This is a genomic window from Acidovorax sp. Leaf160, assembly GCF_001424265.1.
Lineage (GTDB): Bacteria > Pseudomonadota > Gammaproteobacteria > Burkholderiales > Burkholderiaceae_C > Paracidovorax.
On record NZ_LMOV01000025.1, the window covers coordinates 225,215 to 272,239 of the forward strand.

38 protein-coding genes (1 of these 38 running past the window's edge) are annotated in these 47,025 nt (G+C 66.5%); 14 read left to right on the plus strand and 24 right to left on the minus strand.

Annotated features, from left to right (window positions below):
• From ASF94_RS16285 to ASF94_RS16345, 14 genes are all read right to left on the minus strand, one after another.
• Window positions 1-250, minus strand: partial view of an amino acid ABC transporter substrate-binding protein gene (locus tag ASF94_RS16285; protein ID WP_056668701.1) — the 5' portion only. It extends 548 nt beyond the left edge of the window; 250 of the gene's 798 nt are visible here — the first part of the coding sequence; its start codon is at window positions 248-250; its stop codon lies beyond the left edge, outside the window.
• 356 nt (window positions 251-606) lie between these two features.
• A complete protein-coding gene (locus ASF94_RS16290; RefSeq protein WP_056668704.1) occupies window positions 607-2,085 on the minus strand; it encodes a glutamate synthase subunit beta in 1,479 nt (492 codons plus the stop codon).
• A 50-nt stretch (window positions 2,086-2,135) separates the two neighbouring features.
• A complete protein-coding gene (locus ASF94_RS16295; protein ID WP_056668707.1) occupies window positions 2,136-6,872 on the minus strand; it encodes a glutamate synthase-related protein in 4,737 nt (1,578 codons plus the stop codon).
• A 205-nt stretch (window positions 6,873-7,077) separates the two neighbouring features.
• Window positions 7,078-7,818 (minus strand): transposase, encoded by a 741-nt coding sequence (locus ASF94_RS16300; protein ID WP_056668710.1) that lies wholly within the window; start codon window positions 7,816-7,818, stop codon window positions 7,078-7,080.
• Window positions 7,819-7,988: 170 nt separating this feature from the next.
• The gene (locus tag ASF94_RS16305) at window positions 7,989-8,960 is read right to left on the minus strand and encodes an SAM-dependent methyltransferase (protein ID WP_056668713.1); all 972 of its coding nucleotides are present in this window, start codon (window positions 8,958-8,960) and stop codon (window positions 7,989-7,991) included.
• On the minus strand, window positions 8,957-9,571 hold the full coding sequence (locus ASF94_RS16310; protein ID WP_369818680.1) for a DUF1415 domain-containing protein: 615 nt from the start codon (window positions 9,569-9,571) through the stop codon (window positions 8,957-8,959). Before ASF94_RS16310 ends, ASF94_RS16305 begins: the two co-directional genes overlap by 4 nt.
• A gap of 463 nt (window positions 9,572-10,034) precedes the next feature.
• Complete coding sequence (locus tag ASF94_RS16315; RefSeq protein ID WP_056668719.1) at window positions 10,035-11,219, minus strand: deoxyguanosinetriphosphate triphosphohydrolase; 1,185 nt, start codon at window positions 11,217-11,219, stop codon at window positions 10,035-10,037.
• 89 nt (window positions 11,220-11,308) lie between these two features.
• Window positions 11,309-12,400 carry a 3-dehydroquinate synthase gene (gene aroB / locus ASF94_RS16320; RefSeq protein WP_082493350.1) on the minus strand — a complete coding sequence of 364 codons (1,092 nt, stop codon included), beginning with the start codon at window positions 12,398-12,400 and terminating at the stop codon, window positions 11,309-11,311.
• Between the two features lie 101 nt (window positions 12,401-12,501).
• Entirely contained in the window at window positions 12,502-13,845 is a 1,344-nt protein-coding gene (locus ASF94_RS20950) for a hypothetical protein (protein ID WP_162244645.1), read from the minus strand.
• A gap of 186 nt (window positions 13,846-14,031) precedes the next feature.
• Window positions 14,032-16,158, minus strand: a complete 2,127-nt coding sequence (gene pilQ / locus ASF94_RS16325) for a type IV pilus secretin family protein (RefSeq protein ID WP_056668726.1) — start codon at window positions 16,156-16,158, stop codon at window positions 14,032-14,034.
• A 24-nt stretch (window positions 16,159-16,182) separates the two neighbouring features.
• Complete coding sequence (locus ASF94_RS16330; protein WP_056668729.1) at window positions 16,183-16,725, minus strand: pilus assembly protein PilP; 543 nt, start codon at window positions 16,723-16,725, stop codon at window positions 16,183-16,185.
• On the minus strand, window positions 16,722-17,399 hold the full coding sequence (locus ASF94_RS16335; protein WP_056668731.1) for a type 4a pilus biogenesis protein PilO: 678 nt from the start codon (window positions 17,397-17,399) through the stop codon (window positions 16,722-16,724). Before ASF94_RS16335 ends, ASF94_RS16330 begins: the two co-directional genes overlap by 4 nt.
• 4 nt (window positions 17,400-17,403) lie before the next feature.
• On the minus strand, window positions 17,404-18,018 hold the full coding sequence (locus ASF94_RS16340) for a PilN domain-containing protein (RefSeq protein ID WP_056668733.1): 615 nt from the start codon (window positions 18,016-18,018) through the stop codon (window positions 17,404-17,406).
• The gene (locus tag ASF94_RS16345) at window positions 18,015-19,094 is read right to left on the minus strand and encodes a pilus assembly protein PilM (protein WP_056668736.1); all 1,080 of its coding nucleotides are present in this window, start codon (window positions 19,092-19,094) and stop codon (window positions 18,015-18,017) included. Before ASF94_RS16345 ends, ASF94_RS16340 begins: the two co-directional genes overlap by 4 nt.
• Window positions 19,095-19,382: 288 nt before the next feature.
• On the opposite strand from ASF94_RS16345, the gene ASF94_RS16350 reads away from it, so the two are divergent.
• On the plus strand, window positions 19,383-21,761 hold the full coding sequence (locus ASF94_RS16350; RefSeq protein ID WP_056668739.1) for a penicillin-binding protein 1A: 2,379 nt from the start codon (window positions 19,383-19,385) through the stop codon (window positions 21,759-21,761).
• 142 nt (window positions 21,762-21,903) lie between these two features.
• Here the strand turns inward: ASF94_RS16350 and cyaY are convergent, their stop codons facing one another.
• Window positions 21,904-22,233: an iron donor protein CyaY gene (cyaY, locus tag ASF94_RS16355; protein ID WP_056668742.1), complete on the minus strand. Its 330-nt coding sequence runs from the start codon at window positions 22,231-22,233 to the stop codon at window positions 21,904-21,906.
• A gap of 12 nt (window positions 22,234-22,245) precedes the next feature.
• Here cyaY and ASF94_RS20955 point away from each other — a divergent pair, with 12 nt between their 5' ends.
• The 3 genes from ASF94_RS20955 (at window position 22,246) to ASF94_RS16365 (ending at window position 24,808) form a co-directional block, all read left to right on the plus strand.
• Window positions 22,246-22,557 carry a lipoprotein gene (locus ASF94_RS20955; RefSeq protein WP_082493359.1) on the plus strand — a complete coding sequence of 104 codons (312 nt, stop codon included), beginning with the start codon at window positions 22,246-22,248 and terminating at the stop codon, window positions 22,555-22,557.
• Window positions 22,554-23,846, plus strand: coding sequence for a diaminopimelate decarboxylase (gene lysA / locus ASF94_RS16360; RefSeq protein WP_056668745.1), 1,293 nt, complete (start codon window positions 22,554-22,556; stop codon window positions 23,844-23,846). Before ASF94_RS20955 ends, lysA begins: the two co-directional genes overlap by 4 nt.
• Before the next feature lie 143 nt (window positions 23,847-23,989).
• Window positions 23,990-24,808, plus strand: a complete 819-nt coding sequence (locus ASF94_RS16365) for an MBL fold metallo-hydrolase (protein ID WP_056668872.1) — start codon at window positions 23,990-23,992, stop codon at window positions 24,806-24,808.
• An 81-nt stretch (window positions 24,809-24,889) separates the two neighbouring features.
• Here ASF94_RS16365 and ASF94_RS16370 read toward each other — a convergent pair whose 3' ends face one another.
• The 5 genes from ASF94_RS16370 to ASF94_RS16390 all read right to left on the minus strand — a co-directional run bounded on the left by ASF94_RS16370 (window position 24,890) and on the right by ASF94_RS16390 (window position 31,144).
• Window positions 24,890-25,513 carry a sulfite oxidase heme-binding subunit YedZ gene (locus ASF94_RS16370; protein ID WP_056668748.1) on the minus strand — a complete coding sequence of 208 codons (624 nt, stop codon included), beginning with the start codon at window positions 25,511-25,513 and terminating at the stop codon, window positions 24,890-24,892.
• 118 nt (window positions 25,514-25,631) lie between these two features.
• Entirely contained in the window at window positions 25,632-26,630 is a 999-nt protein-coding gene (gene msrP, locus ASF94_RS16375; protein ID WP_056668751.1) for a protein-methionine-sulfoxide reductase catalytic subunit MsrP, read from the minus strand.
• 194 nt (window positions 26,631-26,824) lie between these two features.
• Window positions 26,825-28,168, minus strand: coding sequence for a c-type cytochrome biogenesis protein CcsB (gene ccsB / locus ASF94_RS16380; protein WP_056668754.1), 1,344 nt, complete (start codon window positions 28,166-28,168; stop codon window positions 26,825-26,827).
• Entirely contained in the window at window positions 28,165-30,330 is a 2,166-nt protein-coding gene (locus tag ASF94_RS16385) for a cytochrome c biogenesis protein ResB (RefSeq protein ID WP_056668757.1), read from the minus strand. The genes ccsB and ASF94_RS16385 overlap by 4 nt, the downstream gene beginning before the upstream one ends.
• Window positions 30,331-30,484: 154 nt before the next feature.
• Window positions 30,485-31,144, minus strand: coding sequence for a cytochrome c (locus tag ASF94_RS16390; protein WP_056668760.1), 660 nt, complete (start codon window positions 31,142-31,144; stop codon window positions 30,485-30,487).
• A 93-nt stretch (window positions 31,145-31,237) separates the two neighbouring features.
• Between ASF94_RS16390 and yihA the strand changes: the two genes are divergently transcribed.
• Both yihA and ASF94_RS16400 read left to right on the plus strand, forming a co-directional pair.
• Window positions 31,238-32,023, plus strand: coding sequence for a ribosome biogenesis GTP-binding protein YihA/YsxC (gene yihA, locus ASF94_RS16395; RefSeq protein WP_056668763.1), 786 nt, complete (start codon window positions 31,238-31,240; stop codon window positions 32,021-32,023).
• 52 nt (window positions 32,024-32,075) lie between these two features.
• A complete protein-coding gene (locus ASF94_RS16400) occupies window positions 32,076-32,984 on the plus strand; it encodes an alpha/beta fold hydrolase (RefSeq protein WP_056668766.1) in 909 nt (302 codons plus the stop codon).
• A gap of 71 nt (window positions 32,985-33,055) precedes the next feature.
• Here ASF94_RS16400 and ASF94_RS16405 read toward each other — a convergent pair whose 3' ends face one another.
• Window positions 33,056-33,925: a lysophospholipid acyltransferase family protein gene (locus ASF94_RS16405; RefSeq protein ID WP_056668769.1), complete on the minus strand. Its 870-nt coding sequence runs from the start codon at window positions 33,923-33,925 to the stop codon at window positions 33,056-33,058.
• The gene (locus ASF94_RS16410; protein ID WP_082493354.1) at window positions 33,922-34,872 is read right to left on the minus strand and encodes a lysophospholipid acyltransferase family protein; all 951 of its coding nucleotides are present in this window, start codon (window positions 34,870-34,872) and stop codon (window positions 33,922-33,924) included. Before ASF94_RS16410 ends, ASF94_RS16405 begins: the two co-directional genes overlap by 4 nt.
• Before the next feature lie 138 nt (window positions 34,873-35,010).
• Between ASF94_RS16410 and metK the strand changes: the two genes are divergently transcribed.
• The 4 genes from metK to ASF94_RS16430 all read left to right on the plus strand — a co-directional run bounded on the left by metK (window position 35,011) and on the right by ASF94_RS16430 (window position 38,660).
• On the plus strand, window positions 35,011-36,192 hold the full coding sequence (gene metK, locus ASF94_RS16415; protein ID WP_056668772.1) for a methionine adenosyltransferase: 1,182 nt from the start codon (window positions 35,011-35,013) through the stop codon (window positions 36,190-36,192).
• Window positions 36,193-36,757: 565 nt separating this feature from the next.
• Window positions 36,758-37,549 (plus strand): AraC family transcriptional regulator, encoded by a 792-nt coding sequence (locus ASF94_RS16420; RefSeq protein WP_056668775.1) that lies wholly within the window; start codon window positions 36,758-36,760, stop codon window positions 37,547-37,549.
• Between the two features lie 169 nt (window positions 37,550-37,718).
• Complete coding sequence (locus ASF94_RS16425; protein ID WP_235505404.1) at window positions 37,719-38,309, plus strand: LysE family translocator; 591 nt, start codon at window positions 37,719-37,721, stop codon at window positions 38,307-38,309.
• Window positions 38,310-38,474: 165 nt separating this feature from the next.
• Window positions 38,475-38,660, plus strand: a complete 186-nt coding sequence (locus tag ASF94_RS16430) for a DUF1328 domain-containing protein (protein WP_056668781.1) — start codon at window positions 38,475-38,477, stop codon at window positions 38,658-38,660.
• A gap of 104 nt (window positions 38,661-38,764) precedes the next feature.
• Here ASF94_RS16430 and ASF94_RS16435 read toward each other — a convergent pair whose 3' ends face one another.
• Complete coding sequence (locus tag ASF94_RS16435) at window positions 38,765-39,478, minus strand: NUDIX domain-containing protein (protein ID WP_082493355.1); 714 nt, start codon at window positions 39,476-39,478, stop codon at window positions 38,765-38,767.
• 180 nt (window positions 39,479-39,658) lie between these two features.
• On the opposite strand from ASF94_RS16435, the gene ASF94_RS16440 reads away from it, so the two are divergent.
• The 4 genes from ASF94_RS16440 to ASF94_RS16455 all read left to right on the plus strand — a co-directional run bounded on the left by ASF94_RS16440 (window position 39,659) and on the right by ASF94_RS16455 (window position 44,819).
• Complete coding sequence (locus tag ASF94_RS16440) at window positions 39,659-40,519, plus strand: hypothetical protein (protein WP_056668784.1); 861 nt, start codon at window positions 39,659-39,661, stop codon at window positions 40,517-40,519.
• Window positions 40,520-40,565: 46 nt separating this feature from the next.
• Window positions 40,566-41,846 carry a nicotinate phosphoribosyltransferase gene (gene pncB, locus ASF94_RS16445; protein ID WP_082493361.1) on the plus strand — a complete coding sequence of 427 codons (1,281 nt, stop codon included), beginning with the start codon at window positions 40,566-40,568 and terminating at the stop codon, window positions 41,844-41,846.
• A gap of 33 nt (window positions 41,847-41,879) precedes the next feature.
• Window positions 41,880-43,586: an NAD+ synthase gene (locus ASF94_RS16450; protein ID WP_056668787.1), complete on the plus strand. Its 1,707-nt coding sequence runs from the start codon at window positions 41,880-41,882 to the stop codon at window positions 43,584-43,586.
• A gap of 189 nt (window positions 43,587-43,775) precedes the next feature.
• A complete protein-coding gene (locus tag ASF94_RS16455; protein ID WP_056668790.1) occupies window positions 43,776-44,819 on the plus strand; it encodes a bifunctional nicotinamide-nucleotide adenylyltransferase/Nudix hydroxylase in 1,044 nt (347 codons plus the stop codon).
• Between the two features lie 78 nt (window positions 44,820-44,897).
• Here ASF94_RS16455 and ASF94_RS16460 read toward each other — a convergent pair whose 3' ends face one another.
• A complete protein-coding gene (locus tag ASF94_RS16460; protein ID WP_056668793.1) occupies window positions 44,898-46,478 on the minus strand; it encodes a methyl-accepting chemotaxis protein in 1,581 nt (526 codons plus the stop codon).
• Window positions 46,479-47,025: the final 547 nt, after the last annotated feature.

A 47,025-nucleotide genomic window follows, 5' to 3' on the forward strand; every position in this document is an offset into this window, starting at 1 on the left:
TGGGCTTGAACTCCACCTCCACGCCCATGCGCCGGGCGGCTTCGCGGGCCATGTCGATGTCGAAGCCGACCAGCTGGTTCTTGTCGTCGCGGAAGCCCATGGGCGGGAAGTTGTCGTCCAGGCCCACCACGATCTTGGTGATGGCGGCGGGTGCGGGTGCGGCGGCCGGCGCCTGGGCGGTTTCGTTCTTGCCGCAGGCGGCCAGCAGGGCGCCCATGGACAGCAGGGCAATGGCGGCGATCTTCTTCATGGCGAATCGGTTTCCAGCAAACAAAGGGGAAGGCAGGCAAACAAAAAAACACCGCACGGCCAGGGCCGAATGGCCGGTGGCTCGGGCGGATGCGATGGGGGAGAACCTGTATTGTCGCCCAGTCGTCATAGAGCCTGCAGGCCTGCGGAATGAGCCCCATGTGAGCCCGGCACGGGGTGAGCATAAAAACCGCCTGCAGCCCGCCCGCATCCAGAGCTTGCAGCTATTTTTTCAATAGCATGGCGACATGTACCGCTGGCCTGGCAGCCGCCTGGCCTGCACACCCTGCCCTCCGCACCGCCATGGAAAAACGGCGCCCAGAGAGGCGCCGCCTTGCACGAAACCCGGACGTCCGCTCAACGCGGCAGGTCGGAATACCCCATCAGGAACTCGTCCACCGCACGAGCGGCCTGGCGGCCTTCGCGGATGGCCCAGACGACCAGCGACTGGCCGCGACGGATGTCGCCGGCGGCGAAGACCTTGGGCACGTTGGTGGCGTAGCCGCCGTCGAAGTCGGTGGTGGCCTTGGCATTGCCGCGCGCGTCCTTGTCCACGCCGAAGGCCTCCAGCACCGCGGCGACCGGGCTCACGAAGCCCATGGCCAACAGCACCAGGTCGGCCTTCAGCACCTGTTCGGAGCCGGCGACCTCGACCATCTTGCCGTCCTTCCATTCGACCCGCACGGTCTTCAGGCCGGTGACCTTGCCCTTCTCGCCCAGCAGCTCCTTGGTGGAGATGGCGAACTCGCGCTCGCAGCCCTCTTCATGGCTGGAGCTGGTGCGCAGCTTGATCGGCCAGTAGGGCCAGGTCAGCGGACGGTTCTCTTCCTCGGGCGGCTGGGGCATGAGCTCGAACTGCGTGACGCTGGCCGCGCCGTGGCGGTTGCTGGTGCCCACGCAGTCGCTGCCGGTGTCGCCGCCACCGATCACGATGACGTGCTTGCCGTCGGCGCGCAGCTGGCCCTTGAGCTTGTCGCCGGCGTTGACCTTGTTCTGCTGGGGCAGGAATTCCATGGCGAAGTGCACGCCGTCCAGGTCGCGGCCGGGCACGGGCAGGTCGCGCGACTGCTCTGCGCCGCCGGTCAGCAGCACGGCGTCGAAGTCCTTCTGCAGCTGCTCGGGCGTGATGGTTTCCTTGGCCCAGTTGGTGACCTTGGAGCCCTTGCCCAGGCCGTCCTTGGCCGCCCCGATGAACACGCCGGTGCGGATGGTGACGCCCTCGGCGGCCATCTGCTCGGCGCGGCGGTCGATGTGCGACTTCTCCATCTTGAAGTCGGGAATGCCGTAGCGCAGCAGGCCGCCGATGCGGTCGTTCTTCTCGAACAGGGTCACGTCGTGGCCCACGCGCGCCAGCTGCTGCGCCGCCGCCATGCCGGCGGGGCCGGAGCCCACCACGGCGATCTTCTTGCCGGTCTTGTGCTTGGGCGGCAGGGGCGTGACCCAGCCTTCGGCCCAGGCGCGGTCGATGATGGCGTGCTCGATGGACTTGATGCCCACCGGGTCGTCGTTCACGTTCAGCACGCAGGCCGCCTCGCAGGGCGCGGGGCAGATGCGGCCGGTGAACTCGGGGAAGTTGTTCGTGCTGTGCAGCACGGCAATGGCGCTCTTCCAGTCCTGTTGATAGACCAGGTCGTTGAAGTCCGGAATGATGTTGTTGACCGGGCAGCCGTTGTTGCAGAACGGCGTGCCGCAGTCCATGCAGCGCGCGCCCTGGATCTTGGCCTGCTGGTCATCGAGCCCGATGACGAATTCCTTGTAGTGCTTCAGGCGCTCGGCCGGCGGGCGGTAGCCCTCCTCGATGCGCTCGTACTCCATGAAGCCGGTGGTCTTTCCCATGATGTCTGTCCTGATGTCTGTGAATGCGGTGGGGTGGCTGGGCCTGCGCCTTACTTGGCGGCGGCCGTGGCTTCCTTCTTCGGAGGGTTGGCGACCGGTGGGGTCGCGGGCTCCTCGATTGCCTTGCGTTCGTTGATTTCGGACAGGGCGCGCTTGTACTCGGTCGGGAAGACCTTGACGAACTTGGCCCGCGATGCCGCCCAGTTGTCCAGCAGTTCGCGCGCGCGCTTGCTGCCGGTCCAGCGGTTGTGGTCTTCCAGCATCTTCTTGAGCTGGGCTTCGTCGGACTGGCCCCGGTGCCAGATGGCGCCGGGCACGCTGGCGGTCTGCTCGTCGGCCGCCAGCACGCGCTCCAGCGTCACCATCGACAGGTTGCAGCGGGTGTGGAAGAGGCCGTCCTCGTCATACACATAGGCCACGCCGCCGCTCATGCCGGCCGCGAAGTTGCGGCCGGTCTTGCCCAGCACCACGACGGTGCCGCCGGTCATGTATTCGCAGCCGTGGTCGCCCGTGCCTTCCACCACCGTGGAAGCACCCGAGAGGCGCACCGCGAAGCGTTCGCCGGCCACGCCGCTGAAGAACGATTCGCCCGACGTGGCGCCGTACATCACCGTGTTGCCGACGATGGTGTTGCGCGTGGTGTCGCCGCGGAAGTCGATGCTGGGGCGCACCACCACGCGGCCGCCCGACAGGCCCTTGCCGGTGTAGTCGTTGGCGTCGCCGATCAGGTAGAGCGTGATGCCGCGCGTGAGAAACGCGCCGAACGACTGCCCGCCCGTGCCTTCGAGCTGGATGCGGATGCTGTCGTCGGGCAGGCCTTCAGGGTGCGCGCGGGTGACTTCGCCCGAGAGCATGGCGCCCACGGAGCGGTTCACGTTGCGGGCCACCTCGATGAACTGCACGCGCTCGCCCTTGTCGATGGCGGGGCGGCTGCGCTCGATCAGCTTGCGGTCCAGCGTGTGCTCGATGTTGTGGTCCTGCACGTCGACGTGGAAGCGCGGCACGTCGGCCGGCACGTTGGGCTGGGCGAAGAGGCGGCTGAAGTCCAGGCCGCGGGCCTTCCAGTGGGCGATTCCGGCGCGCACGTCCAGCAGGTCGGAGCGGCCGATCAGGTCGTCGAACTTGGCGATTCCAAGCTGCGCCATGATCTGGCGGACTTCTTCGGCGATGAAGAAGAAGTAGTTCACCACGTGCTCGGGCTTGCCCGAGAACTTCTTGCGCAGCTCGGGGTCCTGCGTGGCCACGCCCACCGGGCAGGTGTTCAGGTGGCACTTGCGCATCATGATGCAGCCCTCGACCACCAGCGGCGCGGTGGCGAAGCCGAACTCATCTGCGCCCAGCAGCGCGCCGATGGCGACGTCGCGGCCGGTCTTCATCTGGCCGTCGGCCTGCACGCGCACGCGGCCGCGCAGTCGGTTCAGCACCAGGGTCTGCTGCGTCTCGGCCAGGCCGATCTCCCACGGGCCGCCGGCATGCTTGATGGACGACCAGGGCGACGCGCCCGTACCGCCGTCATGGCCGGCGATCACCAGGTGGTCGCTCTTGCACTTGGTCACGCCCGCGGCGATGGTGCCCACGCCCACTTCGGACACCAGCTTGGTGCTGATGCTGGCGTGCGGCGCCACGTTCTTCAGGTCGTGGATCAGCTGGGCCAGATCCTCGATGGAGTAGATGTCGTGGTGCGGCGGGGGCGAGATCAGGCCCACGCCCGGCACGCTGTGGCGCAGCTTGCCGATGTAGTTGCTGACCTTGCCGCCGGGCAGCTGGCCGCCTTCGCCCGGCTTGGCGCCCTGGGCCATCTTGATCTGGATCTGGTCGGCCGACGACAGGTATTCGGCCGTGACGCCGAAACGGCCCGAGGCCACCTGCTTGATCTTGGAGCGCAGCGAGTCGCCGTCCTGCAGGGGCAGATCGACCTCGACGTTCTCGGCGCCGATCACGCTCTTGAGCGTATCGCCCTGCTTGATCGGGATGCCCTTGAGTTCCTGGCGGTAGCGGGCCGCGTCTTCGCCGCCCTCGCCCGTGTTGCTCTTGCCGCCGATGCGGTTCATGGCGACGGCCAGCGTGGCGTGCGCCTCGGTGGAGATCGAGCCCAGCGACATGGCGCCGGTGGCGAAGCGCTTGACGATTTCCTTGGCCGACTCGACCTGGTCCACGGGAATGGCCTTGGCCGGGTCGAACTTGAACTCGAACAGGCCGCGCAGCGTCATGTGGCGGCGGCTCTGGTCGTTGATGATCTGGGCGTATTCCTTGTACGTGTTCCAGTTGTTGGCACGGGTGGAGTGCTGCAGCTTGGCGATGGCGTCGGGGCTCCACATGTGCTCTTCGCCACGGGCGCGCCAGGCGTATTCGCCGCCGGCGTCCAGCATGGTTTCCAGCACCGGGTCGTCGCTGAACGCGGCCTTGTGCATGCGGATGGACTCTTCGGCGATCTCGAACACGCCGATGCCTTCCACGCGGCTGGCGGTGCCGGTGAAGTACTTGCTGACGGTGTCGCTGTTGAGGCCGATGGCCTCGAACAGCTGCGCGCCGCAGTAGCTCATGTACGTGCTCACGCCCATCTTGGACATGATCTTGGAGAGGCCCTTGCCGATGGCCTTCACGTAGTTGTAGATGGCTTTGTCGGGCGACAGGTCGCCCGGCATGCCGGCGTGCAGCTCGGCCAGGGTTTCCATGGCCAGGTAGGGGTGCACGGCTTCGGCGCCATAGCCGGCCAGCACGGCGAAGTGGTGCACTTCGCGCGCGGTGCCGGTTTCCACCACCAGGCCAGCGGTGGTGCGCAGGCCTTCACGCACCAGATGCTGGTGGATGGCCGACAGCGCCAGCAGCGCCGGGATGGCCACCTGCGTGGCGCTCACCGCACGGTCGCTGATGATGAGGATGTTGGCGCCGCCCTTGATGGCGTCGACAGCCTGTGCGCAGAGCGATGCGAGCTTGGCTTCCACGCCCTCGCGCCCCCACGCCAGCGGGTAGGTGATGTCGATGGTGGCGCTCTTGAACTTGCCCTGGGTGTGCTGCTCGATGGCGTGCAGCTTGGCCATGCCGGCGAAGTCCAGGATGGGCTGGCTCACTTCGAGCCGCATCGGCGGGTTGACCTGGTTGATGTCCAGCAGGTTGGGCTTGGGGCCGATGAAGCTGTTGAGCGACATCACGATGGCCTCGCGGATCGGGTCGATCGGCGGGTTGGTCACCTGGGCGAACAGCTGCTTGAAGTAGTTGTAGAGCGGCTTGTCCTTGCCCGACAGCACGGCCAGCGGGCTGTCGTTGCCCATGGAGCCAATGCCCTCTTCGCCGTTCTTGGCCATGGGCGCCATCAGGAACTTGATGTCTTCCTGCGTGTAGCCGAAGGCCTGCTGGCGCTCCAGCAAAGGCAGCTCGGCCTTGGCGGGCGCGGCGGACACGTCGGCGCCCACATCGTCCAGCTTGATGCGCAGGTTCTCGATCCACTGCTTGTAGGGCTTGGTGTTGACGATGTTGGCCTTGAGCTCGTCGTCGTCGATCATGCGGCCCTGTTCCAGGTCGATCAGGAACATCTTGCCGGGCTGCAGGCGCCACTTGCGCACGATTTTGTTCTCGGGAATGGGCAGCACGCCGGATTCCGAGGCCATCACCACCAGGTCGTCGTCGGTGATGCAGTAGCGCGAGGGGCGCAGGCCGTTGCGGTCCAGCGTGGCGCCGATCTGGCGGCCGTCGGTGAACACGATGGAGGCCGGGCCGTCCCAGGGTTCCATCATCGCGGCGTGGTATTCATAGAAGGCGCGGCGGCGCTCGTCCATGGTGGTGTGCTGTTCCCACGGCTCGGGAATCATCATCATCACGGCCTGGCTGATGGGGTAGCCGGCCATGGTCAGCAGTTCGAGGCAGTTGTCGAACGTGGCGGTGTCGGACTGGTCGGCGAAGCTGATGGGGTAGAGCTTCTTCAGGTCGGCCGCCAGCACGGGCGAGGCCATCACGCCTTCGCGCGCCTTCATCCAGTTGTAGTTGCCCTTGACGGTGTTGATCTCGCCGTTGTGCGCCACGTAGCGGTACGGGTGGGCCAGCGGCCATTCGGGGAAGGTGTTGGTGGAGAAGCGCTGGTGCACCAGGCCGATGGCCGAGACGCAGCGCTCGTCCTGCAGGTCCAGGTAGTACGTGCCCACCTGGTCCGCCAGCAGCAGGCCCTTGTAGACCACGGTGCGGCTGGACATGCTGGGAACGTAGTATTCCTTGCTGTGCTTGAGCTTGAGCGCCTGGATGTTGGCGCTGGCCGTCTTGCGGATCACGTAGAGCTTGCGTTCCAGCGCGTCCTGCACGATCACGTCGTTGCCGCGGCCGATGAACACCTGGCGCAGGATGGGCTCCTTCTTGCGCACGGTGGGCGACATGGGCATGTCCACGTTCACCGGCACGTCGCGCCAGCCCAGCAGCACCTGGCCTTCGGCCTTGATGGCGCGCTCCATCTCCTGTTCGCAGGCCAGGCGCGAGGCATGCTCCTTGGGCAGGAAGATCATGCCCACGCCGTATTCGCCGGCGGGCGGCAGCTGCACGCCCTGCTTGGCCATCTCTTCGCGGTAGAGCGCGTCGGGGATCTGGATCAGGATGCCCGCGCCGTCGCCCATCAGCTTGTCGGCGCCCACGGCGCCGCGGTGGTCGATGTTCTCGAGGATCTTCAGCGCCTGGGTCACGATGTCGTGACGCTTCACGCCCTTGATATGCGCCACGAAGCCCAGACCGCACGCATCGTGCTCATTGCTGGATGAATACAGACCGTGCTGTTGCAGGTGCAGAATTTCGGCGGCCGTCGTCATGGCGCATTCCTCGTTGTAGGTGATCGCAGGGATTCCGAGATTAGTGCATTGCAGCAAAAGCATGCAAGCACATTAATGGGGGTCGGATTCCCATTTCATCAGCCCCAATGCCAGCTGGTTATTAATTGGGGACACATTAAATCTCTTAATTTTGGACGTGGCTTTGCCTCGGTAGCGCTTTTCTCGATCAGCGCTGCGCGACTTCTCAGCGGACCGGAGACCGGTCAGGGCTGGGCGCATCCGTGCCGACCTCCGGGATCTGGCGCGTGCGTGGTCGGCCCGGTGAGCCCTTGGCCACCCTTCGTTCAGTCTGATGCTGCAGTGCTTCGATGAAACTTTTCTCCCCCAGCGCCCAGCCGCTCAGCGCCGATGCGGTGATGGCGGTCTGGTCTGCACTGCCGATGCCCGCACGCACCAGTTCCGCATAGGCCGCTTCGCGTGCGAACGGCGTGTTGCCCAGGGCCCAGAACAACGCATGGGGAGTGATGAGCCGGTCGTTGGAAAGCCCCAGCGCATGGGCGTGGCTCGACCACGGGTAGTCGATGGGCTGCGTCGCGATGCCCGCCCGCACCGGGTTGAGATCGAGATAGACCATGCAGGCGAGCAGATAGCGGTCGGACTGAACCACCGTGGAGCGGTACCGCCCTTCCCACAGCGTCCCGGTGCGGCCATGCCGGTCGTTGAAGTAGCGCACGTAGCTGCGCCCGACCGCCTGCATCATCTGCGACAGCCCGTCGCTCGTCTGCGGCGTGGCCAGAAGATGGAAATGGTTGTCCATCAACACATAGGCGTGCACGGCGACCTGGCAGCGGGCCGACTGCTCGGCAAGCAGGGCCAGCATGGTCTCGAAGTCCTGCCGGTCGCGAAAGATGACCTGCCGGTTATTGCCGCGCTGGATGACGTGGTGGGGGTAGCCTGGCAGGGTCAGACGGGGCAGTCGTGCCATAGAAGGAAAGCGGCGGTGGAAAAGCCGATGGTAGTCAGAAAATGACTCTGACCCCTTTTTTGTGTGACCCCTTTTCTGCGAGCCCTTGTTCTGGTTTCCCCAAAGGCTCACCGCGGCCATGCGCCCAACGCTTCCGCAGGCTGGCTAGGCGCACCCTCAGGGATTGGGGCTCAGGTGGCCAGGCTGTCGCCCGCCGGTTCCTGCCCCAGGCCGAAACGCGGCCCCATCGACCGCTCCAGACCGAACTCGGCCAGGATGGCGCGCAACCGGTCTCCTGCGCTGCGCTTCTTCTGGCCCGTGTAGCGCGCGACGATCAGCTCGTTCTTCATGCTGTGCTCCCAGCCGACCAGTTCCGTGACGGTGACCTGGTAGCCACTGGCTTCAAGGTACAGGCAGCGCAGCACGTTGGTGAGTTGGCTTCCCATCTCCCGGGTGTGCAGCGGATGGCGCCACAGTTCCGCCAGCGGTGTGCGCGCAAGTTGCAGCGCCTTGCCCTGCCGCAGACATGCGGCCACCTCGGCCTGGCAGCACGGCACCAGCACCATGGCGCGGGCTCGCTTCTGCAGCCCGAAGGCGATGGCATCGTCCGTGGCGGTGTCGCAGGCATGCAACGCGGTGACCACGTCGATGCGCTCGGGCAGCTCGGCAGCGTCGGTGGATTGGGCCACCGACAGGTTGAGGAACGACATGCGGCCGAACCCCAGCTGCTGCGCCAGCGCCCGGGAACGGTCGACCAGTTCGGCGCGCGTTTCGATACCGTAGATTTGGCCCCGGCCCAGTGCCTTGAAATACAGGTCGTACAGGATGAAGCCCAGATAGGACTTGCCCGCTCCATGATCGGCCAGGGTGGGACCCGCCCCGCCGGCTGCCGCGCCTTCGGCCGGCGGCGCCGCCAATTCCTGCAGCAGCGGTTCGATCAGCTGGAAGAGGTGATAGACCTGCTTGAGCTTGCGGCGGGAATCCTGGTTCAAGCGGCCATCCCGCGTCAGGATGTGCAGCTCCTTCAGCAACTCGACGGATTGACCCGGGCGCAGTTCGGCGAGCAGCGCCGGGTCCTGGACGCGATGGCCGTTGCCTCCTCCGGCGGCCTGGACTTTGTCACCGCGGTGTTCACGGGGCGATGGCGAACGGGCCGGCTTCATGCGCCCGCCTTGGCGTTGCCATTGGCGATGCCGGCATCTTGTGTGCCGGCGCCATCCGCGCCATGCACCGGGCAAGCGCGCCGGGCACCGACGTCCAGGGCCGCCCAGCCCTCGGCTCCGAGCTCTTCGAGCACCTCGATGTTGCGTTCAAAGATGGCTTCGGCCTCGGGAAAGACTTCGACTGCGCGGTCGATGCTTTCCTCGCGCAGCAGGTGCAGCGTGGGGTACGGAGCGCGGTTGGTGCTGTTGGTCACGTCATCGGGCGCGGTGCCCTCGAACTGAAACTGAGGATGGAACGACGCCACCTGCAAGATGCCGCCCAGGTCCATCGCGTCCACCAGGTCATCTGCCAAGGCCAGGAAGTCGTTGAAATCGAGAAAGTCCGCCATGCAGTCGGGCGCCATCAGCAAGGTGGTGTCCCGCTTTTCTGCCGACATCTCGGCCAGCGTTTCGAGTTCGCGCTGCAGATCCTCCAGCAGTTCGCGCGCATCGGTGGCGGCGCTGACGGCATAGTGGATCTGGCCCTTGATGTGAACTGCTTTGGCAAACGGGCAGAGATTCAAACCAATCACCGCCCGTTCCAGCCAGCGCACGGTGTCTTCCACGACGATCCGAACGTCGGGCGCGCTGGGACTGGGCACACCCCCTGTATCAGGCGACTGCGCAGGAACGGCTTTGGAGCCCGTGGACGATGGCGGGAGGGTGGTCATGGTGTGCGTGGGAAAGACGGGAAGCGTGGTGAAGGGAGCGAGGGCCGGGGCTGAACGGCTTGAGTGATAGACCACCCCGCCGCACCGCTGTCGCTGCAGCCCAGCGCTTCGCCTCTGGCCGCACACTCCCGACCGCGCATTTTAAAGAAGCGACGGCAAAGCGCGCAGGCGCAGGCAAAGGCCGCGCCCCTGCGAGGGACGGAGCGGTACTGGCGCCGCAACCCGTGGGGGGGACGGCATGCTGGCGCTTGCGCGCGCCGATCGCTTGGCGGATGCGACGGACATTGCTGAGGCTGCCGAGACCGCAGAGCCTGCGCACGACCACTCAAGCCCTCACCCGCCTCGGGGCTCCCAGGGGCGGTAATCAGCCGTCCAGCAGCTGCAGCCCGGTGAGGCGCGCGTGCTCCCGTCCCGCGAAGCGATCGGTCATGCCGGCGATGAAGTCAGCTACGACGCGGGCCTGGTGCGGCTCCTCGGCGCTGCCCGCATGCGCGATGGCGCGGGCGGCGAAGGCGGGCTTCATCTCTTCGGGCCGTGCACGGTAGATACCGAACAACTCCCGCACGATCCGCTGGGCTTGTCCGGTGGTTTCCATCACCTGCGGGTGACGGTAGAGCTGGCTGAACAAAAACCGCTTGAGCGCCTGCGACTCGGCCCGCATGCCATCGCTGAAGCCGACCAGCGGGCCGGGCGACTGCCGCACCGCATCCACGTCGGCAGGCGCTGCGGCGGCGAGCGCCGCCCGCGTCGTGTCGATCACGTCGTACACCTGCGCGCTCAGCATGCGGCGGATGGCTTCGTTCAGCCAGCGGCGTCGGGCCTGGGGCTCTCCCAGGGACGGGTGGGCCACCAGCGCCAGCCTGCGGAACCGGTCGAACAGCGGCACCTCCTGGAGCTGTTCGAGGGTGATGAGACCGGAGCGCACGCCGTCGTCGATGTCGTGCGCGTTGTAGGCGATCTCGTCGGCCAGATTGCAAAGCTGCGCCTCCAGACTGGGCTGCTGGCGCAGCAGAAAGCGCTGCCCCACGCCCCCAGGCTCACGGGCCTCGATCTGCTCGGCATGGCGGCGCGAGCAGTGCTTGAGGATGCCCTCGCGCGTCTCGAAGGTCAGGTTCAAGCCGTCGTAATCGGGGTAGCGCTCCTCCAGCGTATCGACCACGCGCAGGCTTTGCAGGTTGTGCTCGAAGCCCCCATACGCCGCCATGCACTCGTTCAGGGCATCCTGCCCGGCATGCCCGAACGGGGTATGCCCCAGATCGTGGGCCAGAGAAATGGCCTCTACCAGGTCTTCGTTGATGCACAGCGACCGGGCGATGGACCGGGCCAGTTGCGCCACTTCCAGCGAATGCGTCAACCGCGTGCGGAACATGTCCCCTTCGTGATTGAGGAACACCTGGGTCTTGTAGACCAGCCGGCGGAAAGCCGACGAGTGCACGATGCGATCGCGGTCGCGCTGGTATTCGGTACGCGTCGGGGCAGGCACCTCCGCATGGCGCCGCCCCCGGGTGCGGGCTGGATCGCAAGCGTAGGGCGCCAAGGCAGAATTCATGGTCTTTTAGGGCTGTAGCGCAGGTGCATCAAGCACAGAGTGCTATTATTTTTATAGCATACTTGCGCGAGCAGCAGAGCCGCCGGCGCTCAAGCGCAGCATGCGTCGATCACCTCACGCACCACCCCATCGGGAGCCGAGCGCATCACCGCCCGGCCGGGGCCATCGATCAGCACGAAACGGATCTCGCCAGCCTCGGACTTCTTGTCGCCCCGCATCCAGGCAAGGTACCTGCCTGCGTTGTCCTGCGCGTCGATGACCGGCCCACGCACGGGCAGTCCGGCCCGCTCGATCAGCGAACGCAGCCGTTGCACGAAGGCCGCATCCACCAGGCCGAGCCGGTGCGACAACTCCACCGCCATCACCATGCCCGCGCCCACGCCCTCGCCGTGGAGCCAGGTACCGTAGCCCATGCCCGCCTCGATGGCATGGCCGAAGGTGTGGCCGAAGTTCAAGATGGCACGCAAACCGGATTCGCGCTCATCGACACCCACCACGTGGGCCTTGATCTCGCAACTGCGGCGCACCGCGTGCGCCAACGCGGTGTGGTCACCCGCACGCAACGCTTCGATGTGCTGCTCGAGCCATGCCATGAACTCCATGTCCGCAATCGGCCCGTACTTGATGACTTCGGCCAGCCCTGCGCTGAGCTCGCGCGCGGGTAAAGTCTCCAGCAAACTCAAGTCACACACCACGAGACGGGGCTGGTAAAAGGCCCCCACCATGTTTTTGCCCAACGGGTGGTTGATGGCTGTCTTGCCGCCCACGGAAGAATCAACCTGGGCCAGAAGCGTGGTGGGAACCTGAACGAAAGGCACCCCGCGCATGAAGCAAGCGGCAGCGAACCCTGTCATGTCTCCCACGACGCCGCCACCCAATGCCACCAACACCGTCTTGCGACCACAGGTGTTGATCAGGAGTTGTTGAAATACCTGGTTGAGCGTTTCCCAATCCTTGTAGGCCTCCCCATCCGGCAACCTCAACTCGAGAACGCGGGGATACCTGCCAGCGAGCATGCCTCGCAGGCTATCCGCGTGCAAGGGACCCACTACTTCATTGGTCACGATCATCACCGCTTCGGCGTCAGGCCAGACACCATCGGCAAATGAAGTTTCGAGCGCGCTACGGCCGATCAGGATGGGGTAGGAATTCTCCGCAAGATTCACACGAATGGAATGCACAGCGCCCTCGTTACCAGGAATTCTTTATACAAACGAAAGAGCCGGGGAGCTTCACGCCACCCGGCTCAAGAATTAGAACACGCTTATGCGAGATCTACCGCTCAAGGCGCGGCTCCTGTACAAGCCGCGAAGTTCAGCCGGCGCGAAATCGTTTGAACAACAGCCCCAGAAGTCAGCTTGATTTCTACTGTGGTACTGCCAGAGCCAGCGACAGCCGTCCGGTCAAACTCGACACTCAAGGCGGTACGCCTCCCGAAAGCGCGCTGATCCAAGATCGTGCCACCCGCCAGCACGGTGGCAGTCAGGTCGGAGATTCCAGTGGTCACCGCCACCCCGGTTCCTGCAGGCGCTGCGAAATTCGCAGGAGTTCCCACGAAGACCTGGAACGACTGCTTGCCGCAAGTGTTCAAGTCGAAGTCGCCAAACAGACTGCCGCCTTCACTCGACGTATAGATATTCAGATCGCCGGGATTCACGATAGCCAAACGGAGTACACCGCTGATTGCGGTCCCGTTTCCGACCTGCGTCGATACGGTTACCGTCGCAAGCGTGCCGTCGGCAGGACGGGGATCCTGAACCTCATAGGTCACCGTGCAGGCTCCGTTGACTGTGGTGCACCCGCCCCTGGTAGATGATCCAACGCGGCCGTAATCCGCTGTGAAAACTACCGGCACCCCATCAGCGACTGGGTTGCCATTGCTATCGATGATCCGCACAGTCAGCTCGGAGCTGTCACCAGAAATGGCCGAGTTCAAGTGAAACTTGCTCGCAGAGAGATCAAATCCTCGCTGAGTAGCGATGCCGGTGGTGATCGTCAGCTGGTCGGACTGAGAACTGATGTTCTTACCTTCCACCTGGGCATTAATTACCACTGCAGTAGCAATGTTGCGGGACGAAACCGTCGTAGTGACCACACCCTCGCTGTCGCTTACCGCACGGGGGATGTTCAAAGTGACAGCGTTTGCCGGGACAACGTTGAACACCACCGCAGCGCCCTTGACCGACGCGTTGTTGCGATCAACCACGCGGAAACGCAAGGTTGCGGATTCCGACCGACCGCTCCCACCCGCCCCTGCAATGACAATGGATCGATCGGCAGGGTTCGCATCCAGGAAGTTGAGTGCACTGGCCAAGGTTTGTGGATCAACTTGGCCAGTTGACGGGGCACTGGTGAGCGTGACCACCTGGGAAATAGTCACCGGTTGACCATTCACCTGCGCACTGGCGCCGACGGTCGTTGCTCCCAGCGAGGTACCGCCAGCGGCTTTCACTTCCAGCATGGCAACGCCATTCTCGTCAGTGGCGGCAGTGCCTGACGTGGGCGAGAACACCAGCAAACTTCCGCCTGTCTCAGCAAAGTTCACAATGGTATTTTTGATAGCGGCCCCGGACTGGTTCTTGACAGTGGCCTTGAGCTGAGCCACTTCCGCTGTGGAGATTTTCACGGTCGGCGAGCCGCCTCCGCCCAGCACCTCCAGCGTGATGGTTCCTGCCGCAACCGGTGCAGTGCCACCTCCCGTGCTTCCGCTGCCGCCTGAACTGCCACCGCCCCCACCGCAAGCTGCCAGAGTAGCTGCCAGAACGCACGCAACTGATCTCATCAATAACTTCATTTTTTCCCCTATCGAAATTTAACGAACCGGACCTTTATCAGAAATCACCTTGGGCGTAATGAATACCAACATCTCGCGCTTTGTCGACTCCCTCGTTCGGTTCTTGAACAAATTCCCCACCACCGGCACGTCGCCGAGCACGGGTATCTTGTTTTCCTGATTGGTCTCTTCCATCTCGAAAATCCCCCCGATCACCACCGTGCCGCCGTTTTCGACGAGCACCTGGGTCTTGATGTGCTTGGTGTCAATGGCGACGCCTTGCGTCGTGCTTTCGCCGCGGCTGTCTTTGTTGACGTCCAGGTCAAGGATGATGTTGCCCTCAGGGGTGATCTGCGGAACCACTTCCAGCTTCAACACGGCTTTCTTGAAGGCGATGGTGGTGGCTCCGTTGGGCGCCGTCACGGAATACGGATATTCCGTGCCTTGCTCGATCAGTGCCTTTGTCTGGTCGGCGGTGATCAGACGGGGGCTGGAAACGATCTTGCCTTGGCCGTCGGCTTCCATGGCGGAGAGCTCCAGCGACAGAAAGCGGTTGGCGGCCGAATTGAAAATGGACAACGCGAAAGTGCCCACGGTAGGAACGCTCGACACGGACGCAGGCAGATTGACGAAGGTTCCCCCCACGTCTACCGCAGAACCGAACCCAGAGGAATTCACGGCGTTGTCGTAACCGGTACCGACCGCGACCCGGTTTCTTCCGCCGATTCCGTAGCCGCCATCTCCGCCCCGGTTGGCCCGGAGGTCTCCGCCGCCCAGCTTCACGCCCAGCGAACGTCCAAAGGAATCCCGAGCCTCAACGATTCGCGCCTCAATCATCACCTGTCGCACCGCGACGTCTAGCGTCTGCAACAGCAGGCGGACTTCTTCGAGCTTGCCGGGGGTGTCGGTCACGAAGAGCTGGTTGGTACGAGGCTCCGCCAGGGCGCTGCCGCGCTCAGACAGAAAGCGGTTGTTCTGGCCCGTCGTGCTGCCGCCGCCACCGCCCGACGCGGTGGTCAGTTGCACCACCATGTCAGCTGCCTTCGCGTAATTCAACTGGTAAGCCTGGGTGCGGAGAGGCTCCAATTTGAGAATGGCTTGGGCCGCTTCGTAATCCTTGCGGGTACGCTCGTCGATCTCGTCCTTGGGTGCGATCCAGAGCACGGTGCCGGACTTGCGCATGCCCAGGCCCTTGGCGTCCATGATGATCTGGAGCGCCTGATCCCAGGGCACGTCCTTCAGACGCAGCGTGAGTGCTCCGGTGACCGTATCGGATGTGACGATGTTGAAGTTGGTGAAGTCCGCGATCACCTGCAGGAGCGACCGGACCTCGATGTTCTGGAAGTTCAGCGACAGCTTTTCGCCGCTGTATCCCGGGCCCTGGGTCAGCTTGCTCAGGTCCACCTTCTTCTGGCGCACTTCCACCACGAACTGGCCATCGCTCTGGTAGGCGCTGTGCTCCCATTCGCCGGTGGGCTCGATGACCAGCCGGACACGCTCGCCCTGCTGTGATGCCGTGATGGTCTGAACCGGCGTGCCGAAGTCCGTCACGTCGAGCCGGCGGCGCAGGCCTTCGGGCAAGGACGAGCGCATGAATTCCACCACCAGCGACTTGCCCTGCTGACGCAGATCCACGCCCACTTGGTTGTTGGCCAGCCCGACGACCACGCGGCCTGCACCATCGCTGCCCCGGCGGAAGTCCAGATCCCGCAGTGCCAGCACGTTGTTGTTGTGATCTTCGGCGAACAGCGTGGGCGCGGCCTGCGCGACGCTGGCCGCACTGCTGACAGGCGCCAGCGACACCAGCAGCGACTTGCCTTGGAGTTCGGCCTGATAGGCCGTGGGCTGCTTGAGATTCAACACCAAGCGCGACCGATCGCCTGCCTCGACAATATTCGCCGACCGGATATTGCCCTGGTTGATCTCAATAAGGGACCGGCCGGTTCCGTTGGTGACTCCCGGAAAGTCCAGCGCAATGCGCGCGGGTGACTGGATGGCAAAACCCGTGGGCACCGCTGTCAGAGCCTCAGACAGCTCAATGCGCACCGTTTCGCCACCGCCTTGCAACACGCCGGTGACCGATTGGATGGATCCCCTCGCAAAGGCGAAGGTGGTCGCGAAAACGGCCACGGCGAGCACGGCCGTCGCACGAAAGCACCCGAGCATGGGGCGATGGTTGTCATTCATTCCTTACCTCTTTCCCTCTTGCAGCTCCAGCGCGGTCATACGTTCTATCCAGTCGCCGGCCCCGTCCTGGACGATCTCTCGAATCTGAACCCCGGTTTCACTGATCTTCACGATCTTTCCGTAGTTCTGTCCCAGGTAATCCCCCACACGCACCTGGTAGAGCAGCTTTTCTACACTCAACAGAGCTGTAGGGATGCCGGTTTTGTTCAGGCTGCCCACCATGGTCATCGCGTCGAGCGGGTAGGACTCCAGCGGCTGCTTGCGGCGCGCCATTTCCGGTGCCACCAACGAAGCGTTGGTAACCGACTGCACGGAGTCCCGGCGCAAAGCCTGAGTCAGCTTGGCAACGCTGAAGGGATCTGCTCCACCCCCGCCAACGTAGTTCTCAGGAATGAACTGCTTTGGCTCGACCAGTGGCGTGACCTGCGGTCTGGTGGTGGCACGCAACTCGTCCATCCAGGTGCGCAGATCGCCTTCGCCAGACTGGCCGCAGCCCGTCAAAGCAGAGGCTGCGACGAGCGCGGCCAGGCATCTTGAGGATGTCATTTGTTCTTCCCTGCTGCTGCAGCGTCTTTTTGCGCCTGGATTTCCTCAGGGTCGAGGTACCGGAAGGTTCGGGCTGTTGCATCCATCGACAAGGTTGTCGCCTCCTTCGAAGATGGCGCGATAGCCAGGTCGTTCAGGGTGACGATCCGGGAGAGATTGGCGATGTCCGCGGCAAAGGCGCCGATATCGTGATAGTTGCCTGTGACGCGAACCGCGATGGGCAGCTCGGCGTAGTAATCGCGCACGACAACCTGGCCCGGGCGGAACAGCTCGAATTGGAGGCTGCGTCCCAGACCCGCTTGGTTGATGTCGGACAGCAAGGCGGACATCTCTGCTTTGCTGGGCAGTTGCTTTTCCAGCTGAATCACATACTGCTGAATCTGCTCTCTTTGCTTTTTCAGGGCATCCAGACTCACCGCCTTGATCAACTTGGCCTGATAGTCGGCCCGCAAAGTCTGTTCGGTGGCACGCTCCGTTTCCAGCTCAGCCTCATAGTCCGTCAGCTTGAAGAACCATAGAAAAGTAGCAATGCCCACGGCAATCGCGACGCACAGCAGCGTTCGCGGGGCCGCCGGCCACCGCGATGGGTCTTTGGGGTCGAGATTCTGAAATTGGCGCTGCAGATCGCCCTGTAACTTGGCGAAATCTATTTTGGAGGTTCGCTTTTTCGCCATCTGCTTACTTTCCCGCCACATTGGCAGCGCCAGCCGGCGTAGCGGCCTTCTGCGCGTCAGAGGCACGCATCAACCGGAACCGCAAATTGAACGACGCCACGCGGCGTTGCTCACGGGGCGTCAGCGCTACATTGGTAGCGATGATCTCAACCAGTTCGGGTTTGCCGAGCCAGGGCGTCTTGTCCGTCAGATTGCGCAACATCTCGGACACCCGTTCGTTCGACTGCGCCATGCCTTGCATGGTGACGATCTCGCCCTCCTGCTTGAGGCTGGTGATGTAGACCCCGTCCGGCAACTGCTTCACGAGCTCGTTCAACAAGTGAACCGGCAGATTCCGGTCGGCTTGCAGGTCTTCGACCGCTTTCTGGCGGGCGCGCAGAGAGGCGATCTCGCTCTCGATGGAGGCGATTTCCTTGATCTGGCCCTCCAGGACCGTGATCTCGTTCTTCAGGAACGCGTTGCGCTCCTGCTGGTTGGTGATCATCATCTGGAACCACCAGTAGATGAGCCCGGCAATCGCCAGACCGACCAGTGCCGAAGCCAACATCGTCGCCTGGTAGGCCTCACGCCGCCGCTTGCGCGCAGCCTCCCGGTGCGGGAGCAAATTGATCAGAATCACTGCAGGAACCTCCGCATCGCCAGCCCGCAGGATGTCAGGTACGACGGTGCTTCGCGCACCATCTTCTTCATGCGCACTGCGTTGCCGATCTCCATGCCGTCAAAAGGATTGACCGACGAGCAGGCGAAGCCGGTCGCCTTGACCACGGCTTCGGTCAGCCCGGGCAAAGGCGCGGAGCCGCCGGCCAGCATGATGTGATCGACCCGGTTGTACGGCGTGCTGGTGAAGAAGAACTGCAGTGCCCGGCTGATTTCATGCGACATGCTTTCCACGAAGGGGCGCAGCACGGCGGACTGGTAGTCCTCCGGCAGGTCGCCGCTGCGCTTCTTGCTTTCGGCTTCTTCCTGGGAAAAGCCGTACTGGCGCACGATGAGCTGCGTGAGCTGCGCGCCGCCGAAGGCCTGGTCGCGGTCGTACAGCACTTCCTCGTTGCGGATCACCTGCAGACTGGTGGTCAAGGCGCCGACCTCGAAGAGCGCCACCAGGGAATCCACGCCCCGGTTGGGCAGCGCCTCGATCAGACGCCCAGCCGCCAGACGCGAGGCATGGGACTCTATGTCCATGATGACGGGCTTGAGTCCAGCGGCTTCAGCCAGACCCTGGCGGTCCTGCACTTTTTCACGGCGCGATGCCGCGATGAGGACATCCACGTCGCCCGACGCATTCTTGGTGGGGCCGACAACGCAGAAGTCCAGACTCACCTCGTCCAGCGAAAAAGGAATGTATTGATTGGCTTCGGATTCGACCTGGACTTCCAGCTCCTGCTCCGACAGCCCTCCCGGCAGGGAGACCCGCTTGGTGATCACTGCGGAGGGCGGCAGGGCCAGCGCCACGTTGCGCGTGCGGGTACCGCTCTTTTTCACCAGGCGCCGCAACGCCTCGGCCACCTCATCGAACTTCTCGATGTTGCCGTCGGTAATCCAGCCCCGCTCCAGTTGTTCCATGGCGCAGCGCTCCAGAACGAGGGCTCCCGCCTTGTCGCGGCCGAGCTCCACCAGCTTCACGCTGGAAGAGCTGATGTCTATACCCAGCAGGGGCGCCGACTGTCGATTGAACAAAGACCCCAGTGAGATCAAGATGAGCCCCTCGTTAAACACCCAGCGGGCGCAACATTACCTAACACTTACCGCTACATGCTAGCAGTCCGTCATACCCCGGCAAAGTCTTTTGCACCCGTGTAACAAGTCCGCCGTTGTCAAAAGCAGACGTTCTTTTCCTACACGCGGAACGGGCAAAGCCGGCTCATGTCGCGCGGGTAAGGGGTGTGCAGTACCTGGCAATGGGCACAAACTGGTTTCATGGGTGGCCTCACCCTTGCACACCTGCCATTTTTATAATGGTGGGTTCACTTCACAAAGCGCTACATGCCGCCTCCAGCCAAAGCCCCGTCCACCCCACCCGCCTCGCCTGCCTGGTGGCGTGTCCTTTTGCGAGTGCTCGCCTGGATCGTTGGCATCGGAGCCGCCCTGGGCCTGGCCGGCGTGCTGACCATCGCCGTAGCGCTGGCCGTGGCCTATCCCAACCTGCCTGACGTGTCGGATCTGGCGGACTACCGCCCCAAACTGCCGCTGCGCGTCTACTCGACAGAGGGCGCGTTGCTGGGTGAGTTCGGCGAAGAGCGGCGCAATCTGACCCCCATCCAGGACATCCCCAAGGTGATGACCGATGCCGTGCTGGCCATCGAAGACGCCCGCTTCTTCGAGCATGGCGGCGTCGACTACAAGGGCGTTGTCCGCGCGGCGCTGGCCAACCTGGGCCGGGTGAAGAGCCAGGGCGCGTCGACCATCACCATGCAGGTGGCCCGCAACGTCTACCTGTCGTCGGAGAAAACCTTCACGCGCAAGATCTACGAGATCCTGCTGACGTTCAAGCTCGAGCACCTGCTGACGAAAAACCAGATCCTCGAGATCTACATGAACCAGATCTATCTGGGCAACCGTGCCTACGGTTTCTCCGCTGCAGCGGAAACCTATTTCGGCAAGCCGCTCAAGTCCATCTCCATCGCCGAGGCCGCCATGCTGGCCGGGCTGCCCAAGGCCCCATCGGCCTACAACCCGATCAGCAACCCCAAGCGGGCGCGCATCCGCCAGCAGTACATCATCGAGCGGATGCAGGAAAACGGCTTCATCACGGCCGAGCAGGCCGCAGAGGCCAAGGCCGAGGACCTCAAGCTGCGCTCCGGCAACGACAGCACCCGCATCCACGCCGAATACGTGGCGGAAATGGCGCGCCAGCTGATCTTCGCCCAGTACGGCAACGAGGCCTACACGCGTGGCCTGAACGTGTACACCACGCTCAATGCCGGGGACCAGGAAGTGGCCTACACCGCGCTGCGCAGGGGCATCATGGATTACGAACGCCGCCAGCATTACCGTGGCCCCGAAAAGTTCGTCACCCTGCCCGACGACCCCCAGGAAGCCGAAGATGCGATTGACGATGCTTTGTCAGGCCACCCGGACAACGGCGACGTGCTGTCTGCCGTGGTGCTGCAGGCCAGCGCCAAGAAGATCGTGGCTGCCCGTGCCAATGGCGAGCCGTTCGAGATCACCGGCGATGGCCTGAAGCCCGTGCAGTCGGGCCTGAGCGACAAGGCGCCGCCCAACATCAAGCTCCGCCGGGGCGCCATCATCCGCGTGGTGCAGACACCGAAGAAGACCTGGGAGGCCACGCAGCTGCCCGAGGTCGAAGGCGCCTTCGTCGCCGTCGATCCACGCTCGGGTGCCATCAAGGCCCTGGTCGGCGGCTTCGATTTCGACAAGAACAAGTTCAACCACGTGACCCAGGCCTGGCGCCAGCCCGGCTCCAGCTTCAAGCCGTTCATCTACTCGGCCGCGCTCGAAAAGGGCTTCACGCCCGCGACGGTGATCAACGATGCGCCGCTCTTCTTCAGTGCCGGCGTCACTGGCGGCCAGCCGTGGGAGCCCAAGAACTACGACGGCAAGTACGACGGCCCGATGACGATGCGCACCGGCCTGGCGCGCTCCAAGAACGTGATCTCGATCCGCATCCTGCAGGCCGTCGGCCCGAAGAACGCGCAGGAATGGGTGAGCCGCTTCGGTTTCGACGCCGAGAAGCACCCACCCTACCTGACGATGGCGCTGGGCGCGGGCTCGGTTACCGCGATGCAGATGGTGTCGGCGTACTCCGTGTTCGCCAACGGCGGCTACCGCGTCAACCCCTACCTGATCAGCCGCGTGACCGACCACAAGGGCCGCATCCTCTCGGACTTCCAGCCACCGGCGACGGCCGAAAACCCCCGGGTGATCGAGGCGCGCAACGCCTTCATCACCAACAGCCTGCTGCAGGAAGTGACCCGCTCGGGCACCGCGGCCCGCGCCCAGGCCACGCTCAAGCGCCCGGACATCTACGGCAAGACCGGCACCACCAACGATGCGGTCGATGCCTGGTTCGCCGGCTTCCAGCCCACCATCGCCGCGGTCACCTGGATCGGCTACGACACACCACGCAACCTGGGCAGCAGGGAAACCGGCGGGGGCCTGAGCCTGCCGATCTGGATCAGCTTCATGGAGCGCGCCCTGAAGGGCGTGCCGGTGGCCGAACCCACGGTGCCGGCCGGCGTGACGAACGTGGGCGGCGAGTGGTTCTACGACGAGTACGCACGCAATGCCGGCATCGCCAGCGTCGGCATGGAAGACCACGCGCCTGCAGCGCCGGGCACGGCGCCACCGGCTCCGCCGCCGGCCGAGGAACGCAGCCGCATCCTGGATCTGTTCCGCAACTGATCCGGGGCACCGGCGGGGCGGGCGGGCGGAGATCCGCGGCGAGAGACCTGCCCGGCACCCGGGGTGCGGGCCGGGACGTCCGCCGGCGGTGGGTCATCAGCCCTTGCGGCCGGCCTGCCCACCCCTGCCCTGCCAGCGCAACTCAGTGGTCGAAGCGCAGCGGCATGCCCGCCTGCTGGCTGGCGTTGTCGTTCAGCGCCGCGAAGAACTCCAGACCGCCCTTGGTGTCCTGCCACTGCGCGCCATCGAAGCGATAGTGGTAGCCGCCGGTGCGCGCCGCGAGCCAGATCTCGTGCAGGGGCTTTTGCTGGTTGATGACGATCTGGCTGCCATTGGCGAACGTGATGGTGATCATGCCGCCCACCCGCTGGGCGTCCAGGTCGGCGTCGGTGGCGTCGTTGATCCGGTCGCAGGCTTGTTCCACGGCCAGCAGGAGTTTTTCGGCCTGGTCCAGAAATTCGAGGTCCGTCATTACAATTTGATGATGTTGAGAGCTTCCCAAATTCTAGTCAGGACGATCGCCCTTGCCGCGAGCATGGCGGCAGTCGCCGGCTGCGGCCAGCGGGGGCCGTTGTTTCTGCCGACCGAGCCGGCTGCGGCCCAGCGCGCCACCCTGCCGCAAACGCTGACGCCGTTCGTGCAGCGGCAGCAGGCGGCCCAGCCACCCGCTGCCAGCCCCGCCCCAGCGGCACCGCCGGCCACCCCTGACGCCCCTTCCAGCGCCACTCCCTTGGTGCCCGCATCTCCCGACTCGCCGGCCTCTGCTGCTTCTCCCGCCTCGCCTTCCAAGCCATGACCACGCCCTCCCCCCTGCCCGGCCACCCGCACATCGCCTACCGCGGTGACGCCCTGTTCATCGAAGCGCTGCCCCTGTCCGATCTGGCGCGCGAGCACGGCACGCCGCTCTACGTCTATTCGAAGGCGTCGATGCTCTCGGCGCTGGCCGCCTATCAGCGCGGCTTCGCGGGCCGCAAGGTGCAGATCTGCTATGCGATGAAGGCCAACTCGTCGCTGGGCGTGCTCCAGGTCTTCGCGCAGCAGGGCTGCGGGTTCGACATCGTCTCGGGCGGCGAGCTGCAGCGCGTGCTGGCTGCGGGCGGCGATCCGCGCAAGATCATCTTCTCCGGCGTGGGCAAGACGCGCGCCGAGATGCGCAATGCGCTGGCCACCGGCATCGGCTGCTTCAACGTGGAGAGCGAATCGGAGCTGGACGTGCTGAGCGAAGTCGCCGTGGCGATGGGCACCCGGGCGCCGATCAGCATCCGCGTGAACCCGAACGTCGACCCGAAGACCCATCCCTACATCTCCACTGGCCTCAAGGGCAACAAGTTCGGCGTGGCCCATGAGCGCACGCTGCAGGCATACCAGCATGCCGCCTCGCTGCCCGGTTTGCAGGTGGTGGGCATCGACTTCCACATCGGCTCGCAGATCACCGACGAGACGCCCTACCTGGACGCCACCGACCGCCTGCTCGACCTGGTGCAGGCCATCGAAGGCGCGGGCATTCCCATCCACCACATCGATTTCGGTGGTGGCCTGGGCATCAACTACAACGGCGACACGCCACCCGAAGCCGATGCCCTGTGGGCCAAGCTGTTGGCCAAGCTGGACGCACGGGGATATGGCGACCGGCAATTCATGATCGAGCCGGGCCGCTCGCTGGTGGGCAATGCCGGCGTGTGCCTGACCGAGGTGCTCTACGTGAAGCCGGGCGAGCAGAAGAATTTCTGCATCGTCGATGCCGCGATGAACGACCTGCCCCGCCCGGCCATGTACCAGGCGTTCCACGCCATCGTGCCGCTGCAGGCGGGCGGCAGTGCGGCGGCGCTTGAGCAGGTCTACGACGTGGTCGGCCCGGTCTGCGAGAGCGGCGACTGGATCGGCCGCGACCGTGCGCTGGCGGTGCAGCCCGGCGACCAATTGGCGGTGCTGTCGGCAGGCGCCTACTGCAGCTCCATGGGCAGCAACTACAACACCCGCGCCCGCCCTGCCGAGGTGCTGGTGGATGGCGCCACGGCGCACCTGATCCGCTCGCGCGAGACGGTGAGCGATATCTTCCGCTGCGAGCAGCTCGTCCAGGCCTGACCACGCCCCGGCCGCGCCCCCCCTGGCTCATCGGGCCGAGGCGGCGCCCCGGCCGGCGCTTCACGCCTGCTTGACGCGCATCAAGGGCCCTGCGGCAGTGCGGCCCTACAGTGGCCGTTTCCACTGCCCAGAAGACCGCCGCCATGGCCCAGCCGCCCGTTGAGCTCTACCGCGATGCGCAGCATGCCTGCCTGATGTTCCCCGACCTGATCGAGGAAGGCGGCCAGGCCGTGCAGGCCAACCAGTTCCTCATCGTCGACGGCGACACGGGCGCCATCATCGACCCCGGTGGCAACCTGGCGTTCAACGAACTGTTCGTCGGGATGAGCCAGCACTTCCCGCCGCACAAGCTCTCCTACCTGATCGCCTCGCACGCCGACCCGGACATCATCGCCTCGCTGGACCGGTGGATGACCAGCACGCGTGCCACCCTCGTCATCTCCCGCGTGTGGGAGCGGTTCGCACCGCACTTCACCAAGGTCGGCAAGACCGAGAACCGCGTGATCGGCGTGCCCGACGAAGGCGGCCACCTGCCGCTGGGCCGCCATGAACTGGTGCTGCTGCCCGCGCACTTCCTGCACTCCGAGGGCAACTTCCACTTCTACGACCCGGTGAGCCGCATCCTCTTCACGGGGGATCTGGGCGTGTCGATGACGAGCGGCGCCGAGGCCCGCGTGCCGGTGACCCAGCTTGCGCCGCACATTCCGCGCATGGAGGGCTTCCACCGGCGCTACATGGTGTCCAACAAGATCCTGCGGCTCTGGACCCGCATGGCACGGCAGCTCGACATCGCCATGCTGGTGCCGCAGCACGGCGCGCCCATCCTGGGCCCGGCGGCCATCCGGGACTTCTTCGACTGGCTGGACCAGCTGCAGTGCGGCATCGACCTGTTCGGCGAAGCCGCCTACCGCCTGCCCACCGCGCGGATCGACCCGTCGGTGCGGGGCGGCCCAGGCCGCTGAGGGCACGGCCGGAAATACAAGCCAAATAGAGCTTTTGCGCCCACCAATCAAGCACCTTATGCTATCATTTTAATAGCATAATCACTGTCGAGGCGGCACTTTCAGTCGCTGGGTGCGCCTGTGGTTCCAGACCCGCCAGGCCAGCAGCGCCGCGATGATGGCCGCGTAGATCGCGACCTCGCCGAAATGGTTCTTGCCCGCGCGCATCCAGAAGAAATGCAGCAGCGCGAGTGCAGCGACGGCATAGACGGTGCGGTGCAGGGCCTGCCAGCGCTTGCCCCCCAGCCAGCGGATCGCCCGGTTGAACGACGTGGCAGCCAGGGCGAGCAGCAGCACGAAAGCCAGCATGCCCACCAGAATGAACGGACGCTTGGCGACATCGAGCACGATTTCGCCCAGGTCGAACCCCATGTCGAACCAGCTGTAGCACAGCAGGTGCAACAGGGCATAGAAAAAGACGAACAGCCCCAGCATGCGCCGGAAACGCGCCAGCGGCGCCAGACCGAACTGCACGCGCAGCGGCGTGACGGCCAGCGCCACGCACAGCAGCCGCAGCGTCCAGTCGCCCGTGGAGCGGATCAGCGCCTCGGCCGGGTTGGCGCCCAGCTGGTTGGCCAGCGCGCCATAGAAGAGCCAGGCGAACGGCCCCAGGCACAGCGCGAACACCACCGGCTTCGCGGCCGGATGCAGCAACCACTTCTTCATGCAATGCGGCCCGCAAGGGACGGTATGCGCGGCGCCCACGCTTCGGGCGCAGCGGCCCCGGAAGAGAACCGGCCGCGGGCAGCCAGCGCCTGACTGTCGTCCATCAGCATCGGGAGTATCAGTAGTTCTTCTTCAGATCCATGCCGGCATACAGCTGCCCGACCTGCTGCTCGTAGCCGTTGAACATCAGGGTCTTGCGCTTCTTGGCGAACAGGCCGTCTTCGCCGATGCGGCGCTCGGTGGCCTGGCTCCAGCGCGGGTGATCGACGTTGGGGTTCACGTTGGAATAGAAACCGTATTCCTGCGCAGCCGCCTTGTTCCAGGCCGTGCCCGGCTCCTTCTCGACGAAACGGATCTTGACCAGGCTCTTGGCGCTCTTGAAGCCGTACTTCCACGGCACCACCAGGCGCACGGGCGCCCCGTTCTGGTTGGGCAGCACCTCGCCATACATGCCGAACGCCAGCAGCGTCAGCGGGTGCATGGCCTCGTCCAGGCGCAGCCCCTCGGTGTAGGGCCAGTCCAGCACGCGCGAGCCCACATAGGGCATGGTCGCCTTGTCGGCCAGCGTGACGAATTCCACGTACTTGGCGCTGCCCTGCGGCTCCACGCGCTTGATCAGTTCGGCCAGCGAATAGCCCACCCACGGGATCACCATCGACCAGCCCTCGACGCAGCGCAGCCGGTAGATGCGCTCTTCCTGCGGGCTCAGCTTGAGCAGGTCTTCGATGGCGAACTTGCGTGGCTTGTTGACCAGGCCCTCCACCTCCACCGTCCAGGGCGAGGTCTTCAGCGTGTGGGCGTTGCGCGCCGGGTCGGCCTTGTCCACGCCGAACTCGTAGTAGTTGTTGTAGGTGCTCGCGTCCTTGTAGTCGGTGAGCTTGTCCATGGCGACGGCGCCTGCCACCGCCGACTTCGCGCCCGGCAGCGCGGCCAGCTTGCCGGGGCGCGCGACCTGCTGGGCCAGCGCCTCGCGCCCCGCCCAGGAGGCGAGCGCGGCACCGGCGGCGCCAGTTGCCATCCACCGCAGCATGTCGCGCCGGCCTTCATAGACGGAACGCGGCGTGATCTCGCTGGCGTGCGGGTGGTTGAAACCGTCGTGGCGGGAGGGAATCAGCATGGGTCGATCTCCGGGTCTTGAGGGGCGGCAGCGGGGCGCGGCGACGTCGGTCAATCTAACTGAATCGCGCGGGCTGCGCTGGCCCTCGGCTTTTTGCGAAAACGCGGGGGCATGCTAGGTACGCAGGCCGCCCCCGGCTGGATCACCGGCAGGCGTGCAGCCCCTCCCCTGCCTGGCGCTTTAGCCCCCGGGGGCTAAAGCGTGCCGTAGCTGTGCAAGCCGCTCAGGAACATGTTGACCCCGAGGAACGCGAACGTGGTGACGGCCAGCCCCACCAACGCCCACCAGGCCGACACCGCGCCGCGCAATCCCTTGAGCAGCCGCATGTGCAGCCAGGCGGCGTAGTTCAGCCACACGATCAGGGCCCAGGTCTCCTTCGGGTCCCAGCTCCAGTAGCCGCCCCAGGCCTCGGCGGCCCAGAGCGCGCCCAGCACCGTGGCGATGGTAAAGAAGGCGAAGCCGACCGCGATCGACTTGTACATCATGTCGTCGAGCACCTCGAACGCCGGCAGGCGCGCCGCGATGTGGCGCCGCCCCAGCAGGATGCCGGCCACGATGAAGGCCGAGATGCCGAAGTAGACCATCCAGTAGCCTCCGCCGTTGCCGTCCGCGCCGCCCTGGCGGAACACGATGGGCTCGAAGCACAGCACCACGCCCAGCAGCCACAGCGGCGCCAGTCGCCACCAGCGGGTTTCACTCGCCTGCAGCTTGATGAGGTAGGCAAACGCCACCATGGCGGCGAGGGCGAAAGTGCCGTAGCCGATGAAGTTGGCCGGCACGTGCAGCTTCATCCACCAGCTCTTCAGGGCCGGCACCAGGGGCTGGATCTCATGGGCCTCGCGCACCACCGTGTACCAGAGCAGAAAGCCCACCGCCGCGCTGACCACCAGCATGACGAAGCCGCCCAGCGCGCGGGTCTTGTACTGCGCCTCGTAGTAGAGGTAGAAGGCCGCCGTCATCCAGCAGAACAGCACGAACACCTCGTACAGGTTGCTGACCGGGATGTGGCCGATGTCGGGGGCGATCTGGTAGCTCTCGTACCAGCGCACCATGGTGCCGATCAGCGCCATGGCGATGGCCGTCCAGGCCAGGCGCGAGCCGATCAGCATCAGCGTCTGGCCTTCGCCGCGCGAGAACATGCCGATCCAGTAGAACGCGGTGCTCATGAAGAACAGCATGCTCATCCAGAGGATGGCGGACTGGCTCGACAGGAAGTATTTCAGGCCGAACACGGTGTCGGCCCGCGCCAGGTCGCCCGTGCCGCCTTGTTGATAAAGCCCGATGGCCAGCAGCGAGCAGCCCGCCACCACCAGCGCCAGCACCCGCAGGGGCCGCCAGAACCAGCCCAGCCACACCATGCAGGGAATGGCGCCGAGCAGGATGCCTTTTTCGTACCCGTCCATGGCCGCGCCATAGCGTTGCAGGGTGAACAATCCCCCCACGGCCACGATGGCGGCGAACAGCCAGTCGAAAGCGGTGCGGCGGGCGAAGAACCCTTCGTTCAGCGTGACCGTCGTGGTGGAGGTGGCGGTGTTCATGCGGTGTCTCCGTGGGGCGGCGCCCCGATCAGTTTCCGGGTCAACTGGCCGAACTCGCGGTCGCCGTCCAGCGTCTTGCGGTTGGTCGATAGCGCCATGGTGGCATGCGCGCCCTCGCCCTCGGGCGCCAGCCAGATCCAGATGCGGCGCTCGCGCACGTAGAGCATGGCGAAGATGCCCACGATGAGGAACAGGCAACCTAGGTACACGACGTTCTTGCCGGGCGCACGGGCCACCTGGAAGACGCTGGCCTGCACCTGGTTGAAGCCTTTCAACTCGAACGCCACGGGCGCCGGGTAGATCTGCGCGTCGCTCAGCGACAGCACGGCCTGCGTCATGAAGGCCTGGGTCCTGGCGTTCTGCTCCAGCGGCGGCTGGCCGGCACGCTGGCGGGTCAGTTGCGCCAGCTCGAACAGCGTGCCGTTCAGGATGCGCACCAGCACCTCGCCCGCGCGGGCGCGCTCGGCCTCGGGCACGTTGGCTTCCATGAAGTCGGAGATGGCCTGCAGGCCGCCCACGGCCCGGCCGGCACGCTCGCTCTTCTCGCTGCTGGGCAAGGCGCCTGCGAACAGGGCCAGCGCGCGCACGGCCGACTGGCCGAGCTGCTCGGCCAGCTCGGGGCGCGATGGGTCCACCGCCAGCGCCACATAGCGCTTGACGGCCTGCTCTCGCAGCGCGCCATCGGCCAGCGCCAGCCGCATGCGCACGAAGCCGTCCATGCTGCCCTGGTCGTCGGCCGGCACGCGCAGGTAGCGGAACGGCTCGGCGGGCGTCTCGCGCACGCCCAGCAGGTAGACCGGCTGGCCGTCGCCCGTGTCCACCGGCAGCATGAAGTTGTTGAACTCGCGCGCCTGGCCCGAGGCGTCGCGCAGCTTGTAGGTGATGCTGGGGCCCACGTTGCGCAGATCGCGCGGCGTGACGGTCTTGTTGCCGGCCCCCAGGCGCGATTCGATGGACGAGCGCAGGTCCACCTTGCGCACATCCACGGCGGAGCCGGTCGCGCCGGCCGCGCCGGGCTCCTTGGCCCCGCTGAAGTTCTCGACGTTGAGCACCCGCAGCGCCGCGTATTCGAGCGTCAGCGGCTGGCCCATGGCCGCGGCCGGCAGGGGCGAGCTGCCGCCGATCACGCCCTGCACCTCGAAGGGCTGCACGCCCGCCACCAGCGGGCGGGCCTGCAGCGTGACCTGCGAGCCGCCGTCGTCGAAGCTCGACTGGTAGATCTCGATGCCGCGCCAGCTGGCCGGGTGGTTCACCTCCACCCGCGCGGCCGTGGCCTCGCCGGTGGCCTTGTCGTGAATGACGATGTCGCTCGCGAACAGCTTGGGCATGCCGGTGGAGTAATGCTCCACGATGAACTTCTTCAGCTCGATGGAGAACGGCAGCTCCTGCAGCAGCACGCCGTCGGACTGGTTCAGGATGGCGATGCTGGACTGCATTCCCTCGGCCACCAGCAGGTTGCCGCGGAACGTGGGGTTGCGCTCGGAGAGGCGGTGCTCGGGCTTCACCTCGGAGATCAGGCCGCCGCCGGCATAGGGCGTCTTGCCCCCCAGCCACATCTGTGCGCGCACGACCAGGTCGCCGTCCAGCAGGCCGCCCAGGCAGATCAGCACGATGGCGCTGTGCGCGGCGATGTAGCCGATCTTGTTGGCGGCGCCCGCCTTGGCGGCCACCATCCAGCCCCGGTCGCCGCGTTGCTGCAGCCTGACCTTCCAGCCGCCCGACACCAGCAGCGCGCCCAGCCGGCGCGCTGCGGCCTCGGGCGCGTCGGGCAGGTGGTTCTCGGCACGGTGCGCGAAGGCCCCCAGGCTCTGTTCGCGCAGGCTTTCCTTGTAGTTGCGCACATCGCTCAGGTAGCGCGGTGCGTTGCGGGCCACGCAAAGCGAGGTGCTTACCACCAGGAAGGCCAGGATCAGCAGGAACCACCACGCGCTGTAGACGGCGTTCAGGTGCAGCGCCAGGAAGACCTCGGCCCAGAACGGGCCGAACTGGTTCACGTAATTCACTGCCGGCTCGTGCTGCTTGAGCACGGTGCCGATGACCGAGGCGATGCAGATCACCGTCAGCAGCGCGATGGCGAAACGCATCGACGACAGCAACTCGATCGCCGCACGCAGCGCCTGCGAGCGCGACTGGAGCCGGATGCCGTGGGTGGAGTCGGACATGAAGAAGAAAAGGAAGAGCGGTAGTGAGTCAGCGGCCAGGGCCCAAACAACAAGGGCGGGCCATCCGTTCAGATGCGCCCGCCCGTCTTGGGTGGTGATTATCGGCGGGAGGTTCCGCCCGGCCGCGCGCAGAGCCCCTGCGGCTTGACGTGCATCAACGCAGGCCGGCGATGTAGTCGGCCACCGCCTTGATCTCGCGGTCGTTCAGCTTGGCGGCCACCTGCGTCATCTGCACGCTGTTGCCGCGCTTGCCTTCACGGAACTCTGCCAGCTGCTTGGCGGTGTAGTCGGCATGTTGACCGGACAGCCGTGGGTACTGGGCCGGAATGCCGGCGCCGTTCGGGCTGTGGCAGCCGGCGCAGGCGGCGATGTTGCGGTCGGCGATGCCGCCGCGGTAGATGCGCTCGCCCAGGCCGACGAGTTCCTTGTCCTTCGCGAAACCGGCCTTGGCGGGCTTGGTGGCCAGCCAGGCGGCGACATTGCGCATGTCGTCGTCCGACAGCATGGCCGCCATGCCCTGCATGACCGGGTCCTTGCGCTTGCCGGACTTGAATTCCTGCAGCTGCTTGACCAGATACTCGGGATGCTGCTGCGCCAGCTTGGGGTTGGCCGCGATGGACGAATTGCCGTCGGCGGCGTGGCATGCCACGCACACGGCGGTGTAGCTGGCCTCGCCCTTGACCAGGTCCGGCTTGGCGGGCTGGGCGGGCTTTTGCGCCGCAGCGGCCGGGGCCTGGGCCTCGCCTGCCGCTTGGGCCATCATGGCGGGAACTGCCAGCGCGGCAGCCATCAGCAAGGAGGCAAGCAACTTCATATCGAGGGTTTCTTGTTTGTGGTATTGCGGCACGGAAACCACACGATTCTACAATCGCCACCCTTTGCGCCGTATCCCTTCAAACCCCGATTTATGACGACTACATCACATGCGCCAGTTGCTGGCAGTCTTCCGCCCGCACCCGACGCCAAGGTCGCCATGGGCTGGATGCACACCGCGCGTTTTCTCACCACGGCGGCGCAGCTGCACCACCTGCCCGACATCACCGTGCCGGAGATTGCCTTCGTCGGCCGCTCCAACGCCGGCAAGTCCACCTGCATCAACACCCTCACCCAGCAAAAGCAGCTGGCCTTCGCCTCCAAGAAGCCGGGCCGCACGCAGCACATCAACCTGTTCGCCCTGGGCAGGCAGGGCGTGACCGACGCGGTGCTGGCCGACCTGCCCGGCTACGGCTATGCCGCCGTGTCGCGCTCGGACAAGCAGCGCTGGCAGCAAGTGATGGTGAACTACCTGCGCTCGCGCCAGGGCCTCACCGCCATCGTGCTGCTGTGCGACCCGCGCCTGGGGCTGACCGAGCTGGACGAGGCCCTGCTGGAGGCCGTGCGCCCGCGCGTTGAGGCCGGGCTGAAATTCCTTGTGCTGCTGACCAAGGCCGACAAGCTGACCCGCGCCGAGCAGGCCAAGGTGCTGTCCATCACGCGACTGCAGGCCGGCGGCGGCGAGGTGAAGATGTTCTCGGCCCTCAAGAAACAAGGCGTCGACGAGGTGGCCCAGCTGCTGTGGCAGTGGTCGCACCCGGTGGAGGGCGGCAGCCAGGAAGCGGACCCTGGCGAAGGCAGCGCGCCAGCGCTCGACGCCGAGGACCACGACCGAGCGGCCGGCGGCACGGACCGCGACGTCCCTTCTCAACCCAACTAGGCTGCAGCGCCCGATCCGTCAGCGCTGCGAGCTACGAAAAGAATAGCGCAGCATGATCGATACCGTGGACCACGCCCTGCCGCACGGCACCACCCTGCACTGCCGCGTGAGCGGCGAGGCCGGCCGGCCGGTGCTGATGTTCCTGCACGGCTTTCCCGAGGGCGCCTTCATCTGGGACGGGCTGCTCGAGCATTTCTCCCGGCCCGAAAACGGCGGCTGGCGCTGCGTCGCCCCGCACCTGCGCGGGTTCGGGCCGTCCAGCAGTCCGCAGGACGTGCAGGCCTACCGCGCCAAGCATCTGGTGCAGGACGTGGTGGCGCTGATCGCCGCCGAGTGCGGCGACGGCCAGCCGCTGGCCGCGCTGATCGCCCACGACTGGGGCGGGGCGGTGGCCTGGAACGTGGCCAACCAGCGGCCCGAGCTGCTGCAACGCCTGCTGATCGTGAATTCGCCCCACCCGGGCGCCTTCGTGCGCGAACTGCAGAACAACCCGGCCCAGCAGGCTGCCAGCGACTACATGCGCTTTCTGTGCCGACCCGATGCCGAAGCGCTGCTGGCCGAGAACGACTTTGCCCGCCTGTTCGGCTTCTTCGACACGCCCGGCGGCGGCGGCGCGCCCGACTGGCTGACCCCAGCCGTGCGCGACCAGTACCGCCAGCAGTGGCGCCAGGGCCTGACCGGCCCCTGCAACTACTACCGCGCCAGCCCGCTGCGCCCGCCCAGCAGCGACGACCCGGGCGCTGCCGCCGTCCAGCTGCCACCCGAGATGCTGACCGTGCGCGTGCCCACCCAGGTGCTGTGGGGCATGAACGATCCGGCCCTGCTGCCGGGCCTGCTGGAGGGTTTGGGCGACTGGGTGCCCGACCTGCGCGTGCAGCCGCTGCCGGCAGCGTCGCACTGGGTGGTGCATGAGCAGCCTGAGGCGGTGGCGGCTGCGCTCACCGGCCTGCTGGCCCGGTAGCCGCCCACCCAATTGCTACTATATTGATAGCACCCGGCGCTTGCTGGACAAGCGCCCACGACCCATGGGGCTCAATAAACCGGCGGTTCGCCCTCCGGCCGCGTCTTGAAGCGCCGATGCACCCAGTAGTACTGGCTGGGCATGGTCAGGATGGCGGCTTCCAGCTCGCGGTTCATGCGGGCGGTGTCAGCCACCGCGTCGTCGGTCGGAAAGTGCTCCCACGCGGGCGTCAGCTCGGCCACGTAGCCGTCGGGTGTCATGCGGCTGTAGAGCGCCACCACCTTGGCCCGCCCCAGCCGGGCGAAGCGCGAGAGCGACGGAATCGTGGCCACCTGCGGCACCGCGAAGAACGGCACGAACACCGAATCGTTCGGCCCGTAATCCATGTCGGGCAGCAGGTAGAGCAGCCCGCCCTTGCGCAGCGTCGAGAGGATCGGCTTGACGCCATCGGCCCGGTTCAGCATGCGCACGTTGCCGAAGCGCTGGCGCCCCGCCATGAACCAGGCGTCCTGCACCGGGTCCGGGTGGGTGGCGAAGATGGACGTGAATTCGCGCTGCGTGTTGAGCGGCAGCGCCAGGCCGCCCGCATCCATGCTGTAGAAATGCGGCGCGAAGACGATGGTGGGCGCGTCGCCCTCCAGTTCGTGCAGCGCACCGGTCAGCCGAACGCGGCTGCGCACCAGTGCTTCGGAGCCCGCCCAGAGCCAGCCCCGGTCCAGGAAGGTCTGGCAGAACACCTCGAACGATTCGCGTGCCCAGGCGTGGCGCTGTGCGGGCGAGACGTCGGGAAAGCAGACCTCCAGATTGCGCAGCGCCACCTTGCGGCGGCGTGCCGCGAGCAGGAACAGCGCCCGCCCGATGAAGGCGCCCAGCGCGCGCAGCACGGGCAAGGGCAGGCGCCCGAGCAGCCCCAGCAGGGCGATGCCGAAGCGGGCCATCATGCGCCGCTCCCGGCTCCGCCGGACTCGGAAGCGGACGCGGGTACGGTTGCGGGTGCGGGCGTCGCGGCAGGCGCTGGGTTCGCCGATGCCGGTGGCGGTGCATCGCCCGCGCCGCGCGGCTGCTTGTAGCGCCCATACCCCCACAGATACTGCTGCGGGTCTTGCCGGATCAGGCCCTCCATGGCCCGGTTGATCTGCAGCACGGCCGGCTCGAGCTCGGCCGACAGCGGCTCGACCATGTCCTCGAAATGCAGCACGTAGCCACGACCGCGCGACAGGCGCTCGCAGCGCGCCAGCACCACCGACGCACCGGTCTGCTGGGCCAGGCGGGCGGCCAGCGTCATGGTGTAGGCCTCGCGTCCGAAGAAGGACGACCAGATGCCCAGCCCCAGCGGCGGCACCTGGTCGGGGAGCAGGCCCACGGCTTCGCCGCGGCGCAGCGCCTTGATCATCTGCCGCACGCCCTGCAGCGTGGTCGGCACGGCCTCGATGCCCGGGCGGTTGCGCGCGGTCTGCATGATGTCCGCCAGCCAGGGCTGGCGCGCCGGCCGGTAGAGGATGGTGATCGGGCCGTGCGCGGGGCTCCAGCGCGCGGCGGCGGCCTGCACCGACAGCTCGAAGCAGCCGAGGTGCGGCGTCAGGAAGACGATGCCGCGCCCGCGCTGCCAGGCCCGCTCCACGCAGTCGCCGTTGCGGATCTCCACCGGCGGCGACGCGGTCTTGAGCCAGAGGCGCGGCATCTCGGCCACCATCCGGCCGGCATGGCCGACGGCTGAGCGCACGTCGGCCAGCGCATAGCCCGCGAGCGCCGCGTTGTCCCGGAAGCGGCGGCGGTAGGTGGGCGACGCGGCGAACACGATCCAGCCCGCCACGGCCCCCAGCCAGTGCGACAGCCAGAGCGGCAGCGCCGCGAGACCATGGAAGAGATGACGAAACAAGGATGGCACTAGAATGGCCCGGTCGCTGGGTTAAATGAGCAACTTGCAGGGCGACGTAAAACAATTCTGCTAAAGCGTTCGCCAATAGCCGCCGGGCTGAGGGCAACGTCCCCTCACACTGCAAGTCAAGCACCGGAGTTTATTCAAATGGCGAACGATTTCCTTTTCACGTCCGAGTCCGTCTCCGAAGGCCACCCCGACAAGGTGGCCGACCAGATCTCGGATGCCATCCTCGACGCGATCTTCACGCAGGACCCCCTGAGCCGCGTGGCGGCCGAAACGCTGACCAACACGGGCCTGGTCGTGCTGGCCGGCGAGATCACCACCAACGCGCATGTCGACTACATCCAGGTCGCCCGCGACACCATCAAGCGCATCGGCTACGACAACACCGACTACGGCATCGACTACAAGGGCTGCGCGGTGCTGGTGGCCTACGACAAGCAGAGCAACGACATCGCCCAGGGCGTGGACCACGCCAGCGACGACCACCTGAACACCGGCGCCGGCGACCAGGGCCTGATGTTCGGCTACGCCTGCGACGAGACGCCCGAGCTGATGCCCGCGCCCATCTACTACGCGCACCGCCTGGTCGAGCGCCAGGCCCAGCTGCGCAAGGACGGCCGCCTGCCCTTCCTGCGGCCCGACGCCAAGAGCCAGGTCACGATGCGCTACGTGGACGGCAAGCCCCACAGCATCGACACCGTCGTGCTCTCCACCCAGCACCACCCTGACCAGTCCGAGACGGCCAAGACGATGAAGCCCAGCTTCATCGAAGCGGTCATCGAGGAGATCATCAAGCCCGTGCTGCCCGGTGAATGGCTGAAGGACACCAAGTTCCTCATCAACCCCACCGGCCGCTTCGTCATCGGCGGCCCGCAAGGCGACTGCGGCCTGACGGGCCGCAAGATCATCGTCGACACCTACGGCGGCGCCTGCCCGCACGGTGGCGGCGCCTTCAGCGGCAAGGATCCGACCAAGGTGGATCGGTCGGCCGCCTACGCCGCCCGCTACGTGGCCAAGAACATCGTGGCCGCGGGCCTGGCACGCCAGTGCCAGATCCAGGTCGCCTACGCCATCGGCGTGGCGCGCCCGATGAACGTGACGGTGTACACGGAAGGTACGGGCGTGATCCCCGACGACCAGATCGCCAAGCTGGTGCAGGAACACTTCGACCTGCGCCCCAAGGGCATCATCCAGATGCTCGACCTGCTGCGCCCGATCTACGAGAAGACTGCTGCCTACGGCCACTTCGGCCGCGAAGAACCCGAGTTCACCTGGGAAAAGACGGACAAGGCCGCCGCGCTGCGTGCAGCGGCCGGGCTGTAAGCCCGGCAACCCGCACAGCGGGTTCGGCGGCCTTGCGGCGAGGCTCACATCGCGCAGCGATGTGAAGGCCCGCAGGGCCGCGCCGCAGCCACAAGCCACTCCACATCACCGCGCTGCGTGCAGCGGCCGGGCTGTAAGCCCGGCAACCCGCACAGCGGGTCGACGGCCTTGCGGCAAGGCTCACATCGCAACGCGATGTGAAGGCCCGCAGGGCCGCGCCGCAGCCACAAGCCACTCCACATCACCGCGCTGCGCGCAGCGGCCGGGCTGTAAGCCCGGCAACCCGCGCAGCGGGTCGGAGGCCTTGTGGCGAGGCTCGCATCGCGCAGCGATGTGAAGGCCCAAAGGGCCGCGCCGCAGCCACAAGCCATTCCACATCACCGCGCTGCGTGCAGCGGCCGGGCTGTAAGCCCGGCAACCCGCGCAGCGGGTTCGGCGGCCTTGCGGCGAGGCTCACATCGCGCAGCGATGTGAAGGTCCGCAGGGCCGCGCCGCAGCCACAAACCATTCATATCACCGCGCTGCGCGCAGCGGGTCGGCGGCCCGCCCTTTAACATCGGCCGCCATGACCTCTGCCGCCTTCTGGCGCGATCCCGCGCTGCCGTTCGCCGAAAGCCGCCGGGCCGTTCAAAACCGCGCCTGCTACCGACCCCACACGCACACCACACTCTCCATCGGCGCAGTGGACGCAGGCCGCAGCGTCTTCACCTCGCAAGGGCACAGCGTGCCGCTGCATCCAGGGACGTTGGTGGTGGTGCCGGCCGGCTGCACCCACGCCTGCAATCCGTCGCCCGGCATGTCGTGGAGCTATAAGATGCTGCATCTGGACGCCGCGTGGGCCGAGGGCGTTCTGAACGCAGCCGGAGCTGCATCATGGCCGTCCCATGCCTTGGTCGTGAAGGATGCCCAGGCCTACCAGGCGTTCACGGCGCTCAACCAGTCGATCTTCTCCAGCGCCTGTGCGCAGTCGAAGGAAGCAGCCATCCGGGATTTCGTGCTGCAAGGCAGTTGGCGAGCCGGAGAGGTCGTGCCTCTCGCGCCTGCCGCCGCCGACTCACCGGTCGCGAAGACGCTCGCTTTGCTGCATGCCCAGCCGGAGGACGCGGTCCCCCTGCCGCTGCTGGCAGAGAAGGCCGGCACATCGCCACGCGCGCTGGTGCGCTCCTTCCGTGCAGTCACAGGGATGACGCCTCACGCCTACCAGCTCGATCTGCGGGTCAATGCGGCGCGAGAGCGGCTTCGCACCGGCGAGGCGCTCGCCTCCGTGGCGCACGAACTGGGTTTTTACGACCAGAGCCATTTCCACCACGTCTTCAAGCAGCACGTGGCGGCGACGCCGGGCGAGTACCGGCGCTGAGCTGAGCGGGACGGGTCTGTCGCGCATCCGCCCGGCAGCCGCATCCCGGTCTTTTTTTCCAAGACGGCATGCCCCCCGCTCGCCAGACTGTGGCAATCCGCAGGCACCCCGCCCGCGTGACCGCAGCAAAGGCGAAACGGTGCTTGAACTCTTTTTGATCGTGGCCGGTGTGCATTTCCTGGCGCTGCTAAGCCCCGGGCCCGACTTCTTTCTCATCGTGCGCACGGCACTCCTGCATGGCTGGCGTCGCGCGAGCGGTATCTGTGCGGGCGTGGCGCTGGCCAACGGGCTCTTCATCGCGCTGGCATGGGCAGGGCTGTCGGCCGTGCAGCCGGACAGCATGCTGTACACGGCGTTGCAGTGGGGCGGCTGCGGTTATCTGGCATGGCTGGGCATGCGGCTGGTGCGCTCACCGGGCACGCCCGTCACGGTGCAGGCGCCGGGAGCGGCGGATGCCCTGGCGCCTGGATGGCCGCAAGCACTGCGCATGGGGCTCATCAACGCCTTGCTCAATCCGAAAAACGCCCTGTCGTACGCCAGTCTCTTCACCTTGCTGGCCTCTTCACCCGGCTATCTGCAGGCGATATGCGGTGTCTGGATGGTATGTGCCGTGCTGGGGTGGGACTTGCTGGTTGCGGCCGCAGCCGGTCACCCGGTGGTGATGCGGCGCTTCGCCCGCCATGTAGGGCGGCTGGAGCGTGCGACCGGCGCCGTGCTGCTGGCGCTCGCCGCCGGTATGGCCATCAACGCGCTGCGCTGAAGAACAAGCCACGCCCGGGCCGAGTGCCATTGCGCTGCGGATCGACCCGCTCCTACGCTTTTCACCTCGCACGGCCGACGTGGCGGGGGCGGACCGAAATCTATCGTTGTTCCATCGTCAACGCACACCGGTGCCCACCGTCTGCAATTTTCAAGGAGTTCCCCCATGCTCAAGTTCGCCATCATCTTCGCCATCATTTCGCTCGTCGCAGGCGCCCTGGGCTTCACCGGCGTGGCCGCCGGCGCTGCCGGTATTGCCAAGATCCTGTTCATCCTGTTCCTGGTGCTGGCCGTGGTGTTCGTCATCCTGGCGGTGATGGGTGTGGGCGCGGCGCGCAAGGCGCTTCGATAACCCGGGGCGGGGCCGCCAAGGCGCTGGCGGCCGCCGCCCTCTGGCCACGAGCCCATCCACGCTGCCCGGTGCTAGCACAGTCGTGCCGGCCCGGGCAGTGCCGCTTACAGCCCGCGCGGCAACAGCGACAGGTTGCGGCGAAAGCGGGGCTTGAGCTGGTAGAGCTGGGCCGGCCGGTGCGCACCGCCCGAGTGCAGGGCCCCCTCTACGGGCTCCAGCATCGCCATTTCCTCCATCTTGCGGCGAAAGCTGACCTTGTTGAGCGGCTCGCCCAGCACCGCCTCGTAAGCGGCCTGGAGCTGCGGCAGGGTGAAGCGCTCCCCGCACAAGTACACGGGCAGCGACGAGTAGAGGCTCTTGCCGCGCAGGCGCTCAAATGCTGTGCGCACGATCTCCGCATGATCGAACGGCAGCGCAGGCAACCCATCCACCGGTACCCAGCGCATGCCCGGCAGCGCCTCGCAGGCGGGCAGCAGCGAGCCGGGGACGAGCGCGTAGTACGCCACGGCCACCGACCAGCCCCGCGGATCGCGCGCCAGCCCGGAAAAGGTCGCCAGCTGTTCGAGATAAGGGCTCTCCACGCCGGCTTTGGCCCGCAGCACGCGGAATGCCGCTGCATGCGCATCGGCATCTTCCTCGGGGTGGATGTAGCCGCCCGGCAGTGCCCAGGCACCGGCATAGGGCGCATGGTCACGGCGGAGCAGCAACACCTTCAGCGCACCGGCATCGAGCGCCAGCAGCACCACGTCCACGGTGCAGAGCACAGGGGACGGGCCTTCGGGAACGTCGATGGGGCGGGATGGAGCAGCGCGAGCCATGTTCGGTGCAAGAGTGGACGAACAAGCTTAGCACCCTCTGCCTGCGCGGCGTCCCCTCCGACCCGCACGCCCCGCTGCTGCGACTTTCGTTGCCTCGGCCATGCCGTCCGTCATGCGACTTAGTTGCAATAAATAACTAACACCATTAGACTGCGCCCACACCCTCCACGGAGAACCTCCATGCCCCACTCCCGCATCCAGCTGCTCGCCATCGATCCGCAAAACGACTTCTGCGATCTGCACGCCGACTGGCATGGCCTGGCGCCGCTGAACGGCCAACCCATCGCACCGGCGCTGCCGGTGGCCGGTGCCCATGGCGACATGCAGCGGCTCGCGCACTGGCTGGACACGCAGGGCCACCGCATCGAGGCCGTGACGGTGACGCTCGATTCGCACCAGCGGTACGACATCGCCCACCCGGGGTTCTGGCGCACCGGCGCCGGGGACGACGTGGTGCCCTTCACCCCCATCTCAGCGGCCCAGGTGCGGGCGGGTGGCTACGTGCCGCGCGATGCCTCCGCCCTGCCCCGCGTGCTCGCCTACCTGGACGCGCTCGAGGCCCAGGGCCGCTACACGCTCATGGTGTGGCCCGAGCACTGCGAGGTCGGCAGTTGGGGGCACGGCGTGCACGCCAGCCTGCTGGCAGCGCTGGGCACGTGGCAGGCGGCGCAGCAGCGGGCGGTGCGCAACGTGTTCAAGGGAATGAACCCGTGGACCGAGCACTACAGCGCCATCCAGGCCGAGGTGCCCGACCCGGCCGAGCCCGGCACCGCGCTCAACCTGCCGCTGCTGGACTCCCTCGCCACCGCCGACCTGCTGATCGTGGCGGGCGAAGCCAGCAGCCACTGCGTGCGCTCGACCGTCGAACACCTGGTGCAGCACCTGCCCGACCACCAACCCGGCTGGACCCCGAACCGCATGGTGCTGCTGACCGACTGCATGAGCCCGGTGGTCGGCTTCGGGGCACAGCACGAAGCCTTTCTGGGCGCCATGCGCACGCTGGGCGTTCAGCTGTCGGATTCCAATCAAATCACGCTCTAGCGCTTGGTGAATAAGCGCAGTTAGCTATCAATATATGAGCAACACCATGCCACCCGTCATCACCAGCCTGCTCGACACCGACCTCTACAAGTTCACGATGTGGCAGGCACTGCTGCACCGCCATCCGCAGACGCAGGCCGAATACCGCTTCGTCTGCCGCAACCGCCCGGCCTATCCGCTGGCCGAGCTGCTGCCCGAGGTGAACGCCGCGCTGGATCAGCTCTGCGCGCTGCGCTTCACGCCAGGCGAGCTCGACTACCTGGGCGGGCTGCGCTTCATCAAGAGCGACTTCGTGGACTTCCTGCGGCTCTTCCAGTTCCAGCGCGGCTTCATCGAGGCGCGGGCCGAGGGCGATGACCTCGCCATCGTGGCGCGCGGGCCGCAGGTGCATGTGATGGGTTTCGAGATCTTCGTGCTGGCCATCGTCAACGAGCTGTACTTCCGCCGCGCGGACCAGGCGGCTGCGCTGGCCGGCGGCCGGGCCCGGCTCGCCGCCAAGCTCCAACGCTTGCGCCGCCTGGCGGGCGAGGCCGCCTGCCGCCACCCGTTCGAGATGTTCGACTTCGGCCTGCGCCGGCGGTTCAGCGGCCCCTGGCAGCGCGAGGTGGTGCAGACCCTGGCCCGCGAGGTGCCGCAGTGGTTCAAGGGCACCAGCAACGTGCTGCTGGCACGCGACCTGAACCTGGTGCCGATCGGCACCATGGCCCACGAATACCTGCAGACCTACCAGTCGCTGGGCGTACGGCTGCGCGACTTCCAGCAGGCCGCGCTGGAAGACTGGGTGCAGGAATACCGGGGCGACCTGGGCATCGCCCTGACCGACACGGTGGGCATGGACGCGTTCCTCGCCGACTTCGACCTCTACTTCGCCAAGCTCTTCGACGGGCTGCGGCACGACTCGGGCGACCCCGTCGCCTGGGGCGAGAAAGCGCTGGCGCACTACGCCCGCCTGCGCATCGACGCGCACACCAAGCGGCTGGTGTTCTCCGACGGGCTGGACGTGGACCGCGCCATCGCGCTCTACCGCCACTTCGGCGACCGCGTGCAACTGGGCTTCGGCATCGGCACGCAGCTGACCAACGACATGGGCGACAGCCCGGCGCTGCGGCCCTTGCACATCGTGATGAAGATCGTGCGGGCGAACGGCCAGCCGGTGGCGAAGCTCTCCGACAGCCCGGGCAAGACGCTCTGCGACGATGAAACCTTCCTCGCCTACCTGCGGCAGGTGTTCAACGTGGCTGCGCCCGCCTCGCCTGCCTCGCCTGCCTCACCGGCAGCACCGGCGGCAACGGCATCCGCGGCACGGGCGGCGGCACCGACCGCCTGAACGCCCTCTTCCTTCAGCACAAGGACGCACACCATGCTCCGCATCACCATCGCACAGCTCAACTTCACCGTCGGCGACATCGAAGGCAACGTCCTGCGCATGACCGACGCCGCCCGCCAGGCGGCCGCCGAGCGCTCGGACATCGTGGTCTTCTCCGAACTGGCGCTGTGCGGCTACTACCCCGGCGACATGCTGGAGGAGGCCGTCTTCCTCGACCGCATCGAGGCGGGCCTGGCCGCGCTGCGCGAAGCCTCGGCCGCCCTGCCGCAGCTGCACTGGGTGGTGGGCGCGCCCACCCGCACGCAAAGCCCCGGCAAGCGCCTGCACAACGCCCTGCTGGTGCTGCGTGCCGGCGAGGTGCGGCTGCACTACGCCAAGCAGCTGCTGCCCACCTACAACATCTTCGACGAGCGCCGCCACTTCGAGCCCGGCCCGGACGTGGCCAAGGTCCTGCGCATCGGCGGCGCGCAGGTCGGCTTCATGGTGTGCGAGGACGGCTGGAACGACGCCCAGGCCGACTACGCGCACAACCCGTTCCTGCGCATGGCCGATGCCGCGCCGGACGTGGTCATCAGCATCAACGCCAGCCCCAGCCACATCGGCAAGCGTGAGCAGCGCCACCAGGTGTTCGGCGGCGCGGCCCGCCGGCATGGCCTGCCCATCGTCTACGTCAACCAGGTGGGCGGGCACGACCAGATCGTCTACGACGGCGCCTCGTTCGCGGCCGAGCCCGAAGGAGGCGTGGTGTTCGAGGCCGAGCGCTTCGCGGAGGAAGTGCGCACGCTGCAGCTGTCGGCCGACGGGCGCTTCGCCCTGGCGGACGGCAGCGCACCGCCGCCCGTGCCGCTGGAAGGCCTGCCGACGATGGAGTTCTACCGCCAGCAGATCGTGCTGGGCCTGGCCGACTACGCCCGGCGCTGCGGCTTCCGGCAGGCGGTGGTGGGCAGCTCCGGCGGCATCGACAGCGCGCTGACCCTGGCGCTGGCCGCCCAGGCGCTGGGGCCGGAGAACGTGGTGGGCATCACCATGCCGTCGCGCTTTTCCAGCAGCGGCTCGGTCGATGACTCGGTGGCGCTCTGCCGCAACCTGGGTGTGCAGTTGCACACCCATCCCATCGCCGACCTGGTGGCCGGCTACGCCGCGCAGTTCGAGGCGTCCTTCGGCCAGCCACTGGCCGGCCTGCCGCTGGAGAACCTGCAGGCGCGCATCCGCGGCACCACGCTGATGGAATATTCCAATGCCTTCGGCCATCTGCTGCTCACCACGGGCAACAAGTCGGAGATCTCGGTGGGCTACTGCACGCTCTACGGCGACACCAACGGCGGGCTGGGCCTGATCGGCGATCTGTACAAGACCGAGGTGTTCTCCCTCTCGCGCCATGTGAACGAACAGGCCGGCCGCGAGCTGATACCGCAGGCCATCATCGACAAGGAGCCCTCCGCCGAGCTGGCGCCCGGGCAGCGCGATGTGGACAGCCTGCCGCCCTACCCGGTGCTCGACGAGATCCTGAAGCTGCTGATCGAGGGCGAGGGCCTGTCGCACGCAGAGTACGCATCGGCTCATGCCTTCGCCCAGCAGCTGCAGCAGGGCGACGCCGCCGGCCTGGCGCTGCTGCAGCGGGTGCGGCTGATGGTGGCGCGCAGCGAATACAAGCGCCGCCAGGCCCCGCCCATCCTGCGCGTGCGCGCCAAGGCCTTCGGCAACGGGCGGCAGATGCCGATCGCGGCGGTGTACCGCTGAACCGGCGCCCGGCCTTCGCCGCACGCCAGGCCGGCCGCGTGCCGGGATGCCGTCCGCATTTGAGCCAAAATGCCCTGTAGCGCTCATCCCATCAGCGTCAGCCGCTCACTTTTTTGATAACACCGCTCGCGGCGGCCAACGGCCTGCCGCTGCGGAAAGCCACCGAACGCCACCGAGCGTCTTCCTCGCATGCACGACACCGCCATCCTCATCGGCCGCTTCGAGCCGGTTCACAACGGTCATCTGGCGCTGCTGCGGCACGCGCTCGCCCACGCCGGCCAGGTCATCGTGATCATGGGCTCGGCCTGGCAGGCCCGGTCGCCCAAGAACCCTTTCACCTGGACCGAGCGCGAAGCCATGCTGCGCAGCGCGCTGCCCGAGGCCGACCGGGCGCGCATGACGGTGCTGCCGGTGCGCGACTACTACAACGAAGCCCGCTGGGTGGCTGCCGTGCGCGCGGCGGTGCAGCAGCACTGTGCGGCGGGCGCCCGCATCGGCCTGGTCGGGCATTTCAAGGACGCGACCAGCAGCTACCTGCGCTCCTTCCCGGGCTGGGATCTGATGTCCGTGGAGCGCCAGGGCAGCATCGACGCCACCGCGATCCGCGATGCCTATTTCGGTGCCGGACCGCACGACGTGGCCGCCGCGCTGGCGCCGCTGGCGGACCAGATGCCGGCGAGCACGCTGGCCTTCCTGCAGGCCTTCGCGGGCCAGCCGCACTACCCCGCGCTGCAGGAGGAATGGCGCATGCTGCGCGGCTACCGCGCGTCCTGGGCGGCAGCGCCCTATCCGCCCGTGTTCGTCACGGTGGACGCCGTGCTGCGCTGCCAGAACCACGTGCTGCTGATCCGCCGCGGCCAGGCGCCGGGTCGGGGCCAGCTGGCGGTGCCGGGCGGTTTCATCGAGCAGCGCGAAACGGTCTGGCAGTCTTGCCTGCGCGAATTGCTGGAAGAGACGCATGTGCAGCTGCCCGAATCGCGCATGCGCTCGGCGCTGCGCGCCGTGACCGTGTTCGACCACCCCGACCGCAGCCAGCGGGGCCGCACCATCACGCACGCACACTATTTCGACCTGGAGGGCGACGCCTTCCCGCCCGTGCAGGCCGACGACGACGCAGCCGAGGTGCAGTGGGTGCCGGTGGAGCGCATCGGCGAACTGGAAGAGGCCTTCTTCGAAGACCACTTCCACATGCTGGACCATTTTCTGGACATCACGCCGCGCATGGGCGGCTGAGCCACGAACCGCAATACCAGGAACGTCCGGCGCCTCGGGCGGCAGCCACCCGCCGGCCCGCCCCCATCCGGAGGGCGCTCAGCGCAGGGCCGGCATCGCCCCTGCAGGCAGCGCCCCGAACGTCGTCACTGCATCGTCGCCCACGCGGAACTGGTCCACCGTGTGAGACAAGGCCTGCGCCTGGTGCGCCAGCGACTGGGCTGCGGCCAGGGCTTCCTCCACCAGCGCGGCATTCTGCTGGGTGCTCTGGTCCATCTGCGACACGGCCTGGTTCACCTGCGCGATGCCGGCGCTCTGCTCCGCGCTGGCCGCCGTGATCTCGCCCACCATGCTGGTCACCCGGCCCACGCCGTCGACGATCTCGCGCATCGTTTCACCGGCCTGCTGAACCAGTCCGGTGCCCAGGCTGACCTTGGCGACGGAATCGTCGATCAGGCCCTTGATCTCCTTGGCGGCCGAGGCCGAGCGCTGCGCCAGGCTGCGCACTTCCGAGGCCACCACGGCAAAGCCCCGTCCCTGCTCGCCGGCGCGGGCAGCTTCCACGGCGGCGTTCAACGCCAGGATGTTGGTCTGGAAGGCGATGCCGTCGATCACGCTGATGATGTCCACGATCTTGCGCGACGACTGGTCGATGGAGCCCATGGTGTCCACCACCTGGTCGACCACCGCGCCGCCCCGCGCGGCCACGCCGGAAGCGGCCTGCGCCAGCTCGTTGGCGCGGCGTGCGTTCTCGGCGTTCTGCTGCACGGTGGCGGTCAGCTCTTCCATCGACGCGGCGGTCTCCTCCAGCGCGCTGGCCTGCGACTCGGTGCGCGAGGACAGGTCGCTGTTGCCCGATGCAATCTCGGCCGAAGCCGTCGTGATGGAGCCGGTGCTGTCGCGCACCTGCCGCACCAGGTGCGCCAGGTTGTCCCGCATGATCCGGATGGCGTGCAGGATGCTGGTCTCATCGCCTGCGCGCGTCTGCACGTCGACCGCCAGATTGCCGGTGGAGATCTGGTTCACCACATCGGCCGCGTATTGCGGCTCGCCGCCCAGCTGGCGCATGAGCGAGCGCTGCATGTTCCAGGCGAGCCAGCCCACCGCCAGCATCAGCACGCCGCCGATCGACAGCAGGATGGCGGTGTTGCGCCAGAAGGCGGTCTCGATGTCGTCGATGTAGTCGCCGAAGCCGATGATCCAGTCGAAGGGCTCGAACTTGATGATGGCGTACATCTTCTCGACCGGCTCCTTGGCGCCAGGGCGCGTGCCCGGGGCCACCACCATGGCCACCGTCTTGCCCTGCAGCGCCGCGCGGTAGCGCTCGCCCGCAGCCCGCCCCACCTTCTCGTCCACGATGCCCACGCGCTTGGGGTTGGGGTGGACGTAGTTCACGTCGTCGGTGTAGCCGCGCACGAAGAAGTACAGATCGCCCTTGTGGAAGCTGGCGATGGCCTGCTTGGCCTGCCTGAGCGCCTCTTCCCGCGAGATCTTGCCGGCCTTCTCCAGGTCGTAGGCCTTCTGGGCCGCCTCGTTGGCCAGCACCACCAGGGTGGACAGCTGCGCCGTCCGCTCCTCCATCATCGACTGATACAGCGTCGTCAGCGCCACCGCCGACAGCACCAGCAAACCCAGCAGCGTCGTGCCGCACAGCAGCACGATGCGTGTTCTCAACTTCATCTCGTCTCTCCCCGGACTGTCACAAAAACTTAACAGTCCAATATAACAACTGGAAACAATAGGGCCTGTGGCTTATGGGGCAAGTCCGTGGGGTGGAAACTTCGGTGGGTCGAAATTACGCGCAGGGCACGTGAACTCGGGACGGAGACGGAGGCGATGCATAGCTGCCTTAAGCCAGCCTGAAGCGTTCCGCGCCGGCCCGTGCCGAGCCCCCTGGACTGGGTTGGCCTCCCTGGTCGCGCTGACGAGGCGCGCAGGAGCGGCAAAACGCCAGGTTGTCATCTGCCAGCCCAGCGATCAAGCCCCAGGGGAATGAGCCGCTCGTGCCATCCACACCACCTGGGCCGCCCTGCGAAGTCTGGAAGTTTCAAGCCTTTTTAGGATCCAGCGCCCGACACATCAGCGTTTCTAGCTATTGAAGTAATAGCGCAAGATGGGCCACCAACGATAAGACCCGGCCAGGGCCGGGTCCGCTCGGTGCAGCCGGCGCGCAAGCGATGGCTGCGCGCCGGAGGGTCGGTCAGCGCGACAGCGCGTCCTGCGTCGC

What these genes read in the sequence shown, in the direction of transcription:
- ASF94_RS16330 (WP_056668729.1), bottom strand. Translation starts at nt 16,725, where the DNA reads ATGACATCCTCAAGATGCCTGGCCGCGCTCGTCGCAGCCTCTGCTTTG.
- ASF94_RS16405 (WP_056668769.1), bottom strand. Translation starts at nt 33,925, where the DNA reads ATGATGGCCCGCTTCGGCATCGCCCTGCTGGGGCTGCTCGGGCGCCTG.
- ASF94_RS16420 (WP_056668775.1), top strand. Translation starts at nt 36,758, where the DNA reads ATGACCTCTGCCGCCTTCTGGCGCGATCCCGCGCTGCCGTTCGCCGAA.
- ASF94_RS16440 (WP_056668784.1), top strand. Translation starts at nt 39,659, where the DNA reads ATGCCCCACTCCCGCATCCAGCTGCTCGCCATCGATCCGCAAAACGAC.
- ASF94_RS16365 (WP_056668872.1), top strand. Translation starts at nt 23,990, where the DNA reads ATGGCCCAGCCGCCCGTTGAGCTCTACCGCGATGCGCAGCATGCCTGC.
- ASF94_RS16350 (WP_056668739.1), top strand. Translation starts at nt 19,383, where the DNA reads ATGCCGCCTCCAGCCAAAGCCCCGTCCACCCCACCCGCCTCGCCTGCC.
- ASF94_RS16335 (WP_056668731.1), bottom strand. Translation starts at nt 17,399, where the DNA reads ATGGCGAAAAAGCGAACCTCCAAAATAGATTTCGCCAAGTTACAGGGC.
- ASF94_RS16400 (WP_056668766.1), top strand. Translation starts at nt 32,076, where the DNA reads ATGATCGATACCGTGGACCACGCCCTGCCGCACGGCACCACCCTGCAC.
- ccsB (WP_056668754.1), bottom strand. Translation starts at nt 28,168, where the DNA reads ATGAACACCGCCACCTCCACCACGACGGTCACGCTGAACGAAGGGTTC.
- ASF94_RS16385 (WP_056668757.1), bottom strand. Translation starts at nt 30,330, where the DNA reads ATGTCCGACTCCACCCACGGCATCCGGCTCCAGTCGCGCTCGCAGGCG.
- pncB (WP_082493361.1), top strand. Translation starts at nt 40,566, where the DNA reads ATGCCACCCGTCATCACCAGCCTGCTCGACACCGACCTCTACAAGTTC.
- ASF94_RS20955 (WP_082493359.1), top strand. Translation starts at nt 22,246, where the DNA reads ATGTTGAGAGCTTCCCAAATTCTAGTCAGGACGATCGCCCTTGCCGCG.
- ASF94_RS16370 (WP_056668748.1), bottom strand. Translation starts at nt 25,513, where the DNA reads ATGAAGAAGTGGTTGCTGCATCCGGCCGCGAAGCCGGTGGTGTTCGCG.
- ASF94_RS16430 (WP_056668781.1), top strand. Translation starts at nt 38,475, where the DNA reads ATGCTCAAGTTCGCCATCATCTTCGCCATCATTTCGCTCGTCGCAGGC.
- ASF94_RS16460 (WP_056668793.1), bottom strand. Translation starts at nt 46,478, where the DNA reads ATGAAGTTGAGAACACGCATCGTGCTGCTGTGCGGCACGACGCTGCTG.
- ASF94_RS16450 (WP_056668787.1), top strand. Translation starts at nt 41,880, where the DNA reads ATGCTCCGCATCACCATCGCACAGCTCAACTTCACCGTCGGCGACATC.
- pilQ (WP_056668726.1), bottom strand. Translation starts at nt 16,158, where the DNA reads ATGCTCGGGTGCTTTCGTGCGACGGCCGTGCTCGCCGTGGCCGTTTTC.
- ASF94_RS16435 (WP_082493355.1), bottom strand. Translation starts at nt 39,478, where the DNA reads ATGGCTCGCGCTGCTCCATCCCGCCCCATCGACGTTCCCGAAGGCCCG.
- ASF94_RS16290 (WP_056668704.1), bottom strand. Translation starts at nt 2,085, where the DNA reads ATGGGAAAGACCACCGGCTTCATGGAGTACGAGCGCATCGAGGAGGGC.
- metK (WP_056668772.1), top strand. Translation starts at nt 35,011, where the DNA reads ATGGCGAACGATTTCCTTTTCACGTCCGAGTCCGTCTCCGAAGGCCAC.
- yihA (WP_056668763.1), top strand. Translation starts at nt 31,238, where the DNA reads ATGACGACTACATCACATGCGCCAGTTGCTGGCAGTCTTCCGCCCGCA.
- ASF94_RS16305 (WP_056668713.1), bottom strand. Translation starts at nt 8,960, where the DNA reads ATGAAGCCGGCCCGTTCGCCATCGCCCCGTGAACACCGCGGTGACAAA.
- ASF94_RS16455 (WP_056668790.1), top strand. Translation starts at nt 43,776, where the DNA reads ATGCACGACACCGCCATCCTCATCGGCCGCTTCGAGCCGGTTCACAAC.
- msrP (WP_056668751.1), bottom strand. Translation starts at nt 26,630, where the DNA reads ATGCTGATTCCCTCCCGCCACGACGGTTTCAACCACCCGCACGCCAGC.
- ASF94_RS16295 (WP_056668707.1), bottom strand. Translation starts at nt 6,872, where the DNA reads ATGACGACGGCCGCCGAAATTCTGCACCTGCAACAGCACGGTCTGTAT.
- ASF94_RS16300 (WP_056668710.1), bottom strand. Translation starts at nt 7,818, where the DNA reads ATGGCACGACTGCCCCGTCTGACCCTGCCAGGCTACCCCCACCACGTC.
- lysA (WP_056668745.1), top strand. Translation starts at nt 22,554, where the DNA reads ATGACCACGCCCTCCCCCCTGCCCGGCCACCCGCACATCGCCTACCGC.
- ASF94_RS16390 (WP_056668760.1), bottom strand. Translation starts at nt 31,144, where the DNA reads ATGAAGTTGCTTGCCTCCTTGCTGATGGCTGCCGCGCTGGCAGTTCCC.
- ASF94_RS16315 (WP_056668719.1), bottom strand. Translation starts at nt 11,219, where the DNA reads ATGAATTCTGCCTTGGCGCCCTACGCTTGCGATCCAGCCCGCACCCGG.
- cyaY (WP_056668742.1), bottom strand. Translation starts at nt 22,233, where the DNA reads ATGACGGACCTCGAATTTCTGGACCAGGCCGAAAAACTCCTGCTGGCC.